Source organism: Desulfotomaculum copahuensis, assembly GCF_001655685.1.
In the GTDB taxonomy this organism is placed as follows: Bacteria; Bacillota; Desulfotomaculia; order Desulfotomaculales; family Desulfovirgulaceae; genus Desulfotomaculum_G; species Desulfotomaculum_G copahuensis.
This window is the reverse complement of sequence record NZ_LYVF01000197.1, coordinates 1-57,671: the sequence shown is the minus strand read 5'-3', so window position 1 is coordinate 57,671 and position 57,671 is coordinate 1. Positions and strand designations below refer to the sequence as shown.

At 57.3% G+C, this 57,671-nt stretch carries 43 protein-coding genes, 1 tRNA gene, 1 rRNA gene and 1 other annotated feature (1 of these 46 running past the window's edge); of the genes, 33 read left to right on the top strand and 12 right to left on the bottom strand.

All coding sequences use genetic code 11. The annotated features are described in order from the left end of the window. The 6 genes from A6M21_RS16800 to A6M21_RS16775 form a co-directional block, all read left to right on the top strand. Positions 1–971 carry the 3' portion of a PD-(D/E)XK nuclease family protein gene (locus A6M21_RS16800; protein WP_066671530.1) on the top strand. It extends 2,431 nt beyond the left edge of the window, so the window shows 971 of its 3,402 coding nt (coding positions 2,432–3,402); its start codon lies beyond the left edge, outside the window; it ends in the stop codon at positions 969–971. Positions 972–1,234: 263 nt separating this feature from the next. After that, positions 1,235–4,795 carry a UvrD-helicase domain-containing protein gene (locus tag A6M21_RS16795; protein WP_161486106.1) on the top strand — a complete coding sequence of 1,187 codons (3,561 nt, stop codon included), beginning with the start codon at positions 1,235–1,237 and terminating at the stop codon, positions 4,793–4,795. Positions 4,796–5,029: 234 nt separating this feature from the next. Next, positions 5,030–5,734 carry a cytochrome c biogenesis CcdA family protein gene (locus A6M21_RS16790; protein WP_066671514.1) on the top strand — a complete coding sequence of 235 codons (705 nt, stop codon included), beginning with the start codon at positions 5,030–5,032 and terminating at the stop codon, positions 5,732–5,734. Between the two features lie 243 nt (positions 5,735–5,977). Continuing rightward, on the top strand, positions 5,978–6,538 hold the full coding sequence (locus A6M21_RS16785) for a TlpA family protein disulfide reductase (protein WP_066671510.1): 561 nt from the start codon (positions 5,978–5,980) through the stop codon (positions 6,536–6,538). A gap of 320 nt (positions 6,539–6,858) precedes the next feature. Further along, positions 6,859–8,484, top strand: a complete 1,626-nt coding sequence (locus tag A6M21_RS16780) for an APC family permease (protein ID WP_242868904.1) — start codon at positions 6,859–6,861, stop codon at positions 8,482–8,484. A 383-nt stretch (positions 8,485–8,867) separates the two neighbouring features. After that, entirely contained in the window at positions 8,868–10,238 is a 1,371-nt protein-coding gene (locus A6M21_RS16775; protein ID WP_066671507.1) for a DNA recombination protein RmuC, read from the top strand. A gap of 200 nt (positions 10,239–10,438) precedes the next feature. Here A6M21_RS16775 and ytaF read toward each other — a convergent pair whose 3' ends face one another. The 3 genes from ytaF to polA form a co-directional block, all read right to left on the bottom strand. Further along, positions 10,439–11,071 carry a sporulation membrane protein YtaF gene (gene ytaF, locus A6M21_RS16770; RefSeq protein ID WP_066671503.1) on the bottom strand — a complete coding sequence of 211 codons (633 nt, stop codon included), beginning with the start codon at positions 11,069–11,071 and terminating at the stop codon, positions 10,439–10,441. Positions 11,072–11,150: 79 nt separating this feature from the next. Continuing rightward, positions 11,151–11,978, bottom strand: coding sequence for a bifunctional DNA-formamidopyrimidine glycosylase/DNA-(apurinic or apyrimidinic site) lyase (gene mutM, locus A6M21_RS16765; protein WP_066671500.1), 828 nt, complete (start codon positions 11,976–11,978; stop codon positions 11,151–11,153). An 84-nt stretch (positions 11,979–12,062) separates the two neighbouring features. Then, entirely contained in the window at positions 12,063–14,756 is a 2,694-nt protein-coding gene (gene polA, locus A6M21_RS16760; protein ID WP_066671497.1) for a DNA polymerase I, read from the bottom strand. 149 nt (positions 14,757–14,905) lie between these two features. Between polA and A6M21_RS16755 the strand changes: the two genes are divergently transcribed. The 3 genes from A6M21_RS16755 to A6M21_RS16745 all read left to right on the top strand — a co-directional run bounded on the left by A6M21_RS16755 (position 14,906) and on the right by A6M21_RS16745 (position 18,865). Continuing rightward, positions 14,906–16,393: a S41 family peptidase gene (locus A6M21_RS16755; RefSeq protein ID WP_078060830.1), complete on the top strand. Its 1,488-nt coding sequence runs from the start codon at positions 14,906–14,908 to the stop codon at positions 16,391–16,393. A gap of 77 nt (positions 16,394–16,470) precedes the next feature. Beyond that, on the top strand, positions 16,471–17,988 hold the full coding sequence (locus A6M21_RS16750; protein WP_066671494.1) for a DUF7986 domain-containing protein: 1,518 nt from the start codon (positions 16,471–16,473) through the stop codon (positions 17,986–17,988). Between the two features lie 265 nt (positions 17,989–18,253). Further along, positions 18,254–18,865, top strand: a complete 612-nt coding sequence (locus A6M21_RS16745) for a DedA family protein (RefSeq protein WP_242868903.1) — start codon at positions 18,254–18,256, stop codon at positions 18,863–18,865. A 67-nt stretch (positions 18,866–18,932) separates the two neighbouring features. Here A6M21_RS16745 and A6M21_RS16740 read toward each other — a convergent pair whose 3' ends face one another. Then, a complete protein-coding gene (locus A6M21_RS16740) occupies positions 18,933–19,544 on the bottom strand; it encodes a DUF47 domain-containing protein (RefSeq protein WP_066671490.1) in 612 nt (203 codons plus the stop codon). A 243-nt stretch (positions 19,545–19,787) separates the two neighbouring features. Here A6M21_RS16740 and A6M21_RS16735 point away from each other — a divergent pair, with 243 nt between their 5' ends. Next, positions 19,788–20,753: an inorganic phosphate transporter gene (locus A6M21_RS16735; RefSeq protein ID WP_066671669.1), complete on the top strand. Its 966-nt coding sequence runs from the start codon at positions 19,788–19,790 to the stop codon at positions 20,751–20,753. Positions 20,754–20,977: 224 nt separating this feature from the next. Further along, positions 20,978–22,051 carry a D-alanyl-D-alanine carboxypeptidase family protein gene (locus tag A6M21_RS16730; RefSeq protein WP_242868902.1) on the top strand — a complete coding sequence of 358 codons (1,074 nt, stop codon included), beginning with the start codon at positions 20,978–20,980 and terminating at the stop codon, positions 22,049–22,051. Positions 22,052–22,123: 72 nt separating this feature from the next. Here the strand turns inward: A6M21_RS16730 and A6M21_RS16725 are convergent, their stop codons facing one another. After that, positions 22,124–23,824: a peptidoglycan D,D-transpeptidase FtsI family protein gene (locus A6M21_RS16725; protein ID WP_066671487.1), complete on the bottom strand. Its 1,701-nt coding sequence runs from the start codon at positions 23,822–23,824 to the stop codon at positions 22,124–22,126. Between the two features lie 191 nt (positions 23,825–24,015). Between A6M21_RS16725 and A6M21_RS16720 the strand changes: the two genes are divergently transcribed. Next, positions 24,016–24,090 (top strand) — tRNA-Val (locus tag A6M21_RS16720). Positions 24,091–24,274: 184 nt separating this feature from the next. Here A6M21_RS16720 and A6M21_RS16715 read toward each other — a convergent pair. Next, a complete protein-coding gene (locus tag A6M21_RS16715; protein WP_066671484.1) occupies positions 24,275–24,772 on the bottom strand; it encodes a CBS domain-containing protein in 498 nt (165 codons plus the stop codon). Between the two features lie 465 nt (positions 24,773–25,237). On the opposite strand from A6M21_RS16715, the gene A6M21_RS16710 reads away from it, so the two are divergent. Next, positions 25,238–26,629 carry an acetyl-CoA hydrolase/transferase family protein gene (locus A6M21_RS16710; RefSeq protein WP_066671482.1) on the top strand — a complete coding sequence of 464 codons (1,392 nt, stop codon included), beginning with the start codon at positions 25,238–25,240 and terminating at the stop codon, positions 26,627–26,629. Here the strand turns inward: A6M21_RS16710 and A6M21_RS16705 are convergent. Beyond that, positions 26,574–26,804 carry a DUF3006 domain-containing protein gene (locus A6M21_RS16705; RefSeq protein ID WP_066671480.1) on the bottom strand — a complete coding sequence of 77 codons (231 nt, stop codon included), beginning with the start codon at positions 26,802–26,804 and terminating at the stop codon, positions 26,574–26,576. The two genes, A6M21_RS16710 and A6M21_RS16705, sit on opposite strands and share 56 nt — an antisense overlap. A gap of 210 nt (positions 26,805–27,014) precedes the next feature. Between A6M21_RS16705 and ytxC the strand changes: the two genes are divergently transcribed. The 14 genes from ytxC (at position 27,015) to A6M21_RS16635 (ending at position 42,031) form a co-directional block, all read left to right on the top strand. After that, positions 27,015–27,896 (top strand): putative sporulation protein YtxC, encoded by an 882-nt coding sequence (gene ytxC, locus A6M21_RS16700; protein ID WP_066671665.1) that lies wholly within the window; start codon positions 27,015–27,017, stop codon positions 27,894–27,896. 104 nt (positions 27,897–28,000) lie between these two features. Beyond that, positions 28,001–28,239, top strand: a binding site (T-box leader). Between the two features lie 49 nt (positions 28,240–28,288). Continuing rightward, on the top strand, positions 28,289–30,196 hold the full coding sequence (gene thrS / locus A6M21_RS16690) for a threonine--tRNA ligase (protein WP_066671474.1): 1,908 nt from the start codon (positions 28,289–28,291) through the stop codon (positions 30,194–30,196). A gap of 195 nt (positions 30,197–30,391) precedes the next feature. Next, positions 30,392–30,940 (top strand): translation initiation factor IF-3, encoded by a 549-nt coding sequence (gene infC, locus A6M21_RS16685; protein WP_078060828.1) that lies wholly within the window; start codon positions 30,392–30,394, stop codon positions 30,938–30,940. 22 nt (positions 30,941–30,962) lie between these two features. Further along, a complete protein-coding gene (gene rpmI / locus A6M21_RS16680) occupies positions 30,963–31,157 on the top strand; it encodes a 50S ribosomal protein L35 (RefSeq protein ID WP_066671471.1) in 195 nt (64 codons plus the stop codon). 36 nt (positions 31,158–31,193) lie between these two features. Then, entirely contained in the window at positions 31,194–31,553 is a 360-nt protein-coding gene (gene rplT, locus A6M21_RS16675) for a 50S ribosomal protein L20 (protein WP_066671470.1), read from the top strand. Between the two features lie 145 nt (positions 31,554–31,698). Further along, positions 31,699–33,060 carry a TrkH family potassium uptake protein gene (locus A6M21_RS16670; RefSeq protein WP_242868905.1) on the top strand — a complete coding sequence of 454 codons (1,362 nt, stop codon included), beginning with the start codon at positions 31,699–31,701 and terminating at the stop codon, positions 33,058–33,060. A gap of 9 nt (positions 33,061–33,069) precedes the next feature. After that, the gene (locus A6M21_RS16665; protein WP_066671467.1) at positions 33,070–33,714 is read left to right on the top strand and encodes a potassium channel family protein; all 645 of its coding nucleotides are present in this window, start codon (positions 33,070–33,072) and stop codon (positions 33,712–33,714) included. Between the two features lie 7 nt (positions 33,715–33,721). After that, a complete protein-coding gene (locus A6M21_RS16660) occupies positions 33,722–34,540 on the top strand; it encodes a TrmH family RNA methyltransferase (RefSeq protein ID WP_345788115.1) in 819 nt (272 codons plus the stop codon). 79 nt (positions 34,541–34,619) lie between these two features. Continuing rightward, complete coding sequence (locus tag A6M21_RS18550; protein WP_151191995.1) at positions 34,620–34,712, top strand: YqzL family protein; 93 nt, start codon at positions 34,620–34,622, stop codon at positions 34,710–34,712. A 341-nt stretch (positions 34,713–35,053) separates the two neighbouring features. Continuing rightward, positions 35,054–36,076, top strand: a complete 1,023-nt coding sequence (pheS, locus tag A6M21_RS16655) for a phenylalanine--tRNA ligase subunit alpha (RefSeq protein ID WP_066671465.1) — start codon at positions 35,054–35,056, stop codon at positions 36,074–36,076. Positions 36,077–36,090: 14 nt separating this feature from the next. Beyond that, positions 36,091–38,514 (top strand): phenylalanine--tRNA ligase subunit beta, encoded by a 2,424-nt coding sequence (gene pheT / locus A6M21_RS16650; protein ID WP_066671451.1) that lies wholly within the window; start codon positions 36,091–36,093, stop codon positions 38,512–38,514. Positions 38,515–38,614: 100 nt separating this feature from the next. Continuing rightward, positions 38,615–38,887: a cell division protein ZapA gene (locus tag A6M21_RS16645; RefSeq protein ID WP_066671447.1), complete on the top strand. Its 273-nt coding sequence runs from the start codon at positions 38,615–38,617 to the stop codon at positions 38,885–38,887. A 283-nt stretch (positions 38,888–39,170) separates the two neighbouring features. Further along, positions 39,171–41,159 (top strand): PHP domain-containing protein, encoded by a 1,989-nt coding sequence (locus A6M21_RS18140; protein ID WP_078060826.1) that lies wholly within the window; start codon positions 39,171–39,173, stop codon positions 41,157–41,159. A gap of 239 nt (positions 41,160–41,398) precedes the next feature. Then, positions 41,399–42,031 (top strand): DNA-3-methyladenine glycosylase, encoded by a 633-nt coding sequence (locus A6M21_RS16635; RefSeq protein WP_242868901.1) that lies wholly within the window; start codon positions 41,399–41,401, stop codon positions 42,029–42,031. 11 nt (positions 42,032–42,042) lie between these two features. Here A6M21_RS16635 and A6M21_RS16630 read toward each other — a convergent pair whose 3' ends face one another. Beyond that, positions 42,043–42,495, bottom strand: a complete 453-nt coding sequence (locus A6M21_RS16630) for a nucleotidyltransferase domain-containing protein (protein ID WP_066671441.1) — start codon at positions 42,493–42,495, stop codon at positions 42,043–42,045. 102 nt (positions 42,496–42,597) lie between these two features. Beyond that, entirely contained in the window at positions 42,598–43,044 is a 447-nt protein-coding gene (gene hepT, locus A6M21_RS16625) for a type VII toxin-antitoxin system HepT family RNase toxin (protein ID WP_078060825.1), read from the bottom strand. 227 nt (positions 43,045–43,271) lie between these two features. Here hepT and A6M21_RS16620 point away from each other — a divergent pair, with 227 nt between their 5' ends. Then, positions 43,272–44,006, top strand: a complete 735-nt coding sequence (locus A6M21_RS16620; protein ID WP_066671438.1) for a DUF3298 and DUF4163 domain-containing protein — start codon at positions 43,272–43,274, stop codon at positions 44,004–44,006. 160 nt (positions 44,007–44,166) lie between these two features. Here the strand turns inward: A6M21_RS16620 and A6M21_RS16615 are convergent, their stop codons facing one another. After that, on the bottom strand, positions 44,167–44,886 hold the full coding sequence (locus tag A6M21_RS16615; RefSeq protein ID WP_066671435.1) for a YjgB family protein: 720 nt from the start codon (positions 44,884–44,886) through the stop codon (positions 44,167–44,169). 333 nt (positions 44,887–45,219) lie between these two features. Between A6M21_RS16615 and A6M21_RS19195 the strand changes: the two genes are divergently transcribed. Together A6M21_RS19195 and A6M21_RS16600 are read left to right on the top strand one after the other, a co-directional pair. Further along, complete coding sequence (locus tag A6M21_RS19195) at positions 45,220–47,994, top strand: U32 family peptidase (protein ID WP_066671432.1); 2,775 nt, start codon at positions 45,220–45,222, stop codon at positions 47,992–47,994. A 282-nt stretch (positions 47,995–48,276) separates the two neighbouring features. Beyond that, positions 48,277–50,637: an endonuclease MutS2 gene (locus tag A6M21_RS16600; protein ID WP_066671427.1), complete on the top strand. Its 2,361-nt coding sequence runs from the start codon at positions 48,277–48,279 to the stop codon at positions 50,635–50,637. Between the two features lie 133 nt (positions 50,638–50,770). Here A6M21_RS16600 and A6M21_RS16595 read toward each other — a convergent pair whose 3' ends face one another. Then, positions 50,771–53,104 (bottom strand): transglycosylase domain-containing protein, encoded by a 2,334-nt coding sequence (locus A6M21_RS16595; RefSeq protein WP_066671425.1) that lies wholly within the window; start codon positions 53,102–53,104, stop codon positions 50,771–50,773. Positions 53,105–53,415: 311 nt separating this feature from the next. Here A6M21_RS16595 and tyrS point away from each other — a divergent pair, with 311 nt between their 5' ends. Together tyrS and yunB are read left to right on the top strand one after the other, a co-directional pair. Continuing rightward, entirely contained in the window at positions 53,416–54,639 is a 1,224-nt protein-coding gene (gene tyrS / locus A6M21_RS16590) for a tyrosine--tRNA ligase (RefSeq protein WP_066671423.1), read from the top strand. Between the two features lie 354 nt (positions 54,640–54,993). After that, positions 54,994–55,662, top strand: coding sequence for a sporulation protein YunB (yunB, locus tag A6M21_RS16585; RefSeq protein WP_242868900.1), 669 nt, complete (start codon positions 54,994–54,996; stop codon positions 55,660–55,662). Between the two features lie 50 nt (positions 55,663–55,712). Here the strand turns inward: yunB and A6M21_RS18545 are convergent, their stop codons facing one another. After that, entirely contained in the window at positions 55,713–56,141 is a 429-nt protein-coding gene (locus A6M21_RS18545) for a hypothetical protein (protein WP_151191994.1), read from the bottom strand. Positions 56,142–56,158: 17 nt separating this feature from the next. On the opposite strand from A6M21_RS18545, the gene A6M21_RS16580 reads away from it, so the two are divergent. After that, positions 56,159–57,671 (top strand): 16S ribosomal RNA (locus A6M21_RS16580); the annotation flags it as partial.

Genomic DNA, 57,671 nt, shown 5'->3' with positions numbered 1-57,671 from the left:
GGCGGGAGCCCCGTCCCGTTCTGTCCAGCGGACGGTTGGAGATCCTGGCCGGCTGCCCCTTCCGCTACTTTCTGCAATATGGGCTGCAGATCAGCCCGCCGGAAGAAAGGGATTACGACCCCGGGCGCTGGTTGAGCCCTTTGGAGCGGGGCCAGTTGCTGCACCAGGTTTTTTACCGGTTTATGCGCCGGATTACGGAACGGGGAGAAAGGCCCAACCCCCGGCGGCACCGGGAGTTAATTATGGAAATGGCTGACGAATTGATTGCTGAATACCGGCACCAGGTCCCCGTGCCCGGCGAGGTGGCCGTTGAAAGGGAAAAACGGGAGATCCGGCGGGCCTGTGCTGTCTTCCTGGCCGCCGAGGAGCAATTGCCCGTCCACGTTTCCCCGGCCTGCTTTGAGGTGCCTTTCGGTCTGGGACCGGAGGCTGTTTTCCGGGCCGGTTGCGGCATGCCGGACCCGGTGGCGGTGGAACTGGAGCATGGAACCGGGCTGTTGCTTTGCGGGAAAATCGACCGCATTGACCAGGCCGGGGAAGGCGTTTACCATATCTGGGATTACAAAACCGGCAGCACCGGGGATTATGACGAAAAGGACTTTCTCAAACAGGGGCGCCGGCTTCAACATGCCCTTTACGCCCTGGCCGCGGAAAAAATTCTCGCCGGGATGCATCCCGGTGAAAACCCCCGGGTGGAAAAGACGGGGTATTATTTCCCCACCGAACGCGGCGCCGGTCTGCGCCTGGCCTGCGCACAGGGCGGGCGGGAGGTTTTGCGGGAGGCCTTGAGCTGTTTGTACGGTTTACTCAAAAAGGGCATTTTTTTACCCGCATCCAGCGGCGATCGCTGCCGTTACTGCGGTTACCGGGAAGCCTGCGGCGGCGAAGAAACGGCGGCGCGGATCAATAAACTGCTGGAGACGGGGGACCCCTGTCTGACACCCTGGAAGATGCTGCAAAAGATAGATTAAATGCGGACATGGCTGAAAATCCCCGCCGCTTCCGGCGGCGGACCCCCGTGTCCGTTTACAGGGACACCATCGAAAGGATGGAAACAGGCCGGAGTGAAATTTACTTTTGCTGCACAGATTGGCGACAAAGCAGCGGACCCGGCTGCACTGCGGCCGGAAAAGAAATATATTTCTGTAGCACCCGCCGGGTGCTGCTGCCGCATGATGAAGGGCAGCGGTGTAAACCGTTCATTACAGGCGCGTTTGGTCGGAGGGATGAAAAAATGATCACCATGGAGCCGGATCTTCCCGATCAGGCAGTCCGGGAGAGCATTGTCAGGGATCTGGATGTCAATATGCTGATTGAGGCCGGGGCCGGCTCGGGCAAGACTCACAGCCTGGTGGAGCGGATGGTGGCCCTGGTGGCCGGCGGAAACTGCCCGGTAAAAAAAATGGCGGCGGTGACTTTTACCCGCAAGGCCGCCGGCGAATTGCGGGAAAGATTCCAGACCGCTCTGGAAAGCGCGCTGGCCGGGGAAAGCGATCCGCGGCGGAAGGAGCGGCTGGCGGCGGGCCTGGACAGCCTGGACCAGTGCTTTCTGGGCACCATCCATGCTTTTTGCGCGGCCGTCCTGCGGGAACGGCCGGTCGAAGCCGGCCTGGACCCCGGCTTTGTGGAACTGGAGGAAATCGAAAACCGCCTGCTCCTGGAAAATGCCTGGCATGAATACCTGGAGCAGGCGCCGCCGGAGCGGATCAAGGAACTGGACGAACTGGATGTCGATGTACGGGACTTGAAAGAATGTTATTACCTGCTCGCCAATTACCCGGACGTGGAAATTACGTATGATCATTTGCCTCCGGTGGACCTGGCCCCCGCCCGGCGGCGGGTGGATGAGTTTTTAAACGCCGTGCGTCTGGTTCTGCCGGCACAAAGGCCGGCCAAAGGCTGGGACGGTTTGCAAGAGCTGTTCAGGAAAATGTTACAGTTTGCGCAAACAATGGACCTCGCCGGGGACCGGTATTTGATCCGTTTGCTGGCCCTTTGCGACCGGAACGTCCGTTGCACCCTCAACCGCTGGCCGGACAAGGAGCAGGCCCGGACCGCGCAGTCGCTCCATGAGGATTTCCGCTGCCGGACGGCCGCTCCGCTGTTGCAGGCCTGGCGGGAATACCGTTACGGGCGGTTGCTGCGCTTTTTATTGCCGGCCGTCGCATATGGCGAAAAATACCGGTTGTCCCGCTCCCGGTTGAACTTTCAGGACCTGCTGGTCAAAACGGCCGGTCTGTTGAAAAACAACCCGGAAGTGCGCTGCTATTTCCAGAAACGTTACTCCCACCTGCTGGTGGATGAGTTTCAAGACACCGACCCGCTGCAGGCGGAAATCATCTTTTATCTTACCGGTCAAGATGTCCGGGAGAGGGATTGGCGCCGGCTGGCACCGCGTCCCGGAGCACTGTTTGTGGTGGGCGATCCCAAGCAGGCTATCTACCGCTTCCGGCGGGCGGATATTGATATCTACAACCGGGTCAAGTCGCTACTCCAAAGAAGCGGCGGCCGGTTGCTGCGTTTAACGGCCAATTTCCGCTCCCGGCCGGCCGTTGTTGAATGGGTGAACAGTACTTTCGGAAAACTGCTGCCCGGCGTGGACACTCCCTGCCAGGCGGCTTTCGTGACCATGGAACCGGTGCAAAATGCCGGCGGCACGGCCGGGGTGGGGAAATTACCGCTGGCCGCCATCACCGGGCACAGACAGGAGGATATCGCCGCCGCGGACGCCCGGCGCGTTGCCCTTTGGATCCGCCGGGCGCTGGACGGGGAAATCAGCCTGGTCCGCAGTGACCGGGAGCGGGAAGCCGGACTGGTGGAAAAACCGCGGCCTGCTGATTTTATGCTCCTGCTCCGCTATAAAACCCATCTCCCTCTTTACGCCCGGGCGCTGGAAAGCCTGGGCATTCCCCATATTGTTTCCGGCGCCGGAGGGGCCGCCGGTTTGGAGGATTTGGCGGCAATCATCAAGGTACTGCGGGCGGTGGCGGAGCCGGACAACCCCCTGCCGCTGGTGGGTGCGCTGCGCGGGATTTTTTTCGGGATCAGCGACCGGCAGCTGTGGCAGTTTAAAAAGGCGGGCGGCTGCTTTAATTTTTACCGCGCGGTACCGGAATTTGCCGGCCGGGAATTTATTGAACATGCGTTTAATCAATTCAGAACCTTCCGGGATTGGGTGGAAAAGTTGCCTCCGCTGGCCGCGCTGGAAAAAATACTGGAAACGCTCGGAGCGTTCCCCCTGACCCTGGCGCAAGAAGCGGGGAAAAGCCGTTGCAGCCGCATCATTCACGCTCTTGAACTGTTGCGGGCATCCAGGGACAGGGGAGTGTATTCTTTTGCCGCTCTGGTGGAATACCTGGCCCTGCTCATGGAGATGCACAGCGAGGAGGAACTGAACATCACCCCCTGGGAAACAGACGCCGTCCGGGTGATGAACCTGCACCGGGCCAAGGGGTTGGAAGCGCCGGTGGTCATCCTGGCCGACCCGGGCAAAAATGTAAACCGTGAGCCTGAAATGCACATCAGCCGGCAGGGGGATGTGCCGCGGGGTTATTTCCTGCTCGGCAGGACATGGGCATACCGGAAGGAAATCCTGGCCCAGCCCCGGGGCTGGGAAAAATACGCCGCTTTGGAAAAGCAGTATCAAGACGCCGAAGAAACGCGCCTGCTTTATGTGGCCGCCACCCGGGCCAAAAATTTATTGGTGGTGAGCACATATCCGGCCAAACCGGAAAAGAGTCCCTGGCGCCCCTTTGAAGACTATTTGGCGGATGCAGCGGAAATGATGGATAGCGGTGAAGTTCCGGCGGCGGAAGGTTTATCCGGCGGCGCAACTGAAACCGGGCCGGAACCGGCGGTTGTTGCCGCGGAACTGACGGATGCCCGGCGGACCTTTCTGAGTCCGGTCAATCCGGTCAACCGGCCGGGCTATGGTTTGACTTCGGTGACGGAACTGGTTGAAGCGGCCGGCAAGAGGCCGGCCGGGGCATCCGGCGGACGCGGCGTTTCCTGGGGCCGGGCGGTGCACCGGGTGCTGGAGGCCTGTGCCCGGGGAGCGGATGCAGATGCTCCTGGCCTGGACCTGCTGACGGCTGCCGTCCTGGTGGAAGAGGGACGGCAGAAGGCGGAAAAAGACGAGCTGATCCGGCTGGTCCGGGATATTCTGGCCTCCCCTTTGTGGCAGCGGGTGCGGCGGAGCAGGAAATATTACGTGGAAGTGCCTTTTGCCCTGTCCCTGGACGGGCTCTCCCTTATGAAGGATATGCAAGCCGGTTTCACCCCCGGCCCTTGCCGGAAGCCTGGTGGCGGCCGGAGTGATGGCTGCGGTTTGCCCGTCAGCAGCCAACTTCTCACCACCAGCCACTGCCGGCAGCCAGGCCGCGGGGAAGCAGCAGCAAATGACATCCTTTTGACCGGCGGCCTGCCGGCCCGGAAGGAAGTGCCGTCTGCAGCCGGAGGCACCATTGAAAATAACGGCCGGCCGCCGGTGACCGGTTTTTTTCCGGCCGGCGCAAGTCCTGGCGGCCCGGGTGGGATAAACGGCGGCGCTATGCTGCTCACCGGGGTGATCGATCTGGTCTTCCTGGAGGATAACGGCTGGGTGATTGCCGATTACAAGACCGGCGCCGTAGACGAAGGCCGCCTGGACACACTGGTCCGTTTTTACACCCCCCAGGTGGTCCTGTACCGGCGGTGCTGGGAGCAAATCACCGGCGATCCGGTGCAGGAAGCCGGCCTGTATTTCACCGGTTTGCAAAAGTGGGTGGTTATTGAATCAGACGGCCATGTTTTTTGAATACAACCCAACGTAAAGGTGTCGTTTGTACCGGAGTGCGACTTGCGCAGGTCCGGAAAGAAACGCGGCGCAACTTGGATCGGCGTGCCGGAGGAGCGAATCGAATACCAGGTAACTGCCGGTTGTCACCTGTACAGGCGGTATAAATTTTCATAGCCATGAGTCGTGGTTTATACTGGACTTTTTGGATTACCTACCGTATAATCATGATATATCGATATAAGGGGGGATCCAATGCCGGAAATGCATCTTTCCCTGGGCATGGCCTTTCTGGCCGGCCTGGTTTCATTTCTTTCGCCCTGCGTGCTGCCGTTGATCCCAACTTATCTGGCTTATCTGACCGGGGTATCGGCGGGGGAGTTGACGGTGCGGGAGGCAATCCGTTCCCGCCGGGCCGTCACAATCAATGCGCTGTTCTTTGTCCTGGGGTTTACACTGGTTTTTGTCGCCTTCGGACTGTCGGCCAGCGCCCTGGGCAAATTTTTTATTCGCTACCAGGTCCTGCTGCGGCAGATCAGCGGCGCCCTGCTCATTATCTTCGGCCTGCACCTGGCCGGCATCTTTCAGCTCAACTGGCTGTTGAGGGAGAAACGGGTGCATTTTGTTTCCCCGGCGCCCGGTTTGTTCAATTCCCTGCTTATGGGCATGGCCTTCTCCGCCGGTTGGACGCCGTGTACCGGTCCCGTGCTGGCCTCCATCCTGCTCTTGGCCGGCAACAGTGACAGTTTATGGTCCGGGGCCTTTCTGCTGGCCGTTTACTCCCTGGGATTGGGCCTGCCCTTTTTGCTGGCCGCCTTTTCTCTCGGTTGGCTGGTGCAGGGACTGCGGCGCCGCGCCGCCCTGCTCAACCTGTTCACCCGGATTGGCGGATGGCTTTTGATTATTGCCGGCATATTAATGTTAACCGGATATTTTGACCGCTTATCGGGCTATGTGTAAAGTGCCAGTTGCGGGTCGACCGGTAACCGGCTGGTCAACGCCCCGGTTGCCGGCTGACAGTAAGCGAACCGGCAGTGCGGATCGAGCGTCTGAAATTATTCATATGCCCCTGCCGGCAGCAGTCCGGTTCCGGAGATAACTTTTTTCACCGGACCGGAACACGGGAGCAAGGAGGCGCGGCCATCAGCCTTTTCATTTGTATGTTATGTTAAAAAAATCATAGTTGTCTGGAGGGAACTGGTGATGAAAAAGAAGTTTATTCTGGCCGGCTTGATCATTTTGACTATAACCCTGCTTGCCGCCGGCTGTCAGCCGGCCGGCAAACAAAAAACGGGCGCCGCCGCTCCGCAGGGACAGACCGGGGCGCCAAAAACGGGTACGGCGGTGGGTGAACAGGCCCCTGATTTTACCCTCGGTACCATTGACGGCAAAAAAATATCCCTTTCCTCCTTTCGTGGCCGGCCGGTAATGCTTAATTTCTGGGCCACCTGGTGCCCGCCCTGCCAGGAGGAAATGCCGGAAATAGAAAAGTTTTACCGGCAAAACGGCGGTAAAATACAACTGCTGGCGGTTAATTTAACAGCCAACGAAAAATCCACGGACCAGGTGAAACAATTTTTGCAGTCCGGCGGCTATACATTCCCTGTCCTGCTGGATCAAAATGGGGATCTGGCCAGGCAGTACATGATCCGTTATATCCCCACCAGTATGTTCATTGATTCCGGCGGGATCATCCGCTTTGCACATACCGGTCCGATGACCATGCAAATGCTCCAGGAGGGACTGAATAAAGTGAAAAAATAGGGTTGCCACCCTTTTAAACTGATCATGCCAAATGATTATATCATCCGGCGGCGGTTATTAATCTGCTTGCCGGTTTTTGTTGTCACCCGTTTTTGTGGGTTTACCTGAATTTTTAATTTTTAAAAGGATTTTGTCGAATATTGTAGTATTACTAACAGGTGTATTCATCAGTTTACGAAATGGAGGTGGACGAAAAGAGTAATTTTTTTGGCAAATATACGGGCCAAAGGTGTCCCCTCTGTTTTAGACACTCGTTTGACGGGCCGATGATGTCCCCTGTGCCGGGTGCGTACGTAAAACGTAATTAGAGAGAACAAAAATTGAGCGAAAAGGAGCTGGTTTTTTTGTCGGGGCAAGGACATTTACACCGGGAACTCAGCCTGCTGGATCTGACCATGGCTTCCCTGGGGGGCATCATCGGTTCCGGTTGGCTTTTCGGCTCGCTTTTTGCAGCCAATGACGCCGGTCCGGCGGCGGTATTTTCCTGGCTGATCGGGGGCTTTGCAGTTTTGTTGATCGGTCTGGTTTATGCGGAATTATCCAGTATGATCCCGGAATCGGGCGGTATTGTACGCTTTCCCCAGTATTCCCACGGTTCCCTGGTCAGTTTCATCATGGGTTGGGCGGCCTGGATCGGATATTGCACGGTGACCTCTATTGAAGCCGAGGCCGTTACCCAATATGCCAACTACTACATTCCCGGCCTGTACGTTGGTAAAACCCTTACTCCGCTTGGCATCCTGGTTTCCGCAGTGCTGGTGATTGCCTTTTTCCTGATCAACTGGTATGGTGTGCGGGCTTTTGCGGCGGTGAACACCAGGCTGACCATGTTCAAATTTGTCATGCCAGTGCTGACCTTGTTTGCTTTTTTACTGTTCGGGTTTCATACGCGTAACTTTGAGCATTTCGGCGGCTTCATGCCCATGGGCTCGGCCGGTGTGCTCAAGGCTATCGCCACTGCCGGTGTGATCTTTGCCTTCCTGGGTTTCCGCCAGTCGGTGGACCTGGCCGGCGAGGCGCGCAACCCGCAGCGTGACGTGCCCCGGGCCATCGTCGTTTCCATTCTGATCGGCGTGGTCCTGTACGCCCTTTTGCAAATCGTTTTCGTTGGCGCCCTGACTCCGGCGGACTTAAAGGCGGGTTGGGCCAATATGAGCATGTCCTCGCCCTTCGCCGATGTGGCCATGACCCTCGGGCTGGGCTGGCTGGCATTTTTGCTCTTCTTTGATGCCGTGATTTCGCCGGCCGGCACCGGGATCGTCTACACCGCCTCCACCTGCCGGATCGGCTACGCGCTGGCGCAAAACGGGTCCTGGCCGCGGGTTTTCAGCCTGCTGCATCCCAAACGGGGCGTGCCCTATATGGGTATGATCATCAATTTAATCATCAACCTTATTTTGCTGGCTCCTTTCCCGGGCTGGAACAAGCTGGTCGGTGTGGTATCCTCGGCCATTGTTTTTACTTATGTGGCCGGCCCGGTGGCCGCCCTGTCCCTGCGCCGGACCGGCAGGGAGATGAACCGGCCCCTGACGGTGAAAGGGATGGGATTGATTGCCCCGGTGGCCTTTATTATCGCCAGTTTGATTATCTACTGGTCCGGTTGGCCGACCACCGGCGAAGTGCTGATCACCATGCTGATCGGACTGCCTTTCTATATCTATTTCTACCGCCGGGACAAACTTCCCGCCGAGCACGTCAAAGCCGGTATCTGGCTGGTGATCTACTTGATTTTCATGATTATCATGTCTTACATCGGCACTTTCGGTAAGGGCGAGTTGAAACTGATCCCCTATCCGCTGGACATGCTGGTTGTGGCGGCGGGCAGTCTGGTTGCCTTTTACTGGGGAGTAAACAGCGGTATCGTAACTGCCGAAGTCAATACGGCGGTCCGGACACAAAACGGGGATGCCGGAATGAGCGGAAAGACGGCCCACGCCAGGGCTTAGCCGTGGGCGTCCATCCATTGATGAGGCGCTGCGCAAGCTGAAAACCGCCTGATTATTTGCAGTGCGGCACTGGATATGCTGCTTTCATCCCGGGGACTGGGCCGGCGGCATGTAGCTATGAAATACAAGGGGCCTGCTTTCTTGAAGTGGAAGGCAGGCCTCTTTTTCCCCGGGGTGTTAAAATGAACGTACCCGCATCGAAATGGATTGCGTATTGTCCTCTTTTATGTATACGGGCGGTGTTATAATGTAGCGACAGGGTTGCTTTTTATGCGGATTGAATTGCTGACGGCGATTGGTGACGGTGAAGGAAGCGGGCTATAGTTGTCGAAGGGGAAAACAGAATATTAACTCAGGAATTTTTTACCGGGGGTGAGACGTAAGTGTATGTAATTTATTTCATTGCCGGCCTGTTTTTGGGGGCGTGTGCCGGCTGGTTTTTGGCCGGCGTGCGTTTGCGTGCCGTAATGACAGAGCGGATGCTGGCTGCTGAAGGCAATGCCAAAGCGGCGGCGGAGGTCAATGCCGAACTGCGCCGGCAGATGGAGCAAGGTCAAGAAGAACTGGACCGGGTGCGGGCGCAGTTGGCCCGGGAGCAGGAAGCCCGGGTAAAGGCGGAAACCGCCCTGGTGGAGGCCAGGAATAATCTGGACGAACAGAAACAACTGCTGGCCGTGGCTACGGACAGGCTGGCCGACACCTTCAAGTCGCTGTCGGCCGACGCCCTGCGGAGCAACAACCAGTCGTTCCTGCAATTGGCCGGCCAGGCGCTGGAAAACGTTGTACAGCAGGCCAGGGGGGACTTGCAGCTGCGTCAGGAAGCAATTGACGGGTTGATCAAACCTTTGAAGGAGGAACTGGTCCGTTACGGGACACAGGTGCGGGCAATGGAAAACATCCGTCAGGAGGCTTACGGCAGTTTGCAGAGGCAGTTGGAGGAGTTGAGCCGGACGCACCGGCAGCTGCAAAAGGAAACCGGTCAACTGGTTGGTGCACTGAAATCCCCCCAGGTACGCGGGCGGTGGGGCGAGATCACCCTGCGCCGGGTGGTGGAGGTGGCCGGAATGTCCCCCTATTGCGATTTTACGGAACAGGTTTCCCTGGCCACGGAGGATGGGCGCAAACGGCCCGATCTGGTGGTCAAGCTGCCCGGTGGCCGGACGGTGGTGGTGGACGCCAAGGTTCCCCTGCAGGCCTACATGGAGGCGCTGGAAGCCGGCGATGACAGCGGGCGGCGGGGGGCGCTGCTGCGCCACGCGCAGTCCGTACGGGTACATATGCAGTCCCTGGGCTCCAAGGCCTACTGGAGCCAGTTCACTCCCAGCCCCGATTTTGTGGTGCTTTTTCTGCCCGGCGAGTCTTTTTTCAGCGCTGCCCTGGAACAGGACCGGTCGCTCATTGAAGACGGAGTGTCCAGCCGGGTGATCCTGACCACGCCGACCACTTTGATTGCCCTTTTGCGTACCGTGGCCTTGAGCTGGCAACAGCAACAAATGGCCGAGAACGCCCGGCTTATTGCGCAGGCGGGGGCCGGGCTCTATGAACGGCTGTGCATATTTGCCGGGCACCTGGTCAAAATCCACGACGGTCTGAACAAAGCCGTCCAGTCTTATAACAGCGCGGTTGGGTCGTGGGAAGGCCGGGTTGTTCCGGGAGTGCGCAAACTGAAAGAACTGGGGGCCGGCGTGCCCGGGAGGGAACTGGCCCCCGTCGTGCCGGTGGAAACTTCCCTGCGGCAGCCGGCGGCTGAATGAGTGCTTCTGGAAGCGGTACAATATGGAGCTTTTGACGTGATCATATGTTGATACGGGAGTACAATTGCTGTCCACAGTGGCAAACACGGCCCGCCGGGAAGCGGTCAAAGGTTAATTCGTGATCAGGTGTTCAGTTCAATGGCAATGCCCCGGGGGACCGGGGCGATGGGGAAAGTTTCCGTTTGGTGGCAGGTACGGGCTTAACGCAGTTTAAACAGCCCCAGGGCGATCAATATACAGCCGGGCAGGGCGCTGAACTGGCGGCCCAGGGCGGTGTACCCCAGCCCCTTGCCGGCCAGGATGCCCAGGTTGGCCAGAGTGAACTGGCCCAGTCCGACCACCAGGGCGGTGAGCGCCGGGTTCAGGCCCAGCATGGGAACGGCGAAACCGGCGGCCAGGGCGTCCATGGCCAGGGCCAGACCGAGCAGCACTGCTTCGCGGGGCGAAATGACGCCGGAACTGTCCAGGTCGGCCCGGTGCGGCTCGCGCAACACCTGGATGACCAGGCCGAGGGAACGCAGGTGAATGCGCATCACCGCCCCGCCGGCAGTATCTTCTTTTTTCTTCCGGTGGCGCAGGCACTGGATCAGAATGCGCAGGCCGATGAGCAGAAGCACGATGCCGCCCAGGCGCTGGGCGAAAGCGACGGAAAAAAGTCTGGTCAGACCTTCGCCTGCCAGCATGGACAGGCTGAGCGCGGCCATGGAAAGCATACTGATGATCAGTAGCGAGGTCAAAGGGAGTTTAATCTGCCGCACGCCGTAGGCCACCCCGGTGCCGAAGGCGTCCATGCTCAGGGCCAGGGCAAAGATGACGCTTGTTAATAATTCCACCCCACTGTCCCTCCCGCTGAATTTCGACTCTTACTATCTTTATGGGAGCGGGTGGGGAATTGTGCCCGGCCGGGAGGAATTACTGTTTTTGACAGCCGGGGCAAAAATAGGCGCTGCGGCCGCTGATGCGGATGCGTTCCACGGGTTTGCCGCATTGCCGGCAGGGCTGTCCGGCCCGGCCGTATACGCGCAGCTTTTCCTGGAAACCGCCCCGGCGTCCGGTACCGTCCACATAATCCCGGAAAGTGGTACCCCGGCCGGCGATGCCTTCCGTCAGTACTTCCCGGATGGCCCGGTATAAAGCAGCCGCCTCCCGGGGACTCAATGTGCTGGCCGGGCGCTGGGGGTGCAGTCTGGCCCGGTGCAGCGCCTCATCGGCGTAAATGTTGCCCAGCCCGGCAATGAATGTCTGGTCCAGCAGCAGTGGTTTCAAACGCGTGCGCCGGCGGCGCAGTTCACGCTGTAAATATTCGCGGGTAAAATTAGCGCTTAAAGGCTCCGGGCCAAGGTCTTTCAACCCCGGAAAAAGGGGCAGGGCATCATTTTCCACCAGGGAAATACGGCCGAACTGGCGCATGTCGGAAAACCGCAACTGGTCGCCGTTGCTCAGATGAAAGAGTACATGCGTATACCTGGCCGGGAGGGCGGTTGCCGTGGTGTAGACCAGTCGCCCGGTCATGCGCAGGTGAATGACCAGGGTCAGACCGCCCGAAAGGCGGACCAGCAGGTATTTGCCCCGCCGGTCCAGGGCGAGCACGGTTTGGCCGGCCAACCGGCGGCAAAATTCTTCCGGTGACGGAGTGCGGATTATTTTGGGCATTAGAATGTCTACTGCGTCAATGGATAGGCCGGTGATTTTTTCCGCCAGGGTGTTTTTAACTGTCTCCACTTCCGGCAGTTCGGGCATGGCTTGTGTCTCATACCTTCCGTGAGTCGATTTTAATATGAAAAACGTTCTCTTAAAGGTTGTGAGCGTAATGGTCATAAGGTTCTAAATTTTTTTCACTTCATACCAGTTCGGCCCCAGTTTCATATCCACCACCAGGGGCACGTCCAGCTTGATCGCGTTTTCCATGCCGTCTTTGACCAGCGCCTTCATTTCTTCCACTTCTTCTTCCGGCACGTCAAAAATCAGCTCGTCGTGCACCTGTAGAATCATTTTTGCTTTGAGCCCGCTCTTTTTTATTTCCCGGTCGATGCGCACCATGGCCAGTTTGATGATGTCCGCCGCGCTGCCCTGGATGGGCGTGTTCATGGCCGTACGTTCGCCGAAGCTGCGCACCGTGCGGTTGTGACTGAACAGATCGGGCAGGTAGCGCCGGCGGTTTAAAATAGTGGTCACATAGCCCTTTTCCCGTGCCTCCTGAACGGTGCGGTCGATATAGGCCTTTACTCCGGAGTAGCGGGCAAAGTAGTTGTCGATATACTGCCTGGCCTCCTGACGGGAAACATTGATATCCCGGGCCAGGCCGAAGTCGCTGATCCCGTAGACAATACCGAAGTTGACCGCCTTGGCCCGGCCGCGCAGATCCGCCGTCACTTCGGCCATGGTTACGCCGAAAACCTCCGCGGCCGTGCGGGTGTGAATGTCCTGCCCCTGGCGGAAGGCCTCCAGCAGATTGACATCCCCGGCCATATGCGCCAGTACCCGCAGTTCGATCTGGGAATAATCGGCGCTTAAAATCAGGTTGCCCGGCCGGCGGGGTATGAATACCTGCCGGATTCTGCGTCCTTCCTCCATGCGGATGGGAATGTTCTGCAAATTGGGCTCCGCGCTGCTCAAACGGCCGGTGGCTGTCACCGTCTGGTGGAAAGTGGTGTGCAGGCGGCCGGTCTGCGCGTCGATCAAGGCGGCCATGCCGTCCACATAAGTGGACTTCAACTTGACCAGTTGCCGGTATTCCAGGATCCGGGCCACCACCGGGTGGGCCGGGGCCAGTTCCTCCAGTACGGCGGCATCGGTGGAGTAGCCCGTTTTGGTTTTCCTGACCACGGGCAATTGCAGTTTTTCAAATAGAATATGCCCCAGTTGCCGGGTGGAGTTGATGTTGAACTCCTCGCCGGCCAGTTGGTGGATTTCGGCGGCCAGGCCGTCAATCCTGTCCGCCAGTTCCCGGGACATGGCAGACAGCCGTTCCCTGTCCACGGCCACCCCGTTCATTTCCATCCCGGCCAGAATGCCCACCAGGGGCAGTTCCACCTCGAAATACAGGCGTTCCATTCCGGCCTGGCGTATTTTTTCACTCAGCAAATCCACTAGGCGCAGGATGACATCGGCCCGGGCGGCCAATGCCGCTTCCCCCCGGGCGGGGAGAACCAGGTTCAAATGCTCCAGGGCCAGATCCGGCAGGTCCAGGTTGGGCGAGGCCGGGTTGAGCAGGTAGGCCGCCACCATGGTGTCAAAGGCCGTATTGTTCAGGGTCAAGTCGTGGCGGGTCAGCAGCCAGAAGGCGTTTTTGGCCCCGTGGAACAGTTTGGCCACTGTTTCGTCCCGGCAAATCGCAGCCAGCGCCTGCAGGGCGGCCACGGGCAGGGTGTGCTCGCCGGGGGGGAGAAAAAATACCTGGATGTCCGGTTCGACAGGCTCCGTGGAGCCTGCGGAGGCGGCTGTTTTTACAGCCAGTGCCGCCGCGGCGATACCTTCCCGGCGGTCGCCGGAGAGAGCCAGTGCCGCCCGCCCGGCCCGGCGGCAAATTTCCACCAGGGCGGACAATTCATCTGCGTTGCGGACGTACCGCCATGTCACCCGGTATGTTTCAAGTTCGGTACCCGGTTGATCCGTTGCTTGATTATTTTGTCCGTTTCCGCCGGCTTCCGGCATCCTTTCCCGGAGCACACGGATCAGGGATTTAAATTCGAGTCTGCTGAACAGGGCCAGCAACCGGATATTATCCGGTTCGCACCGGCGGCACTCCTCCAGGTTGAGATTAAAAGGGGCGGCGCGCCTGATGGTGGCCAGTTTTTTAGAGAGCAGCGCCTGATCGGCGTAAGCGCGGATTTTTTCCTGCTGACGGGCGGGCAAATCATCCATCCGGGCGATTAATTGTTCCACACTGCCGAATTCTTTGAGCATCCCGGCCGCCGTTTTCGGTCCGATGCCGGGCACGCCGGGGATGTTGTCCGATTTGTCCCCCACCAGGCCCTTGTAGTCGGCGAACTGGGCCGGTGTAACGCCGAAGCGTTCCCACACCCGCCCCTCGTCGTATTCTTCCAGTTCGGTGATTCCCTTGCGGGTGAGCAGGACTTTTGTCAACGGAGATACCAGTTGCAAGGCGTCCTGGTCACCAGTGACAATAATACTTTCCAGACGCGCCTCCCCGGCCCGCGTGACCAGGGCGCCGATCAGATCGTCCGCTTCATAGCCGTCGTATTCCAGGATGGTGATGCGCATGGCCTGCAGCACTTCTTTAATCAACGGAAACTGGGGGCGCAGTTCATCCGGGGTGGCCGCCCGGTTGGCCTTGTAATCCCGGTATTCCGCATGGCGGAAAGTGAGCCTGCTTTTGTCGAAGCATACCGCCGCCAGTTCCGGTTGCAGCAGGTCCAGTACTTTGAACAGCATGTTGGTAAAGCCGAAAACCGCGTTGGTCACCAGCCCCTGGCTGGTGGAAAGCAGGGGAATGGCATGAAAGGCCCGGTGGGCCAGACTGTTGCCGTCGATCACCAGGAGTCGCAAAATCAGCACCTGCCTTTTCTAGATTATTTCACCGCCGCAGGGTAAAATACCTTCCCCGGAAGGGGTGATATTCCACCGGACGGGCAGGAGATCCGCGGCGCCGGGGCGAATTACAACTTATGGATGGACCACCAATTTTCATATTGAGGTGATCGTGCTTGTATAAAAGGCTGGCCGCCCCTGTTTTAGCACTCTTGCTTTTATTCTTTTTCCCGCTGACCGCCTGTGCGGCCGGTAACGGCATTATCGCCGGAATCAACCGGGTGGACGAAGTAATGGAGTATATCTACGCCCATCATATCAACGCCCCCGGCGCGGAGCAACTGACCGACGGGGCCATTCGGGGCATGATTGATTCCCTGGGGGATCCTTATACCGAGTATTTCACCCCGGCACAACTGGAGCAGTTTACCGGCGCCCTGGACGGCGAATATGCCGGGGTCGGTTTGGAGCTGGCCGGCCGGCCGCCCTACTCGCAGGTGACCGCTGTTACGGACGGCTCACCGGCTGAACGGGCCGGGGTCGAAAAGGGCGACCTGATCACCGCAGTAAACGGTCAGAGTACCGAAAATATGCCCCTGCCGGAGGTGGTGGACAAGGTCCGCGGACCGGCCGGGAGCAAGGTTACACTCACCCTGCGGCGGGCCGGCCGGGCCGATTTCAGTTTGACCATGGAACGGCAGACGCTGTCCACGCCCACTATTCAGTGGCAAATTATTCATGGCCGGATCGGATATATTAATGTGCATACCTTCGGTTCCCAAACGGCTGCCGAATTCGGCGCCGCTTTACGGGAACTTAAGGACAAGGGGGCCACCGGACTGGTGCTTGATTTGCGCAACGATCCGGGCGGCTATCTGCAGGCGGCGGTGGATGTGGCCGGTTATTTCTTGCCGGCCGGTGCCACGGTGGTCACCACCGTGGACCGGGATGGTCAAAAGGAAATCTACCGCGCCAACGGCGATGCGCTTGCCCGGGGAATGCCCGTGGCGGTGCTGGTCAACGGTATGAGCGCCAGTTCGGCCGAAGTACTGGCCGGAGCGTTGCAGGATTACGGGGCGGCCACACTGGTGGGGGAGCGCACCTACGGCAAGGGTGTGGTGCAGGCCGTGATCCCGCTGGAGACAGGCGGCGCGTTGAAAATCACCATCGCCCGCTATTTCACCCCCCGGGGGCGTTCCATTGACGGTACCGGTTTAACCCCCGATCAGGAGGTTACAACACCCCAATTGCAGTTGTTTGCCGCCTGCCGGAAATTGCAACCGGATACGCCCTGGAGCATAGTATTTAACCATAACGGAGTGCAAATCAACGGGGAAAAAACAGAGGGCGACTTTGCCCCGCTTTTCCGCGCCGGCAATGCCTACCTGCCCCTGCGCTTTACTTTGGAGGCGCTGGGTTACCGGGTATCGTGGGAAGGGAACGGCGGGGCCATTCTGGTCGCCGGACCGGCGGGCAGACTTGTCCTGTCCCCGGGAAATAGCGGCGCACTGCTCAACAACCGGCCGGTGACCGTGCAACAACCGGTGCTTGAAGCGCCGGACAAGGGCATGACATACGTTTCAACCGTTCTGTTGCAAAAAATGGGTGTGGTCCTGTCGGTTCAAGAGCAAGAAATTATCATCCGGGGAGCAGGAATAAAGTGAACCGGTGTGGAATTGTTGAATAACCGGCCATTACCGCTGAAGTTTCAGCCGGAACAACCGGTAAGGGGGTGTACCAGATGAAAAAGGTTGGCCAAAAGGACCGCCTTTGTCCTTGTGGCAGCGGCAAGCTTTACAGCCAGTGCTGCGGTGCACCGGCGCAGGTAATCTGCCTGGATCAATACCGATGGCGCCGGACCGGCCGGCAATTGCGCCGCAAGCTGGGTGAATTTGCCGACCAGCCTTCTTTTGCCGGGGAGGCGGCACGCGCGCAGCAAATATACCTGGACTGCCTGGACCCGGAACTGGTGGACCGCGACGATGACTTTACCATGGAGCGCTGCTTCGAGTGGTTTATTTTTGATTACAAGATCGCCGGCGGCGCTACATTAATTGAAACCTTCCGGCGGGAGCCCGGTTTGACGGATAAAGAAATTGTGCTGCTGGATGAGTGGTCCCGGGCGCGGGTTTCCCTTTATGAAGTGATGCGCGTGTTGCCGGAAAAAGGTGTATTAATCAAGGATTTGTTCAATAAAAGCAGGTTGACCGTTTTTGATGTGAATGCGGCCAGGGAGATTCAGCCGGGATCCGTTTTATTGATGCGCGTGCTCAGGGTGGGTGACGAATTCGAATTCTCCACCAACGGGCTGGCCCTGCCTGCATTTTGCAAGGAAGTATTAATGAGCCGGGTGAAAAGGGATCTGCAGGCCTTTTGCCGGCGGCGGCGCATGAGCAGCCGGGAAGGGCTGAATATTTACCTGCATGAGCGTTCTCACATGCTCAACGCCATGGTGGTGGAACTGGGTCTTGATTATACCATGCCCCACCTGGTGGAAGGCGAGTTGGCCGGCGAAGAGGATGGACGGACAGACGGCGCCGGTCCGGTGATGGATAAACTGTCGGCACAGATTGCCCAGCGTATTACCGACGCCTTTCTGGATGAGTATTACGACAAATGGATTGATCGTCCGTTGCCCGCCCTGGGCGGCAGGACCCCCCGGCAGGCCTGCGGCACGGCGGAAGGCGGCGCCCGGGTGGAGGAACTGCTGCGGGAATTGGAACGGGTGGAAGCCATCCGGGAAAAGAAGGGCGAGCCGCACTACGACGTGCAAAAGGTGCGGCGGAAACTGGGCCTGTCCGGCGGGGAAACGGCCGGACAGGCCGGTGAGCCGGAAGCGGACGCCGTCAACACGGAAGACCTTCACTGGACGGATAAAAAGCATACCGAAGTGGCCCGCCGGGTGGTGGAAGATCTGAACCGGCGGGGCTACAACAGCCGCCAGGTAACCGGCGCCATTCGCCTCTGGCATGATTATTGCGACCAGGCACGGCCGTCCCTGCGCAAGTCCGATGTCTGGACGGCGACGGTGGTCTATGCCATGGCCCGGCTGGAATCAGATCACAATATCAGCCAGCAGGCTCTGGCCGCTCAATACAAGGTGGCTGCTTCCAGCGTTTCAACCAACTTTCGCGCCATCTGCCGGGAGCTTGACCTGGTGGCTTTTGACCGGCGTTATTCCACCCGGAAATCCCCGCTGGCCGGATTGAAGGAAGCCGACCCGGTATTGGCCCAGATTCTGGAAAATCTAAAATTATAACGTTGCTTCCGTCTTTTTAAGGGGCGGCGATCAGCCGCCCCTTAAAGAGTGCCCTTTGCACGGCACGGTAACATTAAAGTCGCTTTTCCGTTGTAATATAAAGGTAACTGCTTGCCTATTGCTGCTGTTTGTGGTATCGTGGGGGGACTTTGACGTAATCTTGCTTTGCACAAAGGTAGAAAAACCGCGCCGGCCTGTTTTCGCCGGACGGCGGCGCACTGCCTTAAAGCCGGCTGAATATGTTCACGGCACTTCATTCCGGAGGGTGGAAAAATTGGTTTCACACTTGCTGAACGTTCTTGTCACCAATACCATTGCCTTTATCTCCGCTCTGGGCTACTGGGGCATCGCCATCGGCATGGCTGTTGAAAGCGCCAACGTGCCCCTGCCCAGCGAGGTGATCCTGCCCTTTGGCGGTTATCTGGTTTCCACCGGACGGCTCACCTATCTGGGAGTGGTTATTGCCGGCACCCTCGGCGGGACGGCCGGTTCGATTGTTTCATACGCCATCGGATGGTGGGGCGGCAGGCCCTTGATCTTGCGCTATGGACGCTATATCGGCATTTCACACAAGCATTTTCAGACGGCGGAAAAGTGGTTTCTGCGTTACGGTGAGGCCACCGTATTTTTTACGCGGCTGATGCCCGTAGTGCGTACATTTATCTCCCTGCCGGCGGGTATTTCGGGCATGAATTTTTTCCGCTTCGTGCTTTATACCATCCTCGGTTCGCTGCCCTGGAGCTTTTTGCTGGTCTATCTCGGAGTCAAACTGGGCCAGCACTGGGAGAATTTGAAACCCTGGTTCCACCGCTTGGACGTGGTGGTAATAGCATTCCTGGCGTTGCTGATCATCTACTTATGGCGGCGGAAAAAATAAAGCAGGAGCTTTCGTAACGGATTATAAGCCGGCACCCCCGGCAGCCGGCTTTATCAACACCCCCGGTTCAGCTGCGCATCACGATTCCTTCCAGCACATCAGCCACGTCCTCGCAAGCATCCAGAATGGATTCCAGGATTTCATAAACCTCCTTGAGCTGTATGATTTTAATGGCATCCTTGTTTTGGGTGAAAAGAATTTTTATGCTTTCCCGGTACAGTTGATCAGCTTCGTTCTCCAGATCATTAATCCGGAAAGTGTGTTTTTGTATGTTGGGCAGCTTTTTTTTCACCAGAAACTGAATGGCCGCCCCGATTTCATCAATGCAGTTTTCCGCTAGACGGGCGAAAAGCTGCATGTAGGCATCCGTTTCACGGATGCCGTATAAATCAAGACGGTCAGCGGAGGCCTCCATCCCGTCCAGGACGTCATCCAGCTTTACGGTTAGCTGCATTATGTCCTCCCGTTCCAGGGGGGTGACGAAAGTTTTGTTCAGCGCCTTGAATATGGCGTGGGTGTACTGATCTCCCCGGTCTTCAAGCAGCTTGATATTTTCGGCATAGCTTTCCGTGTTTTGCAGGTCCCGGATGTCTTCCCGGAGAAGCCGCGCCGCTTTTTTCAGATTTTCCACGATCAGCTGGAAGTGCTCAAAAAATATATCTTCCTTCCGCTCGAACATATTCTCTCTTCTTTCATTAAATTTTCATTTTATACCAGGCGACATAGATATTATAACGGTCTGCTCCCTTAATCGGCAACCGGACCGGTGAAAAATTTAACTTTTTTCGACCGGATTTAATATTTTTAACAGTTTCTTAACAATTAAACCGGCAAACCATGATAATATACCAGATGGAACTAAAGAAAAGGGGAATTTGCCTTGCCGGAATCCGGTCTTTCCGTCATCATTGCGGTAATTATCATGGCTTTGGCCTTTGATTTCATCAATGGCTTTCATGATACGGCCAATGCCATAGCCACTTCCATTTCCACCAAGGCCTTGCCTCCCCGTATTGCCATAGTACTGGCTTCCTTCATGAATTTGGCCGGGGCGTTGACATTTACCGGAGTGGCACAAACCATCGGAGGTAAAATTGCCAACCCGGTGAAGCTGGAAAACGGCATGATCATAGTAATGGCCGCGCTTATTGCAGCCATTTTGTGGAATTTAATTACCTGGTACATGGGTATTCCCAGCAGTTCTTCCCACGCCCTGATCGGTTCATTAACCGGCGCGGTCATTACCGCCGCCGGTCTGCGCGCTGTCAATTTTACCGGCTTTCTAAGCATCCTGGAAGGACTTGTTCTTTCTCCGTTGGCTGCATTTGCAACGGGGTTGCTGGTTATGTTACTGATCCGCCTGGTGTTCCGTAATGCCGCCCCGCACAAATTAAACCGGCGCTTCCGGTTGCTCCAGGTTTTTACCGCCGCCTTTCAAGCTTTTTCTCATGGAACCAACGACGCCCAAAAGACCATGGGTATTATCACTTTCGCCCTGGTGGCGGGCGGTTTTCAAAGCACTTTGCATGTTCCCCTGTGGGTCAAGCTGTTGGCCGCGCTGTCCATGGGCCTGGGTACATCCGTAGGGGGTTGGAAAATCATCCGGACGGTGGGAACACGCATTATCAAGCTGGATCCGGGCAGCGGCGTTTCCGCCGATATGGCTTCGGCCATGGTTATCCTGGGCTTTACCCTGTTGAAACTTCCCGTCAGCACCACTCACGTTATTTCCTCATCCATCATGGGCGTGGGCACGGCCAGGCGGTTTTCAGCGGTAAGATGGGGCACCGCGCAAACCATCGTCACAGCCTGGCTGCTCACCCTGCCGGTATCCGCCCTGCTGGCCGGACTTTCCTACCTGTTTTTGTCGTTGTGCAGCCGTATTTAACATGCTATTTCTCCGGCATCTGAAAATCTTTCCTTTCATAAACCCCCTTGTCAACGAGACAAGCTAAGGGAGGGAAAGGAAGTGGCTTTTAGATGCACGGTTACTGCTTTATTACTTCATGCCGTCCGGGCCGTTTTAAAGTGTTTTTTAGCCGCAAAACGGTTATAACACTGTTTTTAATAATTTTTGTGCTGACCGGCGCGCCCCCGGCGGTGCAGGCCGAATTGCCGGCAATCACCGCCGATGCCGCCGTACTTATGGACGCCGGCACCGGACGGGTTTACTTCGCTAAAAAACCGTACAAGCGCCGCGCTCCGGCCAGCCTGACCAAGATCATGACCGCCGTGGTGGCCCTGGAGTACGGGCGGCTTGACGCCGTGGCCAATGTCAGCCGCAACGCCGCCTATACGGAAACCGGGTCGATCATTGATCTGCGTGCCGGGGAAAAGATTACCCTGGAAAATCTGCTCCAAGCGGCGCTGATCATGTCCGCCAATGACAGCACCGTGGCCATAGCCGAACTGGTGGGCGGCATGGAGAGCCGGTTTATTCAAATGATGAACGCCAAGGCGCTCCTGTTGGGCGCACTGCATACCCGCTTCGCCAATACCAACGGCTATTCGGATCCGGGGCATTACTCCACGGCACGGGATCTGGCCCTGATCACCCGCTATGCATTGCAAAACCCCGTTTTCAACCGTCTGGTCGGTACCCGTGAAGCCACAGTTTGTTTTTACGGTTCCAAACGCCGGGAAAAGATAGCCAACACCAACCGGTTGCTGCGTAACAACAGCTACCCCGGTATAGACGGAGTGAAAACAGGTTCCACTCCCCTGGCCGGCAATTGTTTGATTGCTTCGGCCACCAGGGACGGGCGCCGGCTTATCGCCGTGGTGCTGCACAGCGCCGACCGTTACCGGGATGCGGTTGCACTGCTGGAATACGGTTTTACCGGGGTGAAGCCGGTGACCCTGTGCCGGCGGGGCGAACCGCTGGCCAGCCAAAAAGTGCATGATGGATTGGAAGCGCAGGTTCCACTTGTCTGCGACCGGACCGTCACGGTGGATCTGGCCGCAGAGCAAACAGGCATGATCAGCAGGGAAATCAAACTCGGTCCGGTGCCTGAAGCGCCGGTAAGGACCGGTCAAAAGACGGGAGAAGTCGTTTTCCGTCTGGCCGGGGAGGAACTGGTCCGGGTGGAACTGGTGGCGCAAAAAGATGTGCCGCGCCGGACATGGCTTAACCGGGTTAAGAAAAGAATGTTCAGCCGGGTGACACAAGCTGTGCTATTACATTAATGACTTGCATTGCATCCGGTTGGCATCCAGCCGGACATCCTATTCCGGCTCGGTTGGGCAAATGATCCGGTGTTATTTTGACGCCATCAAACTGTTGATGATTTCCTGGAAAACCGGCGCCGCCGAAGCGCCGCCACTTACACCGTCCCCCCGGGCCAGCACCACTACCACGTAACGGGGATGGTCCACCGGGGCATAGCCGCAAAACCAGGCATTCAACTTGCCCCGGCCGTCCACCTGGGCGGTGCCTGTTTTACCGGCGCTACCGTAACCGGATACGTAGCCCGCCTGGCCGGTACCCCGGGTGGTGACCAGATAAAGCAGTCGGCGCATCTCTTCCGCGGTGGCCGGCGGTATCGCCCGTTTGCCGGGTGCCGCCGGAAAAGTCTTGACCACCCGTCCGCCGGACGAACGGATTTCCTTCACCAGGCGGGGCTGGATATATACCCCGTTGTTGACAATCACATTGAGCATGGCTGCGATCTGCACCGGCGTCTCCAGCACCGGTCCCTGGCCGATGCTGCTGTTCACCAGGGCATGGGGAGCGGCGATCAGCTGTAAATTTTGCCGGTTGTCCCGGGGCACCGGATAACCGGTGATTTGCTGGTTGTCCATGCCGAAAAGCCGGGCGTATTTAATCAACTTTGCCGCGCCCAGTTTCAGCCCCACCTGGGCAAAAGTGGGATCGCACGATTCGGCGAAACCGCGGGCAAAGGTAATGGTGCCGTGTCCGGGGGCATACCAGCAGTGCACCAGTGGATCCTTGTCGCCGAGACAAGTAAAGGTGCTTTGGGGTGTAACCGCTCCCTCGGCCAGTGCCGCGGCGGCGACTACAATTTTAAACACCGAGCCGGGCTGGAAAAGAGTGGTGCACTGATCCAGAAATGCTCCCTGGGGCGAACTGGCCAGATAATGGGGCAGTTTGTCCGGCTGCGGATCAAAGGACGGGCGGCTGGCCATGGCCAGAATATCCCCGGTATGGGGATCCATGACCACCACCGCCCCCTTGTCAATTTTTTTATCCATGATTGCTTCCACTTTGCGCTGAATACCGGCGTCAATGGTGGTGACCACGTCGTCGCGCCCGGGATCCGGTTCCCGGCTGTTCACGTGCACCCCCGGCAGCGGCCGGCCGGCGGCATCTATGAATACGCGTGCCGCAGCCAGGGGGCGGGTGGCTTTGAGTTCAGGCTCATAGTACTTTTCCAGTCCGGCCTTGCCCACCCAGTCGCCCAGACGGTATTCCTTGGAGCTGTTTTGATTCAGGGCGGCCAGTTCACTGCCGGAGTCGATGTGTCCCAGGTAACCGGTCACCTGGTTCGCCAGCGGGTGTGCGCCATAGCGAAAACTGACCGGCAGCACCAGAACGCCCGGCCAGTTTTGTTTGCGGATGGCAGCAGACTGTGCCGGGGTGAGGGTGAAGGGCAGGTAGCAGGGATCCCCGGTCAGAAAAGGGGTCAGCGATACCGGATCAACGTTTAGAATGCCGGCCAGTTTGACCGCCACAGCTTCCCGTCCGGGGATCAGCCCGGGGAAAACCACCACCCGGTTGGCTTTCGTTTCACCGGTCAGTGATTGCAGGTGCCGGTCCAGGATTTGTCCCCGCGGGTAGTCCTCCAGGTCCACGGACATGGTTTCTTGTTCCAGTGCTTTAAAGGCGTAGTGATCCCCGCGTACTAATTGTATTACCGCCAGGTGCGCCACCATCAAAAGAAAGCAAAAAAACAGGATGTAAAACAATCCGGCCATGCGCCGGGAACGCAAAATTCCCATCATATTTCCGCCTTAGCTTTTTCGTTATAGCATAGCCGGAAAAATGGCGGGATATACTATTATGCTGGAGCCGCCCCCGGTGGATTCAGTGGGTGATGTCGATATGCCCTGCGCACACGCTTGCGTGCAGCTAAACACCCTTGACATTTTGACTTAAATCAGTGATAATATATTTACGTTGCAGGTAATGTGGGCGGGTAGTTCAGTGGGAGAACGTCTGCTTGACACGCAGAAGGTCGGAAGTTCAATTCTTCTCCCGCCCACCAGTAAAATCAAGGGTTTCAGGGTTTGACCGGTTGGCCGAAGGGGCAGCTCTACAGCAATTTTACAGCAATCAGAAACACCGGGGTCACCACCCCGGTGTTGTAACATGGTGACACGTGGTGACATTGGGGACAGTTCTAATGTGAAAAAACATCGGAACTGTCCCCTTATCTATTTACTAGTAGCTCACGCCCACTGCTTGATTTCCCCATTGCCCAGGATCTCACCGATAATTTCAAAGAAGTCGATCGAACGCACGATGCCCACCACTTTGCCCCGGTCCAGCACGGGCAGGATGTTGACCTGGCTTCTAAGCAGCGTATGGATGGCCTGGGTGACGGTATCGTTGGCTTTGACATAAGGCTTGACCACCGGCCGCATTACTTCCCGTACCGGCATGTTCAGCCCGCTTTTGATGATCGGCCCGGCGAAAAGGCTGGCCCATGACGGTCCGATGGACTGCACTTCAATCGCCTTGAGGATGGTCCGGATGGTCAGAATGCCCACCAGATCCTCCCGGTCGTCCAGCACCAGCACCGAGCGGTGGCCGGTGACCACACCCCAGTTGTCCCGGGTGAAAGATTCACGCAGCACATGGATGGCGGTGGCCAGCGTATCGTTGGCGTGTACCGTGGCGTAGCCGCTTACCGGCACCATGATCTCCTTGACCAGCTTTTCTGCCATATCCCTTTCCCGCCCGGGACGGTACTTATGCACTTATCATGACGCCCGGCCGGGATTCCCCCCTTTACTAAGGAATTTTCTCCTTTTATGTTATGGGAATATTCCTGCTCATTCAATCTTTTTCCGGTCAATGACGTTTTCCGGCGGTTCATACCGCCGCCAGGCAAGTCCGGCGTTTCACAATGCCCCGGCCGGAAAGGATGGCTTTCTTTTATTGCAAACCGGTGTAAACAGTAATACATGTCAACAGTATGTGTATACCGGGTAGACATGGGGAGGCCGGTTGAGCAGCCCTTACCGCGCTTCGGCAATCTTTGCTATTGGCCGCAAACCATGAAAATTCAAACAAAATGAATTGTTTGGCATTTTCCCGCGGCCAGGTATGCCTGTTGCATAACATAAAACCCGGGTAAACAGTCAAATAAAATTTAATCAAAATCAGAACGGGTTAATGGGGGGTAACCAATGAATTACCGGGAAGAGTACAGGAGGAAACTGGTCAGCGCGGACGAGGCGGTAAAGGTGGTCAAACCGGGTGACTGGGTGGATTATGGTCAGTTCGGCGGTCAGGTGGTGGATCTAGATGCAGCCCTGGCCCGCCGCAAGAATGAGTTGCATGATGTGCGTATCCGTGCGGTAACCCGGGTGGTGGGGGCGCCGAAAGTAGTGCAGGTGGATCCGGAACAAAGGCATTTTATTTATAATAACTGGCATTTTAGCGGCGGGGACCGCAAGTTGTGTGATCAGGGGCTGTGTTATTATATTCCCATCCTTTACCGGGAAGTGCCTACTTATTACCGGGAAAATATGGATGTCGACGTTTGCATGTTGACGGTAACCCCGATGGATGAGCACGGTTGCTTTAATTTCGGGTTCAACAACTCGGCTACCCTGGCTGCCATTGAACGGGCCAGGGTGGTCATTGTCGAGGTTAATGAAAATATGCCCCGCTGCCTGGGCGGCAATCAGGAATTTGTGCATATTTCCGATGTGGATTACATCGTGGAAAGCAGCAATTGGCCGGTTCCCGAACTGCCGCAACCGGAAATCAATGCTTGTGACGCCAGGATCGCCAAAATTATCGTGCAATCCATTGAGGACGGTTCCTGTATCCAGTTGGGCATCGGCAGTCTGCCCAATGCGGTCGGTAAACTGATTGCCTGTTCGGATTTGAAAGACCTGGGCGTTCATACCGAGATGATGGTGGACGCCATGATGGATATGTATCTGGCCGGTAAAATAACCGGAAAGCGCAAAAACATAGACAAGGGCAAAATGGTCTTCACTTTTGCCTTGGGCAGCAAGAAATTATACCGGTTCTTGAACAATAATCCCCTGTGCGCCAGCTATCCGGTGGATTATACCAATTCACCCCAAATCATTTCGCAAAACGACCGGGTGGTGGCAATCAATAATGCAGTGGAAATTGATCTGTTCGGTCAGGTTTGCTCCGAGTCCGCCGGAACACGGCAGATCAGCGGCACCGGCGGGCAGGTGGATTTCACCGAAGGGGCGTTCCTTTCCCGCGGCGGCAAGGCCTTTATCTGCATCAGTTCAACATTTGAAGACAAAAACGGGCAATTGCACTCACGCATAACGCCCACACTAAGCCCGGGCGCCATTGTGACCACTTCCCGCTCCACGGTGATGTATGTAGTCACCGAATACGGCATGGTCAACCTGAAGGGCAAATCCACCTGGGAACGGGCGGAGGCCCTCATTTCCATCGCCCATCCGGATTTCCGGGAAGAATTGATCAAAGCGGCGGAGAAAATGAAAATTTGGACACGCAGTAACCGGATTAGTACCGATTATTCAACATCGGCGCCCGAGTTGTCCTGGCGTGCAGTCGGCTGATTTTTTGCCGCTTCTCATAGTTTTTTCGCGGACCGATATTAATTGAAACTTCCAGGATGTCATTTTCCCGGGCTCCCCCCGGCAGGCAGGACAGGGGCAGAACCAGCCGGAACTGCTCCTGTCCCAGCAATACCACTGCATACTCCCCCCCCAGACGATCCAGAACCGCTTTCATAAAACCCCCCCTGTCAAATGGTCACATTATAAAGTTTTACATAAGTTAATATATTGGCTCCGGGATTTAAATTTCCTTCAATTTTCATAATCTTTTTACAGCAAAGCCAACCACTCCGGCCGGCATGTTTCCCCGTAATATGGCGGCCGGCCAAACCGTATACCGTATTCCGGGCGCACATATAATAGATGTGCGGAAGGAGTGAAGGCCGTGGCGCAAACTATTTCCATCGGTGCCGCCAGGCATCAGGATTTAATTAAAACCCGCCTGTACCGGGAGTTCGAGTTGTTAAAAAACATGGGATTGCAGGTCAAACTGGAAGAAAGCCCGGCCGGAAACCTTACCTTTTTCCGTGTGACGGGCCGGGAAGAACCCTGCCGGGTTGACGGGGGTGACAAGTTAAAACAACATATTGCCGATATTCTTTCGGATCTTATTCTGGGCCAGTGGGAAAAATTTTTGCTCCGGGATATCATCCGGGAGAACTATTACTTTTTCAATGAAGACGAACGCCGGGACATCTTTAATTATGCCACGCAATACACCGGTCATGACGGGGAAGGCAGGAGTATGGTTTACCAGTTGCACCGCCGGTGCAGGGTGCGCAAAAAGATAGATGAATTTCTGGGTCAGAACAATCAAATTGTCCTGGAAGGATTTATCCGTTTCCGGCTCAAAGAATACATGGAGGAACTGCAGGAAGCCGTCGACCGGGCGGTGGATGAATTTTTACTGGAGCGGGAATACAAGGAGTTCGTCCAGTTGCTCAAATATTTTGTCGAGATTCAGGAGCCCCGCGTGGACATGGTACATGTACTTGTTTCATCCGGCGGGGTTTTTCAACTCCTGGATGAACAAAAGCAGGTGATCAACAGTGATTACCTGGAAGGGTTCATCCTGGATGTGGTTAAAAATGAAATCAGTTATGATGATCTGTTGATCAGCGCCCTGATCACACTGGCTCCCGGGCAGATTGTTTATCATACCGGGGGTGGCGGCATGCAGGACAGCACACTGGAAACGATCAAAAGTGTATTTTCCGGCCGGGTGTGCGAATGTACCGGCTGTGAACTGTGCCGGAAGAAAAATTAATTGTCATCCCCCGTATGGATAAACTTATCCGGCCGGGGGCATTTTTATGTGCTTTGCAGCGCCGGTTGACAAATAGCCGTTTGCTCAATATAATACATTTATAATAATCAGCGATGATGGGGAAAAGTAAACCTGTCCCTCCTCAGAGAGGGGGTACCGTGGCTGAAAGTACCCCCGGCTATGTGACCGGTTGAAAACCACCCCGGAGCCGCCCGCTGAAGGCCGGTGCCACCGGTTGGTAAGCGTGCCGGACGACGGCCGTTATCCGTTAAAAAGCCGGGCCGCCGGCCTTTGTGCCGGCAGTCAAGCAGGGTGGAACCGCGGAAAAATCCCCGTCCCTGAATTCAGTCAGGGGCGGGGTTGTTTATTTTATGACAAGGGAGAGCTGTTTAATGGTTAAAGTAACATTGAAGGACGGTTCCGTGCGGGAATATCCTCCCGGCACCACTTGTGCCGCTGTGGCCGGTGAGATCAGCCCCCGTCTGGGCCGGGAGGCGCTGGTGGCCGCAGTGGACGGCCGGTTGGTGGATCTGGGTTACCCGCTGGAACATGATGCGGCCGTGCAGTTTTTTACTTTTGATGATCCGGAAGGCCGTCAGGCTTTCCGGCACAGTACCGCCCACGTTCTGGCCCAGGCGGTGAAAAAGGTTTTTCCGGAAGCCCGGCTGGCCATCGGCCCGGCCATCGCCGGCGGTTTTTACTACGATTTCGACGTGCCCCGTCCCTTCACCCCGGAACAGCTGGCAAAAATCCAGGCGGAAATGGAAAAGATCGTCAAGGAAGATCTGCCGTTCAATCGTTTCGAAGTGACCCGCCGGGAAGCGCTGGACAGGTTCGGGGCTGCCGGTGAGACCTATAAGGAAGAGTTGATCAACGATTTGCCGGAGGATGCCGTCATTTCCTGTTATCAGCAGGGCGACTTCACCGACCTTTGCGCCGGTCCCCACGTGCCTTCCACCGGGCGCTTGAAGGCCGTCAAGCTGACCGGTGTGGCCGGTGCCTACTGGCGGGGCAGTGAAAAGAACAAAATGCTGCAACGCATTTACGGCACTGCTTTTCCCAAGAAATCGCAGTTGGAGGAGCATCTCTTCCGCATTGAGGAGGCCAAGCGCCGGGACCACCGGAAGTTGGGCGCCGAACTGGACCTGTTCAGCATCCAGGAGGAAGGGCCGGGCTTTCCCTTCTTTCATCCCAAAGGCATGGTCCTGCGCAACGAGCTGGAGCAATTCTGGCGGGATGAACACCGCATGCGGGGCTACCAGGAGATCCGTACCCCGATCATTTTAAACCGTGCCCTTTGGGAAAGATCCGGACACTGGGAGCACTACCGGGAAAACATGTACTTCACCCGTATCGACGAGGCCGACTACGCCGTCAAGCCGATGAACTGCCCCGGCGGCATCCTGGTTTACCGCAGTCATCTGCACAGCTACCGGGATTTGCCCGTCCGGCTGGCCGAGCTGGGTCTGGTGCACCGGCACGAGCTTTCCGGCGTGCTGCACGGTCTGATGCGTGTACGCTGTTTCACTCAGGACGATGCCCATATTTTCATGCTGCCCGCCCAGATCCGGGAAGAAATCATCGGCGTGATCGACCTGGTGGATTATTTTTACGGAGTATTCGGCTTTAATTACAAGGTGGAGCTTTCCACCCGGCCGGAAAATTCCATGGGCTCGGACGAGATCTGGGATACGGCCACTGCCGCCCTGGAAGAAGCCTTGCAGGCCCGCGGCATGGATTATAAAGTTAACGAAGGCGATGGTGCCTTTTACGGGCCCAAGATCGACTTTCACCTGGAGGACTGTCTCGGGCGCACCTGGCAATGCGGCACCATTCAGCTGGACTTCCTGATGCCGGAGAAGTTCGACCTTACCTACGTCGGTGAGGACGGACAAAAGCACCGGCCGGTGATGATTCACCGGGTGGTTTTCGGCAGCATCGAACGGTTTATCGGCATCCTGACCGAGCATTTTGCCGGCGCCTTCCCCGTCTGGCTGGCACCGGTGCAGGTGAAGGTACTGCCCATAGCCGGCCGGCACCTGGATTACGCCCGGGAGGTGGGCCGCCGGCTGGAAGCAGGCGGCATCCGGGTGGAACTGGATGAACGCAACGAAAAAGTCAATTATAAAATCCGTGAGGCCCAGGCGCAAAAAATTCCCTACATGCTGGTCATTGGTGACCGTGAGGCCGCGTCCGGCGCCGTTTCCGTCCGCCACCGGTCCGGTGGCGACCTTGGTTCCTTTTCCGTAGACGATTTTTTGGCACGGGTGCAGGAAGAGATCCGGAGCAAGGCACTATAGGATGTCCCCGTCCCCCCTTTTCCCTTGACGCTCCGGTGGCACCGTGCTATAATGACATGGATAATCCCAGATCATTACAAGTAGAAGCCGTCCGCTTCTCACCCGGCGACGCCCTGGGCTGTCCACCGGGTCGGTACAGGTTGTTTTCTTCGAGTTGCGGCGGGACAATTATGCCCGCTTTTATTTTTTCGGGAGGTGATATATATTTCCAAGGATTTCCGGATCAATGAGGAAATTCGGGTCAGGGAAGTAAGGGTGGTGGACGACGAGGGCAACCAGATTGGCATCCTGCCCACCCGGGAGGCCCTGCGCCTGGCGGAGGAAAAACAGCTGGACCTGGTGGAAATTGCTCCCCAGGCGCGGCCGCCGGTTTGCCGGATCATGGATTTCGGCAAGTACAAATACGAACAGAGCAAGCGCGACAAGGAAGCACGCAAGAAGCAGCACATCATCAACATCAAAGAGGTCAAGCTGCGGCCGAACATCGAGGATCACGATTTTCACGTTAAGGCCAGGAACGCCGAGCGCTTTTTGAAAGACGGGGACAAGGTCAAGGCGACGATCATGTTCCGGGGCCGGGAAATCGTGCATACCCAATTGGGCCACCAGCTTCTGGTCCGTCTGGCCGAACAGGTCAAGGACATCGCCAACGTGGAAAGACAGCCCAAGCTGGAAGGTAAAAACATGATTATGATTCTGGCGCCCCGTCAGGATGCATTAAAACAGGAAGCCAAACAAGAGTAAAAGTGGAAAGGAGTGCCCTGCATTGCCCAAAATCAAGACCCACCGGGGAGCCGCCAAACGGTTCAAGAAAACGGCCACCGGTAAATTCAAAAGCAATCACGCCTATCACAGTCACATCCTGGGCAAAAAGAGCCCCAAACGCAAGCGCAACCTGCGCAAGGCGGATATGGTTAGCGCGTCCGACACCAAAAAGTTGCAGCGTATTCTCCCTTATTAAGTCCATTCGTCATAGACCTGCAAGGAGGAGATGACTATGCCACGCGCTAAAAGCAGTGTGGTTTCCCGTAAAAGGCACAAAAAAATACTCAAGCTGGCCCGGGGCTACCGGGGAGCGAAAAGCAAGCTCTTCCGGGTGGCCAACCAGCAGGTGATGCGTTCCCTGCTTTATGCCTACCGGGACCGCCGGAACAGAAAGCGTGATTTCCGCAAGTTGTGGATTGCCCGCATCAATGCGGCCGCCCGCATGAACGGCATTACTTACAGCCGGTTGATGAACGGCCTGCGTCTGGCCGGGGTGGAAGTGAACCGTAAAATCCTGGCCGATCTGGCGGTTAACGATGCCCGGGCATTCGGTCAACTGGTGGAAGTGGCCAAATCCCGGATCGGTTCTTAGAACCTGTTTTCATTGCCGGGAAAAACTAAGCATGGCTGTCGACCATGCTTTTAGTTTTTCTGGACTTTTGTTGCACGCGATATTATAATAGCGCTGAATACAATTTTATGGAAAACAGCGTATGGGGATGAGGCCGGTGCCGGTGCTGGAAAGCAATTTGAGTATACAGAACCATACCGGTAAAAAAATAAAAATCTCCCTGACTCCGGCACAAATCCTGGTGCTTGGTTTTGCCGGCGTGATCCTGGCCGGGGCATTGCTGCTCATGCTGCCCGTATCCACCATGCCCGGCCGGCAGACCGGTTTTCTCACCGCCCTGTTTACAGCAACCTCGGCGGTGTGTGTAACCGGACTGGTGGTGGTGGATACGGGCACACACTGGACGGCTTTCGGCCAGGTGGTCATTCTGGTCCTGATCCAGGTGGGCGGCTTGGGTTTTATGAGTATGGCCACACTGTTTTTTGTGTTTATGGGCCGGCGTATCGGTTTAAGGGAAAGACTGGTCATCCAGGAATCGTTAAACCAGGTGAATGTGGCCGGAGTGGTTCGCCTGGTGCGCGCCGTGCTGATTTTTACCGTCATCACGGAGGGTTTTTTCGCCCTCGTGCTGGCCGCGCGCTGGTCTTTCGATTACGGCTGGCAGCGTGGCCTGTGGCTGGGGGTGTTTCATGCCGTTTCCGCCTTTAACAATGCCGGCATTGACATTATTGGCGGTTTTCGCAGCCTGACCGGCTATGTCAACGACCCGGTAATCACCCTTTCCGTGGCCTTCCTGATTATACTCGGCGGGCTCGGTTTTGCGGTGGTGCTGGAACTGTATAATTTCCGCCGCACCCGCCGGCTTTCCGTGCATGCCCGCCTGGTGCTGCGGGTAACGGCATCGTTGCTCCTGGGCGGTACGGTTCTGTTTGCCCTGCTGGAATGGCGCAATGTTCTTGGCTCGCTGCCCTTGTACGGCAAGCTGCTGGCCTCTTTTTTCCAGGCCGTCGTTCCGCGTACGGCCGGGTTCAACAGCGTGGATATCGCCGCGCTTGGCGATGCCACCCTGTTTTTAATGATCATCCTGATGTTTATCGGCGCCTCGCCGGGATCCACCGGTGGCGGCATCAAGACCACCACTTTCGGCGTACTTGGTATTACCGTCTGGTCCATGGCCGGCGGCAGGGAGGATGTGGAACTGTTTCGCCGCCGTATTCCACCCTGGCAGGTTTACAAGGCCTTGACCGTATTTTTGCTGTCCGTCTTTCTGGTTGTCCTGGTTTCACTGTTGTTATGCATCACCGAGCGGAGCCGGTTTCTGGAAGCCCTTTTTGAAACCACCTCCGCCTTTGGCACGGTGGGACTGAGTATGGGCCTGACGCCGCACCTTTCCCCGGCCGGACGGGTTTTAATCATTTTGACCATGTTCGCCGGCCGGTTGGGGCCGCTGACCCTGGCCTATGCCCTGGCCCAGCGGCGGCGGAAAAGCGCGGTCCGTTATCCGGAAGAAAAAATCATGGTGGGGTAGTGGTTTTTAGTGAAACAGTTTGCCGTGATCGGCCTGGGCCGCTTCGGTTCCAGTGTGGCCCGCACCCTGTCCCGTATGGGCTATGATGTGCTGGCTGTGGATACCAGCGAGGACCGGGTGAACGATATTACCGACGAGGTAACCTATGCCGTGCAGGTGGACGCCATGGACGAACAGGCGTTGAAATCTCTGGGCGTGCGTAATTTTGACGTGGTGATCGTGGCTATCGGCCATGAGGTGCAGTCCAGTATTCTGGTTACGGTGATGTTGAAAGAAATGGGTGTGCCCAGGGTAGTGGCCAAGGCGCAGACCGAATTGCACGGCAAGGTGCTGCAAAAAGTGGGCGCCGACATGGTGGTATTCCCGGAACGGGATATGGGGGTGCGCCTGGCTCACGCCCTGGTTTCCCGGAACATTCTGGACCAGATCAACCTGTCTCCGGATTTTAGCATTGTCGAACTGCTCGCGCCGCCCGAATTTATCGGCAAAACTTTGCAGGAATCAGCCATGCGCCAGGAATACGGTGTTACCGTGCTGGCTGTGCGCCGCGGGCACGAGGTGATCATTTCCCCCGGAGCGAAGCAGGTGATCCAGGAAGGAGATGTGCTGGTGATCGTGGGCCGCAATGATAAATTGCGCAGTCTGAGCGGATAGCCCGGTCGTGGATCGGATTGACATGCAGGTAACAAGCCGCAACAATGAACAAATCAAATACATGCGCCGTTTGGCCGGCCGCCGGTTCCGGGAAAGGGAAGGCAAGTTCATACTGGAAGGGGTGCGCTTGCTGGAAGAAGCCCTGGCTGCCGGGTGGATGGTGGAAACGCTGGTCCATACCGCCGGGGCGGCGTCCGGTGCCGGAAGGACGCTGACAGACACCGTCCGGGAACGGGGCGGGCGGGTGCTGGAAGTGACGGATGAGCTGTTCCGGACGCTGGCGGATACTGTTTCTCCCCAGGGTGTGCTGGCTGTGGCCCGGCGGACGGCATACACACTGGACGGGTTGCTGGCCGGGCGGCCTTCTTTGCTGTTGCTGGCGGACGGCGTGCAGGACCCGGGCAATCTCGGCGCCATTATCCGCAGCGCCGACGCCGCCGGGGCGGACGGGGTGATTTTGCTGCCGGGAACGGTGGATGCTTTTGCGCCCAAAACCGTCCGGGCCACTATGGGCTCGCTTTTTCACCTGCCGGTAATCATGGACGGCGCGGATAAAGTTCTGACCGCCCTGGCCGGGGCCGGTCTGCCGGTGGTGGCCGGTGTGCCCCGGGCGCCGTCATTCATTGACCAGATTGATCTGAGCGGGCCGGTGGTGCTGGCCGTGGGCAATGAGGCCGGCGGTATTTCCCCGGCCGTACTGGCGAAAAGTGAACAGGCAAGTATTCCCATGTCCGGACGGGCCGAATCGTTGAATGTGGCCATGGCCGCATCAATCATGCTTTACGAGGCGGTGCGCCAGCGGCGTGCCTTCCCGATTTTTCAGTAAACTTCCTTGTTTTGCACCGGGGCTTGTGATATAATCAATGACGAAGGGTCCCCAAAAAATATGGAAAGGTCGTGGTTAAGTGTTTTTAACCGCCGAATTTTTTTGGAGGCTGTTCGAAGCTACCGGTTCTGTCCGCGCCTATATGCTCTACCGCAGGCTGGCATTGCACTAGGGTTTCTTTCCATTTATAATATAAAATATAACGGTGATGACGGGGAAAAGTAGACGGCCGGCCGCATCCAGGGAGAAAGGGTCATGGACTGGAAGCCCTTCTATGTCGAAAAGCTGTTGAAGTTCACCCCGGATACTGCAGCTGAACGTGCTCACAAGTAGGTGTAGCCGGCACTTCCACCGTTACCGGAAGCGGGAAAAGGCGCGCAGCCTTTATTCCCGGTGTGATGATTTTGTTCCAATGAGGGTGGTTCCGCGGAAGACATCCGTCCCTGCAGGGGCGGTTTTTGTGTTTTGGGGAAAAATTATGTCGAATAACAACGGGAAGGGGAGTTATTACGTTTGGAAGAACAGCTGCATGAAATTGAGGCGGCCGCCCGGCAGGCATTGTCCCAGGCCGGCAGCCTGGACGAATTGAACGCCGTCCGGGTGCGTTACCTGGGTAAAAGGGGCGAACTCACCCATGTGCTGCGGGGTATGGGTGCATTGCCGGCGGAACAGCGCCCGGCCGTCGGACATCTGGCCAACCAGGTGCGCGAATCCATTGAAGCGCACCTGTCTGCCCGTACGGCGGAGCTCAAGGAAGCACAGAAGCACGCCCGCCTGGCGGCCGAAACCATTGATGTCACCTTGCCGGGAACAGCTTTTTATCCGGGGCGTCTGCACCCCTTGACCAGGGTGCGCCGCGAGATCGAAGATATTTTTCTGGGACTGGGGTTTTCCATTGCCGAGGGGCCGGAAGTGGAGCTGGATTATTATAACTTTGAAGCGCTGAACCTGCCCAAGGACCACCCGGCCCGGGACATGCAGGACTCCTTTTTTATCGGCCCCGAAGTGCTCCTGCGCACACACACCTCGCCCGTGCAGGTGCGCACCATGGAGCGCACCGCCCCTTCCGTGCCGGTGAAGATCATCGCCCCGGGCAAGGTTTACCGGCGGGACGACGACGCCACCCATTCGCCCATGTTCCACCAGGTGGAGGGTCTGGCCATCGACCGGCGGATTACCTTCGGCGATTTAAAAGGCGTCTTGAATGTATTTGCTGAGGAAATGTTCGGCGCCGGCACACGCACGCGCTTTAGACCCAGCTTTTTCCCCTTTACCGAACCCAGCGCCGAGGTGGACATCTCCTGTGTCATGTGCGGCGGCAAGGGGTGCCGGGTGTGTTCCCACACCGGTTGGCTCGAGATCCTGGGTTCAGGCATGGTGCATCCGCGGGTGCTGGAAATGTCCGGCTACGATGCCGGGGAAGTGACCGGCTTCGCTTTCGGCATGGGCATTGAACGCATCGCCATGCTCAAATACGGTATTGACGACCTGCGCCTGCTTTTTGACAACGATCTGCGTTTTTTGGCGCAGTTTTAAGGGGGTACATAAACTTGCGCGTTTCGTTTAAATGGCTGCGGGAATATGTGGACATTCCCGTGCCGCCGGCCGAACTGGCCGACCGGATGACCATGGCCGGCGTAGCTGTGGAAGGACTGCAGGATCTGGGCGCCGGCATTGAAAATGTTTTTACCGGTCGCATTTTGAAAATAGAAACCCATCCCAATGCCGACAAGCTGGTGGTTTGTACCGTGACCACCGGGGAGGGGGAAATCCGGCAGATTGTCACCGGGGCCACCAATGTACGGGAAGGCCAGGTAGTGCCGGTGGCGGTGGAAGGCGCCCGTCTGGCCGGCGGTCTGGTGATTAAAAAAGCCAGGTTGCGCGGAGTGGAGTCGCGCGGCATGCTCTGCTCCGGCCAGGAGTTGGGCCTGGATCCGGCCGCCATGCCCGCCGATCAGGCGCACGGCATTATGATTCTGCCCCCGGACACCCCGCTCGGGCAGGACATCCGGCCGGTGATCGGACTGGACGATGTGATCCTGGAACTGGATCTCACCCCCAACCGGGGCGACTGTCTGTCCATGCTCGGCGTGGCCCGGGAGGCGGCCGCCCTTTTGGGACGGGAATTGCGTCCGCCCGTGCCGGTGGTGACGGAAATTCCGGCTTCCATCGCGGGCCGGGCGCAGGTGGATATTGCCGAGCCTGATTTATGCCGGCGCTATGTGGCCCGGTTGTTTACGAACATCAAAATCGGCCCCTCGCCGCTGTGGATGCAGGAGCGCCTGCGCGCGGCGGGGGTACGGCCGATCAACAACCTGGTGGACATCACCAACTATGTGATGATTGAACTGGGGCAGCCGCTGCACGCATTTGATTTCGACACCCTGCGGGACGGACGGATCATTGTGCGCCGGGCGCGCGAAAATGAAGTGCTGATTTCCCTGGACAATGTGGAACGCCGGCTGACCGGGGACATGCTGGTGATCGCCGATCCGGGCGGTCCGGTGGCGGTGGCCGGGGTGATGGGCGGCCTGGCCACGGAAGTAACCGGAAAAACCACCAGCGTGCTGCTGGAATCGGCCTATTTCCATCCGGTTAGTGTACGCCGTACTTCCCGCGCCCTCGGCCTGCGCTCCGAGGCCTCCACCCGTTTTGAAAAGGGGATCGACCCGGCGGGGTGCCGGCGGGCCGCCGACCGGGCGGCCCAGTTGCTGCAACAACTGGGGGCGGGTGAAATATGCAGCGGTGTCATTGATAACTATCCGGTTTCCCACACCCCGAAAACGATCATCCTGCGTCCGGAACGGGCCGGCCAGGTGCTTGGGGTGGCAGTGTCCCGGGAGGAGGCGGCGGGCATCCTGTCCCGTCTGGACTTCGGCGTGCAGGATGCCGGGGGGGATTTGCTGGTTACGGTACCCAGCCACCGGGTGGACGTGGGGCTGGAAATCGATCTAATTGAAGAAGTAGCGCGTATGCATGGCTACCACCGCATTCCGGCCACCCTGCCGTCCGGCGCCGCCACCCGCGGGGCACGCACGGCGGAACAAAGCCTGACCGCCCGGGTGAAAGACGTACTGGCGCAATGCGGCCTGACGGAAGTGGTTACCTACAGTTTTACCAGCCCGGTTTTTGCGGACCGCTTCCACCTGCCGTCCGGCAGTGAACGGCGGCAGACGCTGGCACTGCAAAACCCCCTGAGCGAAGAGCAATCTGTGATGCGCACCATGCTGCTGCCCGGCCTGGTGGAGGTGCTGCAGCGCAATTTCAACCGGCGGGTGACTGACGGAGCCGTTTTTGAGATCGGCCGGGTCTATTTCCCGCGGGACGGCGAGCCATTGCCGGAAGAACGGCCGGCGCTGGCCGCGGCGGTGACGGGACAGATGCCGGCCGGCTGGAACCGGCCGGCGCAGGTGCTGGATTTCTTTTTCCTCAAGGGCGTCCTGGAAACGCTGGCCCGGGAGATCGGCCTTGACGTCCTGCATTTCGAGCCGCTGACCGGGGATCCCTCCTTTCATCCCGGCCGGACGGCCGCCGTTTATGCCGGTGAAGAAAAACTGGGGGTGCTGGGCGAGTTGCACCCGGATGTGCTGGAAAGCTTTGAACTGCCGGCAAGGGTTACCGCCTTTGAACTGGATCTGGCTTCACTGCTGACGCGGTCCGGCCGTGTTCCCCGGTATCAGTCCCTGCCCCGTTTTCCCGCCATGGACCGGGATCTGGCCGTGGTGGTGCGCAAAGAAATCCCGGCCCGGGAAGTGCTGCGTATTATTCGCAAGGCCGGCGGCGCGCTTTTAAGCTCCGTCCGTTTGTTTGACGTTTACCAAGGGGAACAGGTGAAGGAGGGTTATCGCAGTCTGGCCTTTGCCTTGAAATTTCAAGCCGGCGACCGGACACTTACCGATGCCGAGGTGCTCGCCCATACGGCGGCTATTTCCGCCGCACTGGCCAAACAGTTGGGCGCGGAATTACGCGGTTGACCGAAAAAATTAATTTTGGAAAAAAGATGTCGCTGGAGGCAGGAATTTCCCATTTGCCGGCGAAGGACTTAACAACTTTAACATGCCAGGGGGAACGGCCATGGGAAAGACGCCGCAGGAAACCCGGGTGGAAGTGGAGATATTCGGTGAGTATTACATCCTGAAGGGTGAAGGGCAGGAAGAGTATTTACGCCTGCTGGCCCAGTTCGTAAACAAGAAGATGCGCCAGGTAATCACACGCAACCCGAGCCTGGGGCTGGCCAAGGGGTCCATACTCACCGCTCTGAACATCGCCGACGACTTGATGAAGCTGCAGAAGGAGTACGACGAATTGTTGGAGTTGCTGGAGATGGACAAAAAAAAGGTCGAGTAAAGACAGTGACTCATGGAGCGGGCTCCATGAGTTTTTTCTCCGGCCGGTGACCGGATTGCAAAAACCGGGGCTTCAAAGTTGTGCGGATGGCAGTCGCCGGCCCGGTGTACGGTATAATAAAAATCGCTATGAGAGGGTATTTTGAACATTTGTAGGCCTCTTGTTTTGATCGTCCCGGTTTTATAGACACTATCCCGGGGCAAGCTATGAACGCAGGTTGTTCAGCGGGGCGAGAACCCATGCACTTTGAGACTTCTCATCCCCGTGAGGGCGGCCGGAGGATTTGTGGAGCGAGGTACAGGTGAAGAACATCGAGATAGTCTGGCAGTTCCGGGAACTGGCCGATCTGCTGGAATTCAAGGGTGAAGACTTTTTTAAAATCCGTGCCTACCGGCAGGCGGCCCGGATAATGGCCGGGCTGGAGGAACCGGTGGAGGAATTGTACCGCCGGGATGCCCTGGGCAAACTGCCCGGCATCGGCAAGAACATCCTGGCCAAAACCAAAGAGTTGATCGACACTGGAAAGATGCGCAAACTGGAGGAATTACGCCGGGAAATACCGCCCGGCTTGCTGGAGATCATGGCCCTGCCGGGTATCGGCCCCAAACGGGCCAGGTTTTTGCACGCCCGGTTGGGAGTCACCTCCCTGGACGAACTGGCGGAGGCGGCTCGTCAAAAGCGGGTGCGTGCGTTGAAGGGCCTGGGGGCGAAAACGGAGCAGGATATGCTGCGCCACATTGAGATGCTGCGCCGCCGTTCCGGCCGTATTTTGCTCGGGGTGGCCCGCGAACTGGCCGCGGAACTGGCGGACTGCCTGCGGGAGGCGCCGGGGGTGGCCAGGGTGACCGTATCGGGGGAAGTCCGCCGCTGGCGGGAGACGGTGTCGTCCATCACTCTGCTCGCCGTAGCCGCCGTCCCCGGACAGGCTCTGGAAACGCTGCTGCATCATCCCCGGACAAAAGAGGTGCTGGCCCGGGAGGATCACCTGTTGCGTGTGTTCACCTGGTGGGGGGTGCCGGTGGAATTGACTGTGGTGCCGGAGGAGGAATACGGTTACGCCCTGCTGCATGATACGGGCAGTCCGGCACACTACCGGCATTTACAGCAACTGGCGGCGGAAAAGGGATGGCTACTGACCCGGCGCGGGCTTGCCGGCGCCGGGGACGGTGGTGCACTGGAGACAGACGGCGATTGGAGGGGCGGTGTACCGGTCGCCGGGACGGATGCATCCGGTGGCGGCAAAACGGCCGGTATGCCGGCGACCGGAACGGATATGCCGGCAGTCCGTGAAACACATGGTGCGCCGGATAACGGGGAGGCTGCTGACGGCGGCCTTGCACATGGTATGCCGGCAGCCGGGAATGCCGTGCCGGGTGAGTACACGGCGGCCGGGGAGGCGAAAACGGCGGGCAACTGGTGGGGTGGGTTGCCGGTGGCCGAGGCGGCCGTCTACCGCCGGCTGGGCCTGCCGCCCATTCCGCCGGAACTGCGGGAGGACCGGGGGGAAATCGAGGCGGCCGCCGCCGGACGCCTGCCCCGTCTGGTGGAGTTGGGTGATATCAAGGGCGACCTGCATGTGCACAGCGACTGGAGCGACGGAGCGAACACCATTCCGCAGTTGGTGCAGCGGGCCAGGGAAAAAGGTTACCACTATATGGCCGTCACCGACCATTCCCGCTCCCTGAACATCGCCCACGGCCTGTCCCTGGAGCGCTTGAAAGAGCAGCACGAACTGATCGAACGGCTCAATGAGGAACTGGAAGACTTCCGCATTCTCACCGGGGTGGAGGTGGACATTTTGACCCGGGGCGGTCTGGATTATCCCGACGAAGTGCTGGAGCAGATCGATGTGGTGGTGGCCTCGGTGCACAGCGGTTTCCGCCAGGATAAAGAAACCCTCACCAACCGTGTGCTGGACGCGGTGAAAAACGAACATGTGGACATCATCGGCCACCTCACCGGGCGGCTGCTGGGCCAGCGGGAGCCTTACGCCCTGGATGTGGAACGGGTGCTGGAGGAGGCGGGCAGGAACGGCAAAATACTGGAGATCAACTCCTCCCCCGACCGGCTGGATTTAAACCCGGAACACGCCCGCCTGGCCAGGGATTGCGGCGCCAGGTTGTCCATCGACACCGACGCTCACGACCTGAACCGGCTGGACGAAATGATCTACGGGGTGTCCGTGGCCCGCCGGGCCTGGCTGGAAAAGGACGACTTGGTCAACACGCTGGAACTGCCGGATTTGTTGAAAGTATTGGGACGAGGAAAATAATGAGCGCGTTATTCCTTTTCTGAATGTTTTTGCATGAGAACAGCGCCGGTATTAATTTACAGGATTTCCGGCCGGTGAACTGTAACTGGATAAATGCCGATAGTATCATTAAAAAAGCATATTTGCCCACGATATTACTGCGCTTATTATTTGTTGCCGCCGGACGTGGTGATTGAAACCTTTACGTTTGCGGCGGGTCTTCTGGTCTCACCGGTGGGAATATGGCGGGAGAGTTTTCGTTGAAAAGCAATTCGGAATTATCTTTTTACGGCAATAAAAAAATTTTGCCCCGTTCTTTCTACCGGCGGGATACGGTTACCGTGGCCCGTGAGTTGCTGGGCCATTACCTGGTGCATCAAAGCCCGGACGGTTTGACGGCCGGCCGCATTGTGGAAACGGAGGCCTACCTGCAGGGTGATCCGGCCTGCCACGCCTCCCGGGGGATGACCCCGCGCAACCGGGTGATGTTCGGCCCGCAGGGGTACGCCTATGTTTACTTTATTTACGGCATGTATTACTGTTTCAACGTGGTCACCCGGGATGAAGGGGTGGGGGAAGCCGTGTTGATCCGGGCGCTGGAACCGGCGGCCGGTATCGCCCTGATGAAATCACGCCGGCGGCGGGAAAAAATAAACGAGCTCTGCAGTGGTCCGGCCCGGTTGGTTCAGGCCATGGGCATCACCAGGGAACACAACGGCGCCGACTTGACCCGGGAACCGCTTTTCATCTGTCACGGCGGAACCATGCCGGCCGGCATCGTCACCACCACCCGCATCGGCATCCGGGCGGGCAGCGAACTTCCCCTGCGTTTTTACCTCCGGGAGTCAGCTTTTGTTTCGAAAAAGGAACATAAAAGTCACGGCAAGAAATAAACACACCGGAATCAAAATCGATCCCGGTGTGTTCCCTCTTCTTCCGGCAGCAATAAGTCCCGCAGGTTGCTGCGCAAGAAGTATTCCATGTCCAGATACATATCCCAGGTTCTTTCCACCCACTCGAAGCGCATGTCTTCATTGCGGCTAAAAAGGAGCACGCCGCTGCTGGCCGAGTGGCATAAGGGAACCGGGGCATAATTCAAAACCTTGATGTCCAGCGGATAGTGAATTTCCCCTTCCAGCCCGGCGCCCAAAGACAGTTCATAATCCAAAGTCTGCTTTGGCGACATGTTTTCGGCTTGCAGGTAAACACCGGCGTCAATATCCCGGAAAAAGGGATCTGTCACAAAAGAGCCAAAAAGGTAGGCAAAGGAGATTTCTTTTCGTTCGATTAACAACCTTTTTATCCGGTCAGAGATATTCGTTTTTTCCTGTTCGTTAAGCGTGAACCGTTTATACATAAAAATTCCGCCCTTCGCGAAAAGAAAAACCGTTGTTTCAGCAATTACCTTGCCCGTTTTAACCGGACGGGTAGTCCCGGCACTGGTAACCAATACAAAGGCTTATGGCAGGTCTATCTTGAGCAGGACGGCAAGTTCCGTCAAATACAGGTCGAGATCATCCAGGTTGTAGCAGATGATTTCGTGCACCTTCCGGTCGTCCACATTCCCGTATAGATGAATCAGCAGGTTACGGAATTTGGCCATGCGGATCAGACGATCGGCCAGGGTTGAGGATATAATGTTTTCCCTGGCCAAGATGGCAAAGCATTCGGCATAACTGTCGGGTGCCTCTTTGGCCAACCGGGCGGCCAGGTGATTGCAAATATCGATGGCCGCTTCTGTAGCCACTACTAAATAGTATTTGCTGGCGGCTACACGATCCCTGTCTTTTAAATATTCGTCTAAAGTCATTGCGGTGTAGGGGGACAGGTTCGCCAGCGCGCTGCGAATATCGGCGGCCTTTTGCCGCAGCTTCTTAAGATTGACGGGTAAATTCAGCGTCCTCACCCCCTGATGAGTCAAGTATACCTGATATTCCCTTTACAATCAATAATTACAATAATTGTTTAAGATGGTGGAATAGTTTTAAGTGATTATGTTTTTCCCTTGGAACAAAAAAGGGCTTATTTACGTCATTATATATAGGCGATTTGGTATGATCAAAAATTTTGGGGGGGTGGAAAAGAGAGGGTCTGCGTTGGTTTCACCGGATGACAAGTCAGGGAGGTAAAAAAGTGAGAAAAACAATTTTGGCCGCTATTTTGGTTGCTGTTTTATGTCTGACAGCTGCCGGTTGTTCGGGGCAACAACTTGAAAACCGTTCAGCCGACAACACGGTGGCTCCCGTCACAATCACGGCTCAAGAGATCAAGCAGGACAAAACCAATATCGCCGTCAATTTGAAAATACCGGTAATAAGCGGGATGAAGGACCGGACGGTACAAAATAAGATCAACGCGCAGCTGGCAGAAGACGCGAAAAAATTTGCCAGTGAAGTTGAAAAGCTTGCGGATGCAGAGGTGCCGCAGATTAGAAAGTCCGGCTCAAAGGTGAACAGGTATACTGCCCGTACGTCATACGAGGTGGCCTATAACAAGAACGGGCTGCTCAGTATCACATGTATGTTTATGCAATATACCGGCGGCGCCCATGGCCTGGAAGTAAAAAAAGCTTACAACTTTGACCTGACGAATGGGAAGAACCTGGCCCTGGGAGATTTATTCAAACCAGGTACAGATTACAAGGGGATTATCAACGCCGAGATCAAAAAACAGATTCAGGCCAAGCCGGGTGAATACTTTTCCGGCGCGAATGGATTTCAGGGGATTAAGGACAATCAGGGCTACTACCTAAGCGACAACGCCCTGGTGATTTATTTCCAGGAGTATGATATCGCACCATATGCCGCCGGGCATCCGGAATTCAAGATTCCCTATACGTTGTTCGGGAATGGACTAAAAACCCCGTAATGTGATGCGGCCGGCCATACTGTAACAGCGCCCGCGGGGTGGGAACCGGCCCCGGCCCGCCGTGAACGGGAGCATTCGAACCTGGTTGATATGCAAGCGGGAAATTATGTTTCAAGGAACGGACACCGGGATCGGAAGCGATCCCAGTGTCTTGCATGTATTACCACTGCCGGCCGGGATCATCGGCCATATAATTGACTGTGCCCCGCGGGTAAAGAATGCAAATATGATCCAGCTTCGGGTCGGGAACATTTTGAGTTGGTTGCGGGAAAACAAATTCCAGCTTATATTCAGTTCCCGCTTTATAGCCGACAATGTTTTGACCGTTATAAATACGGTTTAATGCCGGTGTTCCCAGGGCGTTTTTGACACCGGACAGGGTGATTTCCTTAAGCTTGCCGTCATAGGACCTGATTTCAAATATCTGTGAGCCCTTGTTGATGCCGAATGCAAAGCCCCGTTTGGAATAGGTGGCATACCCTCCTTTGGCTTTGTAAACATATTCCACCTTATCATTATCCGGTTTTCCCCAAGCTTTTTCCACATCTTCAAAAACTGCTTTGCCGGCAGTAAACTGGCAATTACTCACTTTTCCCTGGCGGGCCAGTTGCATGATGTTTTCTAAAGCGGTCTTTTGCGAATCGTTCCGGCCGGGTGTGGTGTTGTTTTGATCCTGACCACCGGAGTTTTGCTGGCTGCCGGTTGGGGATTGCGTACTACCCGGGGTGGTATTTTGGCCCTGTGTTTGTCCACTGTTTTCGCCACTGCCGGTGTTACCGGGATTGGGCTTGCTTGCACAGCCGGTGGCGCTGATGAGCACCACCAAAACCAGAAAGACGGCGGCAATAATTATTTTGGCTTTGTTCTTTTTGACCTTCAATCAGAATTCCTCCTTCTATGTTTTTCTTCAAGTATAGACGTTAAAGAGGGATAAAAAGTTCCATTGAATTAATGGAAATATGCGGTACACAGCGCGCACCGGTGAGCGAGGAAGAAGCTTCCGTCCAGGGCGGTTTTGATTTTTAGAAAAGGAATATGTTGCGGGCGGGAAGAATATCTGGTTGCTCCGTCTTTTGGGGGAAGAATTGACGGTGGCTGAAAAAGTCATAAAAAGGCTGCCTGTGAAAATACTTAACATAATACCGGGTTAAAGATAAAGCAGGCGCAGTTTAAGACATAAGAACAGCAAAGTTGTCTTCGGGAGGTTTTGTTTTTGGGCTCTTTTACTGGCAATAAGCCGGAACTGCTGGCTCCGGCCGGTAGTAAAGAGGCGCTGGTGGCCGCCGTGCAGAACGGCGCCGATGCGGTTTATCTGGGTGGGCGCATGTTCAACGCCCGCCATTCGGCGGCCAACTTTGACGACCGGGAGTTGGCCCGGGCGGTGGAATACGCCCATGTACGGGGTGTCAAGGTGCACGTCACGGTGAATATTCTGCTGGCCGAGCACGAACTGCCGGAGGCGCTGCGTTTTTTGCATTTTCTACAGCGCACCGGGGTGGATGCGGTGATTGTGCAGGACACGGGTCTGTCCGTGCTGGCCCGGCGGGTGCTGCCCGAACTGCCGCTGCACGCCAGCACGCAGATGACCATACATAACCGGCCGGCGGTGGAAAAGCTGCAGTCACTGGGCTTTGCCCGCGTGGTACTGGCCCGGGAGATGGAGCTGGCGGATATCGCGGCGATCAAAAAAAACACCGGCGCCGAGTTGGAGGTGTTCATCCACGGCGCTTTATGTGTTTGCTATTCCGGCCAGTGTCTGTTGTCCAGTATGATCGGGGGGCGCAGCGGCAATCGTGGCCGCTGTGCCCAGCCCTGCCGCATGCGTTACACTCTGGTGGATGATTCCGGGCGGCCGGTGGCTGATCCCCGCCGGGAGGGGGAGTACCTGCTCAGCCCGCGGGATCTCAACCTCAGTGAGCACATTCCGGCGTTGATCCGGGCGGGGATTGATTCCTTTAAAATTGAAGGGCGCATGAAGCGGCCGGAGTATGTGGCCACGGTGATCCGCATTTACCGGCAATTGATCGACCGGGCGGTGTCCAGGGGGGATTACAGCCTGAATCCCGAAGAGACGCGGGATCTGGCCCAGATCTTTAACCGGGACTTTACCACCGGCTATTTCTTCGGCCGTCCGGGATATGATTTAATGAGCTATAAACGGCCCAACAACCGGGGCCTGCTGCTGGGGCGGGTGCGGCGCTATGACCGGGCGGCTCGGCGGGTCGAACTGGCCCTGGACGATCCCCTGCGGGTGGGGGATGGACTGGAAGTGTGGGTGAGCGCCGGGGGACGGGTGGGGTCCGAGGTGCACGAAATCTGGCTGAACGGGCGCCGGGTGGATCAGGCGCCGGCCGGATCGCTGGTGCAGGTTCCTTTCAACGGGCATATTCACCCGGGGGACCGGGTTTTTAAAACACACGACGCCGCGTTGATGGAAAGGGCGGCGGCCACTTTCACCTCTGACCGGGAAACGCGTAAAACCCCGCTTGACTTTTATGTCCGCGCCCGGGTGGGAGAGCCCGTTTTCATCCGGGTGCGGGATGAAAACGGGCTGACCGGGGAGGGGAGTGGAGAAACACCCGGCGTGCCGGCGGAGCACCGGCCGCTGACGGAAGAATTTTTACGCCGGCAACTGGACCGTCTGGGCAACACTCCGTTTTCCCCGGGGAAACTGCATTGCGACATACAAGGAGCAGTGATGGTGCCGGCGGGAGAGATCAATTCCGTCCGGCGGGCGGCACTGACGGCGCTGGAAGCCGCCCGGCGGGAGGCGGCGCGTCCGGCGCCGCCTGTGCCGGAGGATGTCTTTGCGTCCCGCTGGCGGCAGGCGCAGGATGAGGGGTGGCATCCGCGAACCGGCAGAGCGGTGCCGGAGGGAGCCGCGGATATGACGCCGCCCGTGCCGGGGGACGCCTTACTGCGGCGGCGGACGCCGGACATGTACTCCGGGCGCGGATTCTTTGACCGTCCCGGGAGTCCGGCGCCGGAAATAGACGCCGGACCGGGACCGGGCGAGCCGGGCGGGAAAATTGAATGTACGGCGGCGGAAAGAAAGGCGGGCGATAAAATGCGTTCCGGCCAACCAACTCCCGGCCGTCAAAAGATCAGGCCCCTGCTGACAGTAGTGGTAACCGGCATGGCGGAACTGGAAGCGGCCGTAAAATCCGGGGCGGATCTGGTTTATGCCGGCGGAGAAAGTTTTCAATCCCGCCCGCCGGTAACCCGGGAAGACATCCTTCGTGCCGCCGCCTCCGGCCGCAGAAAAAATGTGCGCTTTGTGCTATCCACGCCGCGTATTGTGCACGACAAAGAGCTGCCCGCGGTTTACCGCTTGCTGGATGCCGCTGTTGAAGCGGGGGCGGATGGCGTGCTGGTCGGTAACCCGGGTCTTTTGAAACGGGCGCGTGAAACACGATTGTCCCTTTACACTGATCTGGCTTTCAATGTATTCAATTTATATACCGCTGGCTGGCTGCTGGCGTCAGGTGCAGTGCAGGTGACCCTGTCCCCCGAATTGACCATGGAGCAGGTGGCCGCCCTGGCTGAAAAGTTTCCTGTGGAGGTGCTGGTGCACGGTGCGGTGGAATTGATGGTTTCCCGTTATTGTGCCCCGGGTAGCCTTTTGGGCGGCCTGGCCGACGGGCATCAGTGCGGCGGTGCCTGCCGGGGCGGGCATTACGCCCTCAAAGACCGCCTGGGGGCTGTTTTCCCACTGGAAATGGATCAGTTCTGCCGGATGCACATTTTTAACTCCCGGGATCTCTGCCTTCTGGACGACATACCAAAACTGGCGGCGCTGGGTGTTGCCGCCCTGCGCATTGACGCCCGCGGCCGGACTCCGGAATATGTGGCGGCGGTGACCGGCGCCTACCGGCGGGCCCTGGACGGCCGTGCCGGGGAGGGAAAACTGGCCGCGTTGAAGGATATGCTGGTCCAGTTCAGCCCGGCCGGTTTTACTAAGGGGCATTATTACCGGGGTGTGTTGTAAATACGGTGGAAACCCGGTCCCGGGAATGGTATGATAATGGTGAAACCTTTCCGGAAAAAGCGTTGGCGTTCCCCGTGACCGGGAGCGGCGGCCGGCAGGATGTTACGGTGCCGGGTGAAACCTTTCCGGAAAAAGCATTGGCGTTCTCCGGCAGGTTTCCCACGGCGCCGGGATGGCGCCTGCCCGGCCGGGATCCGGTAATGCCGTGGTTGCTTTACGGGGCGGGGCATGATTTTTCTAAAAGCTGTTTTAATATTTTGCATGAGCAGAGGTATTTTCCCCATGGATGAACGCACTTTGAAGCGTCTGGAATACGACAAAATACTGGAGCAGCTGGCCGGCTGCGCCCTTTCCGCGCTGGGCCGGGAGCGTGCTTTGGCCCTGCGCCCGGTAAGCGACCGGGAGCTGATCACCCTCTGGCAGGACCAGACCAGCGAGGGGCGTAATTTGCTGCGCCTGGAGCCCAACGCCGCACTGGGCGGTTGGGAGGACATACGCCGGCCGCTGGCAAGAGCCCGCCGGGGGGCCGTGCTTGAACCGGAGGAGCTTTTTGCCGTCGGGCAGACTGTACGCGCCAGCCGGCTGGTGAAAAACTTTTTTGCGGAGCGGCCGGGTAAATACCCCCTGCTGGAGAAAATTGCCGTTGCGCTGGCCAACTTTAACGAAATGGAGCATGCGATTGCCGCCGCCATCCTGCCCGGGGGCGAAATCGCCGATCAAGCTTCGCCCGAACTGGCTCAAATCCGGCGCCGCCTGATCCGCGGGCAGCAGCAGATCAAGGAGCGGTTGGGAAACGTTATCCGTTCGCCGTCCTATCAGAAATATTTGCAGGATCCGATTGTAACCATCCGGGAAGGACGCTACGTGGTGCCGGTCAAGCAGGAATACCGTGCCCAGGTGCCGGGGATTATCCACGACCAGTCGGCCAGCGGGGCCACGCTGTTCATCGAACCGATGGCCGTGCTCGAGGCCAATAACGAAGTGCGCCGCCTGCAGGCGGCCGAAAAACAGGAGATTGCCCGCATCCTGACGGAGCTTTCCGGCATGGTGGCCCGGCAGGGGGAAGAATTGGCCGCTTCACTGGCCACCCTGGGTGAACTGGATTTGATTTTGGCCCGCGCGCGTTACAGCCAGCGCCTTGATGCCTGGGCGCCCGTCATTTTACCGGCGGCCGCGGTTTTGGACATCCGCCGGGGCCGGCATCCCCTGCTTTCCGGCGAGGTGGTGCCGGTGAGCGTGCATCTGGGCCGCAGCTTCGACACTCTGGTGATCACCGGACCGAATACCGGCGGCAAGACGGTCACTTTAAAAACGATCGGACTGTTGATTTTAATGGCCCAGTCCGGCCTGCACCTGCCGGCCGGGGAAGGCACCGCAGTGGGTGTATTCAGGCAGGTGTTTGCCGATATCGGCGACGAACAAAGCATCGAGCAATCGCTGAGCACTTTTTCTTCCCACTTGAAGAATATCGTTTACATCTTGCAGCAGGCCGGGCCGGACAGTCTGGTTTTGCTGGATGAATTGGGTGCCGGCACCGATCCGGCCGAAGGGGCGGCACTGGCTCAGGCCATCCTGGAAGCACTGCATGCTGCCGGGGCCAAAACGGTGGCCACCACCCATTACAGCGAACTGAAAAACTTCGCCTACACCCGGGAGCGGGTGGAAAATGCCAGTGTGGAATTCGACGCCGTCACCCTGCGGCCCACATACCGGCTGTTGATCGGCAAACCCGGGCGCAGCAACGCCTTTGAAATTGCCGCCCGGCTGGGTCTGAGCGCTAATCTGGTGGCCCGGGCGAAGCAATTTCAGACCACCGAACAGGTGGAAGTGGGCGAGTTGCTGGATCGCCTGGAGAAAGAACAGCAGTTGGCCGGCAAAGAGCGACTGGAGGCCGAACGGATGCGCCGGGAGGCGGAATCCCTGCGCGAACACTGCCGGCAAATAGAACGGGATTTATCTGAAAAACGGGACACCGTGCTCATGCGTGCCCGGGACGAAGCGCGGACGCTGGTTACGCAGGCCCGCCGGGAAGCGGAGGAAACCATCCGGGAGTTGCGTGCCCGCCTGTCCGCCGATACGGCCCGGGAGCGTGAGGCAGCCATCCGGGAGGCACGCGAAAGGCTGGGTGTCATGCAGGGACGGGTACAGGCCAATGTTTCCCGTACGCCGGACGGGCCGGGTAAGGTGCCGCAAACGGTGAACCCCGGGCAGGAAGTTTTCCTGCCCCGTTTCAACCAGCACGGCTTTGTGGCCGCCCGGCCGGAAAACGGTACGGTCCAGGTGCAGGTGGGTGTAATCAAGTTAAATGTTTCTTTGCAGGATCTGCGTCTGGTGGAAGAAGAGCACTTCCCGTCCGGACGGGTGCAGGTGGCCGCCCTGATCAAAAGCAAGTCCCAGGAAGTGTCCACCCGGCTTGATTTACGGGGCATGCGCGCTGAGGAAGCCCTGTTGGAAGTGGAAAAATACCTGGATGATGCCACGCTGGCCGGCCTGCCCCGGGTGCAACTGGTGCACGGCAAGGGCACCGGCGCCCTGAGGGCCGCCGTCCAGCAGCAGCTGAAAGGCGACCGGCGGGTCAAGTCCTTCCGCCTGGGTGAGCAGGGCGAGGGCGGGATGGGCGTTACGGTGGTGGAACTGGCCTGACGGACCGGGCCGGTTCAACAAAGAAACCGGTGCAGCCACGTTGTTTCGGTTGCACCGGTTTACCTTTCATCGCCGTGGTACATCTTCCGGTGATGCTGCTAAAAAGCGTTCTGGATGATACCTTGCACTGATATTAATGGCTTGCTTTGTCTGTTAAAACGCCTGCCGGCGGTTTTTCAACCTGCCGGGTAATTTTTTTCTTGCCCGGGTCGTTTGCACTGTCTTTGCCCGGTGGTTTTCCGCCCGGCGGGGTGTTCCCCGGCTGTCCCGGTGCACCAGGCTTCCGTTTGTCACCCGGCGGTTGCGATCTGTCACCCGGCGCCGGGTGCTCCGGGCACACTGCGGTGGGCGCCCGTTGTTTAAAATCTTCAACAAAACCGGGCACGGTATAGGGTAGTTGAATGAAAACCCTGGATACCTTGACCGGGCAATCGGGTCCGGGCAACTGGCCGCTTTTGGCGCATACATCCATCAGCACGTGGGTATTGTCCACCCGGGTGGGCACAGTCCCCCGGGCGAACAGGTCGGTAACCATGTCCGCCGGCGGTGTGTTCGGTCCGGGCAGCAGGCCGGACTTACCGTCCACCGTGGCGGTGACAATGCCCGGAGGACGCGGGAAATCCCGGACCGGCGTGTCATGCAGCGCCCGGGTGATGATCTGGCGCCAGATCAATGCCGGGTAGCGTCCGCCGAACTCCAGGGGCATCGGCTCCGGTTCATCGTAGCCGATCCATACCGCTCCCGCCAATTCCGGTGTATAGCCCACAAACCAGAGGTCCTTGCCGTCATCCGTGGTTCCCGTCTTGCCGGCGGCCGGACGGCCCGGATTGGCGTTGGTCCCCGTGCCCCGCTGGACCACCGATTTGAGCATACCGGTGATCAGGTAGGCGGTGGTGGCCTTCATGGCCTGACGCGGCAGCGGTTTATAGGTATATAGATCCTTACCGTCGAAGTCTTTCACCCGGATGATCGCAGTGGGGGTCAGGTACAGTCCGTAATTGTCGAAAGCGCCGTAAGCGGCGGCCATTTGCAGGGGAGTAACCCCGCTATACAGGCCGCCCAGAGCGATACCCGCCCCGCAGTGCCGGGGATCCAGGTCGATGCCCAGGCCGCGGGCGAAATTTATCGCGGCGGGCAGGCTCACATCGTTCATTAACAGCTTTACAGCCACAATATTAATCGAATTGGTCAGGGCGGTACGCATGGTAATCAGGCCCCGGTAACGGCCGTCGTAATTGCGGGGTGCGTAGGAACCGTATCTTACCGGGATGTCGTCTATTACCGAGGCCGGTCCCATGCCTTTTAAATCCACCGCCGGACCATAGGCGATAATCGGTTTGAAGGATGATCCGGGCTGGCGGCCCGGCGGCATGGTGGCCCGGTTCCACTGCAGCCGGTGGGTGTGTTCCCGTCCGCCTGCAATGGCCTTGATATAACCGGTGTGGGGATCCAGAAATGCAGCCGCTCCCTCCGGTTGCAATACTTTTTTGTCATCACGCACGGAAGCGGGAAAATTACGCGGATCGGAAAGAGCCTCTTCGGTTGCCTGCTGGATCCGGGGGTCCAGGGTGGTGTAAACCCGTAAGCCACCTTTAAATACTTTATCCGCCCCGTAACGGTCAACCAGTTGAGACGTAACGTAATCCACAAAGTACGGATCAGGGTATGGACTGCCCTTGTTTTCCTGCAGATCGTTTTTGATTGGCCTTGCTTTGCCCCGGTTGGCCTGTTCCGGAGTGAGCATGCCGTAACGGGCCATGTTGTCCAGTACCAGGTTGCGCCTGGCGGTGGCGGCGCCGGGGTTGTTAAACGGATCGTAGGCGCTGGGGGCCTGGACCAGGCCGGCCAGAACGGCGCCCTGCACGTAATCCAGCTGACCGGCCGGTTTGTTGAAATAGGTTTCCGCGGCCGCCTGGATGCCGTAGGCTCCTTCGCCAAAATATATTTTATTCAGGTACATCTCCAGAATTTCCTGTTTGGTGTAGCGCTGTTCCAGCATCACGGCCAGAATCATTTGCTGGATCTTGCGCTTCCAGGTCTGGTCCGGGCCGAGGAGGCTCAGTTTGACCAGTTGCTGGGAAATGGTGCTGGCTCCTTCGCGTATGCTGCGGCCGGTGATGTTCGCCCAGGCCGCCCGGGCCACGCCGCGTAAATCCACACCTTGATGTTGATAAAAGCGGACGTCTTCGATAGCCAGAAAAGCCTGCCGCACCGGTTCCGGAATATCTTTCAGCTTCACCGGCACGCGGTTTTCCGTCCCGACGCGGGTAATCAATTTACCGTCCTGGTCATAGAGTACGGTGGCGGCGCTGGATAAAAGTTTATCACCGCTAATGGCCGGCATGTCCTTTACACTGACGGCCACCATGGCCAGCGCGGAGCTTCCGCCCAGCAAAACAAACAGTGCCAGCAGCAAAATTATCAGGCGGGATGGTCTGAGCTTCTTCTTTTTTCTCCGGGCGCCCAAAAATAATCCCCCTTACTACTATTACCAGCATTATAACATAACAGGTGACAGAATATATCCCGATCCGCTGAAATTGAGTCTAAGTGCCGGGGCGGTGGGCATACGGTGCTCATGTCCGGATCACGGGTATGAGGGAAGGGTGCCGGAGACACTGCCGTACAACTTTCAGGTTGAGGTCCTTCGCGGGCAAGGGTGGCATCAGTTTTTTGAAGCGTCAGCACTGCCGGCTGTCTGATAGTCTTGCCATCCGGTTACCGGCTTTGATATAATTTATCAATGTGTAAATGGATTGTCGAAAGGAGAAACGAGCCATGCCTGGCGTGGACGAGCAACTGGAAATAATCAAACGGGGCACGGTGGAAATTGTTCCCGAAGATGAGCTGGAGGAAAAACTGAAGCGTGCAATGACCACCACGAAACCATTAAAGATTAAATTGGGACTGGACCCCACGGCTCCGGACATTCATCTGGGGCACACCGTGGTATTGCAGAAGATGCGCCAGTTCCAGGAACTGGGCCATGAAGTGATCATTATTCTGGGAGATTATACGGCACGGATCGGCGACCCGACCGGGAAATCCGAAACGCGTAAGCAACTGACTGAAGAGCAGGTGCAGGCAAACGCCCGTACTTACGAAAAGCAGATTTTTAAAGTGCTGAACCCGGAGCGCACCCGTCTGGTTTTTAACAGTCAGTGGTTGGCTCCCCTTGATTTCGCACAGGTGATCCAACTGGCGGCCAAATCAACCGTGGCCCGTATGCTTGAGCGGGATGATTTCGCCCGCCGATTTCGTGAGGGCCTGCCGATCAGTATTCATGAATTTTTCTACCCGCTGATGCAGGGATACGACTCGGTGGCGCTGCAGGCCGATGTGGAACTGGGCGGCACCGACCAGAAGTTCAATCTTTTAATGGGCCGCACCCTCCAGAAGGAATACGGCCAGGAACCCCAGATTGCGATTATGATGCCCATCCTGGAGGGCCTGGACGGTGTGCACAAAATGAGCAAGAGCCTGGGCAACTACATTGGCATTGATGAGCCGGCGCGGGAAATGTACGGTAAGACCATGTCACTGCCGGATGAACTGATGCTGCGTTATTTTGAACTGGTCACCCCGGTGCCGCTCGATGAACTGCGCCGGATCGCAGACGGTTTGGCCAGCGGCGAGCTGCACCCGCGGGATGTGAAGATGCGCCTGGCCCGGGAAATCGTCTCTTTCTATCATGGTCCGGAAGCGGCGGGGGAGGCCGAAGCGGAGTTCAAGCGCGTTTTCCAGCAGCATGATTTGCCCGGTGAAATTCCCGGTTTCCGGGTGACTGCAGAAATGCTGGCGGATGGACACATCTGGCTACCCAGATTGCTCCAGCAGGCCGGTCTTGTTGCCAGCACCAGCGAAGGCCGGCGGATGATCCAGCAGGGAGGGGTGAAGGTTGACGGCGAAAAGGTGATTGATCCGGCCAGCCTTCTTTCTCCGGTGGACGGTATGGTCATTCGTGCCGGTAAGAGAAAGTTCATCCGCTTGATCTGCAGTTGACCCGGGGACCGGTTTGTTTTCGTTTGAGACATGTTGTGCCTGCGGAGTTCGTGTCCTATTTAATGTTCTCTTCCGTCCGGTAATGACCGGGCGTTTTTTTATGGAAAATTTGAAGGGCGGTGATCATATAAATCTAACAGGGTCGTCCCCGCAGGAAACGGCATTATACCATATACTATGGATGTTTTTGTTTTCCCTGACCGTTATGCGGAGCGGGCAATCTTGATCGGAAACCGGCTGCGCCGGAACATCAAAAATGTCCTTTGATGCCGCGAACAGGATATGTATAACTGTTTCAGCGAGCGGCGCCGGGGAGGAAATCCGGATAGGATCCGTGTCCAAACAGGAAAAGGGGTGCCGGTTTTGTTTAAGGGAAGGCGGTCATCTTTAAGAAATTTTTTAGCCTGGACGATATTTTTTTTTGTTTTGTTCGGAGCATTTCTGTGGGTTGATCATACGTTACGTCCGACTATCTTCAAGATAGCCGAGGTGCGTGCCGTGCAAATGGCCACCGGGGCCATCAACCGCGCCGTGCAGCAGAAAATCGCCGCACAGAACCTGCAATATCAGGATTTTATTCATGTGCGTCAGGATGACCAGGGGCATATAGTGCTTATGCAGGCCAATACAGTCAAGTTGAACGAGTTCAGTACGGAAATCACTCTGGCGGTGCAATCGGCGCTGCAAAAACTGGCGTCGGATTCCTTCAGTATTCCCCTGGGGCAGATCACCGGCACCCAGTTGTTGGCCAACCTGGGCCCACGGGTCAGGGTGACCATTGTGCCCATGGGCACAGTGCGGGTGAAAGTGGACGACCGGTTCGAGCAGGCGGGAATCAACCAGACCAGGCACACCATCTATCTGGACTTCAATACGGAAGTGCGGGTGGTGATTCCGGCACAAAGCACCGCCGTCCAGGTGGCTACCCAGGTACCCCTGGTGGAGAGCATTATTGTCGGCCAGGTACCCGGTACATTTGTCAATATTCCCGGCGGTATTTTCAGTGGCGCCCTGCGGCAGTAACAGGTTCAGCAATGTATAAAAGGTTTTTCCGGTAGAAAAAATAAAACCGGTCATTGACAAAATTTCAGGTGACATGCTAAATTAGTCAGTACCGCCGCTTTTATGGAACGGTGGAAATATGACGGAAAAAAAGGCGAAAACTGACGCTTGACGGCGGACATGCTATTATGATAAATTAAAAAAGTCGCTGCTGCAGGCGGTTGTCCGGGAGAAAAAGGGAAGAAAAAGTCCTTGACGAAAGGCGGCAACAGTGTTAACATAAAACACGGTTGCCGGTGAACTGTAAAGCCAGAAAGTGGTTCTTGACAGCTTGCGGCAAAAAGTGATACAATCAAAAATGTGCCGCGGAAAAGGGCGGCAAACGGTCCTTGAAAACTAAACAGCGAAGCCAGATGCGAAAAGTCTTCGGCCGCGAGGCTGAAGGCGGGCAACTTGTCTAGCGCGAAAGACGCAGGATAAGTAATTCGAAAAGAAGCCAAGTGCAAAACTTTTCATATTCATGGAGAGTTTGATCCTGGCTCAGGACGAACGCTGGCGGCGTGCCTAACACATGCAAGTCGAGCGGGTAACGGAAGTCAGTCATCGGAGGTCAGAAGCCGGATAAAGAAGCCAAAGGCCATAGGCCGAAGGCGGAAACAATCCGACATCCGATTTCCGACGACTGACCTCCGTTGCTAGCGGCGGACGGGTGAGTAACACGTGGATAACCTGCCTGACAGACCGGGATAACGCCGGGAAACTGGTGCTAATACCGGATAAGCTCTTTTTCCTGCATGGGAGGAAGAGGAAAGGGGAAACCCGCTGACAGATGGGTCCGCGGCCCATTAGCTGGATGGTGGGGTAACGGCCCACCATGGCGACGATGGGTAGCCGGCCTGAGAGGGCGACCGGCCACACTGGGACTGAGACACGGCCCAGACTCCTACGGGAGGCAGCAGTGGGGAATCTTCCGCAATGGGCGCAAGCCTGACGGAGCAACGCCGCGTGAGCGAAGAAGGCCTTTGGGTCGTAAAGCTCTGTTGTTGGGGACGAAAGAAATGACGGTACCCGGCGAGGAAGCCCCGGCTAACTACGTGCCAGCAGCCGCGGTAAGACGTAGGGGGCGAGCGTTGTCCGGAATTACTGGGCGTAAAGGGCGCGTAGGCGGCCCGTGAAGTCAGGGGTGAAATACCGCGGCTCAACCGCGGGGGTGCCCATGAAACCAGCGGGCTTGAGGGCAGGAGAGGGGAGCGGAATTCCCAGTGTAGCGGTGAAATGCGTAGATATTGGGAGGAACACCAGTGGCGAAGGCGGCTCTCTGGCCTGGCCCTGACGCTGAGGCGCGAAAGCGTGGGGAGCGAACAGGATTAGATACCCTGGTAGTCCACGCCGTAAACGATGGGTGCTAGGTGTTGGGGGTATCGACCCCCTCAGTGCCGTAGTAAACGCAATAAGCACCCCGCCTGGGGAGTACGGCCGCAAGGCTGAAACTCAAAGGAATTGACGGGGGCCCGCACAAGCGGTGGAGCATGTGGTTTAATTCGACGCAACGCGAAGAACCTTACCAGGGCTTGACATCCCCTGACGGGCATGGAAACATGTCGTTTAATCTTCGGATTGACAGGGAGACAGGTGGTGCATGGTTGTCGTCAGCTCGTGTCGTGAGATGTTGGGTTAAGTCCCGCAACGAGCGCAACCCCTACAGTTAGTTGCTAACGGGGAAAGCCGAGCACTCTAGCTGAACTGCCGTTGACAAAACGGAGGAAGGCGGGGATGACGTCAAATCATCATGCCCCTTATGTTCTGGGCTACACACGTGCTACAATGGTCTGCACAAAGGGCAGCGAGCCCGCGAGGGTAAGCGAATCCCGGAAAGCAGGTCTCAGTTCGGATTGCAGGCTGCAACCCGCCTGCATGAAGTCGGAATCGCTAGTAATCGCAGGTCAGCATACTGCGGTGAATACGTTCCCGGGCCTTGTACACACCGCCCGTCACACCACGAAAGCTGACAACACCCGAAGCCGGTGACT

Excerpts from the sequence above, each read along its gene's own strand:
- A6M21_RS16795 (WP_161486106.1), top strand. The coding sequence starts at position 1,235 with ATGATCACCATGGAGCCGGATCTTCCCGATCAGGCAGTCCGGGAGAGC.
- A6M21_RS16790 (WP_066671514.1), top strand. The coding sequence starts at position 5,030 with ATGCCGGAAATGCATCTTTCCCTGGGCATGGCCTTTCTGGCCGGCCTG.
- A6M21_RS16785 (WP_066671510.1), top strand. The coding sequence starts at position 5,978 with ATGAAAAAGAAGTTTATTCTGGCCGGCTTGATCATTTTGACTATAACC.
- mutM (WP_066671500.1), bottom strand. The coding sequence starts at position 11,978 with ATGCCCGAACTGCCGGAAGTGGAGACAGTTAAAAACACCCTGGCGGAA.
- A6M21_RS16750 (WP_066671494.1), top strand. The coding sequence starts at position 16,471 with ATGAAAAAGGTTGGCCAAAAGGACCGCCTTTGTCCTTGTGGCAGCGGC.
- A6M21_RS16740 (WP_066671490.1), bottom strand. The coding sequence starts at position 19,544 with ATGTTCGAGCGGAAGGAAGATATATTTTTTGAGCACTTCCAGCTGATC.
- A6M21_RS16735 (WP_066671669.1), top strand. The coding sequence starts at position 19,788 with ATGGCTTTGGCCTTTGATTTCATCAATGGCTTTCATGATACGGCCAAT.
- A6M21_RS16725 (WP_066671487.1), bottom strand. The coding sequence starts at position 23,824 with ATGGGAATTTTGCGTTCCCGGCGCATGGCCGGATTGTTTTACATCCTG.
- A6M21_RS16715 (WP_066671484.1), bottom strand. The coding sequence starts at position 24,772 with ATGGCAGAAAAGCTGGTCAAGGAGATCATGGTGCCGGTAAGCGGCTAC.
- A6M21_RS16710 (WP_066671482.1), top strand. The coding sequence starts at position 25,238 with ATGAATTACCGGGAAGAGTACAGGAGGAAACTGGTCAGCGCGGACGAG.
- A6M21_RS16705 (WP_066671480.1), bottom strand. The coding sequence starts at position 26,804 with ATGAAAGCGGTTCTGGATCGTCTGGGGGGGGAGTATGCAGTGGTATTG.
- thrS (WP_066671474.1), top strand. The coding sequence starts at position 28,289 with ATGGTTAAAGTAACATTGAAGGACGGTTCCGTGCGGGAATATCCTCCC.
- rplT (WP_066671470.1), top strand. The coding sequence starts at position 31,194 with ATGCCACGCGCTAAAAGCAGTGTGGTTTCCCGTAAAAGGCACAAAAAA.
- A6M21_RS16645 (WP_066671447.1), top strand. The coding sequence starts at position 38,615 with ATGGGAAAGACGCCGCAGGAAACCCGGGTGGAAGTGGAGATATTCGGT.
- A6M21_RS16630 (WP_066671441.1), bottom strand. The coding sequence starts at position 42,495 with ATGTATAAACGGTTCACGCTTAACGAACAGGAAAAAACGAATATCTCT.
- A6M21_RS16600 (WP_066671427.1), top strand. The coding sequence starts at position 48,277 with ATGGATGAACGCACTTTGAAGCGTCTGGAATACGACAAAATACTGGAG.
- tyrS (WP_066671423.1), top strand. The coding sequence starts at position 53,416 with ATGCCTGGCGTGGACGAGCAACTGGAAATAATCAAACGGGGCACGGTG.